Here is a 56,817-nt window from a genome sequence, read left to right as displayed (position 1 = left end):
GATACAGTATGACGAAAATCGGCGGCTGGTCGTCAAAACGCTCAGCGGCATCGACAGTATGTTCGAATTCGGCTTCGTGCCCACGGAGACCGGGACGACTGTCATGCTGCGCGTCGCCTACAGCCTGCCGGGGTCAGTGTTGGGGCAGGTGCTCAACCGTCTGACCATTGAGCAGAAGAACGAGCGGGATCTCATCACGGCGCTGGAAACGCTCAAAGCGCTGGCGGAAGCGGAATACCAGCCGAAAACCTAATTTCTCCCTAAAAACGATCGGGTGCTAGCGGGCTCAAGGTTTTAGCTTGATCAGGCGTGCTAGAATGCCTTAGACATCGACGTTTTATGGAGACATAACAGCTTATGGCCTACAAAATCGACTACCTCGTTCCCCAACGCGTCTTAACGCTGCTGGCATATGGAACAGTCGAGGCTGTGGACTTCGAAACCCTGCATCTCGACAGCTTCCGCCTCATCGACGAGGGGAGCGCCCCGGTGCATACCATCTCCCTGATTGACCCCCAAACCAAGTATGAAAAGAACCTGACCACGCTCATCGAGATGCTGAAAGGGCCAGCCAAACTCCACCCGGATGCGGGTTGGGTCGTGCAGGTCAGCGAACAACCAGTGCACCGCTTCATCGCCAACCTGACGTTTCAGGCCGTGTACAAGAACGCGCGCTTCCACACGGTCAAGAGCCTGCGGGAAGCGCTCGAATTTCTCGTGGATCGGGACACGACGCTGGCTGGACTGGATATCGAGGCTGCTCTCGCGCAGTATGCTGCGTGGCAAGCTGTGACCGTCAGTTAGCGCTGGCGCATATGCTAGTCTTTATTCACATCTTGTAACAATACTGTTACAATGGGCAGTATCGAACGTAAGCAAAGACTTGATTACAGGAATCCCATGGGCTACAAGGTTGACTACATCGTCCCTCAGCGCGTGATGGTGACTTACCTTTATGGGTATATCGAAGCTGACGACTACAATGCGATTCAGGAAAGAAGTTTTGGCCTGATGGATGCCGGAGTCGCGCCCATTCACACCATCTCCGTGGTTGATCCGCACATCAGATATGCGCGCGATCTCAAAACCCTCGTCTCGATGATGAAGGGGCTGGATCGACTGCATGAGAAGGCGGGATGGCTCATCCAAGTCAGCGACAATTCCATGCATCGCTTTATCTCGGCGTGGGCGCTGCAAGTTGTCTATAAGAATATGCGGTTCAACACGCTCGACTCGTTCGAAGCGGCGCTGCGCTTCCTGCACGATCGCGACAGCACTCTCGCGGATATGGATATCCCCGCGCTGCTGGCCGACTACGCCGCGTGGAAACCCGTCGTCGACGAACGTTCCTAAATCCTCGCACGCATCATTTAGCCCGTCAATTAGGGATAAACAGCTGCACCGTGGCTTCCGTGCCCAGCCGACCCCACCCCCGGCCCCTCCCGGAATTCGAGGAGGGGAGACAGATTTCCCCCTCTCCCCGCTTGCGTGGGAGAGGGGGCAGGGGGTGAGGGGAACGACTTTAGAAACAGATTACTTTGATCTCACCTTATCCCTAACTGACGTTATTTAGCCCGTCATGAACGCCCCGAATGGCTAGGTTGACGGGCTTTCTGCTTCCCTCCTATAATGTCCCTAACCGTCGTGATAGGGAAGCCAAATCATGAATAAAAGGATGGTCGAATTCATCCGCGCGCTGCGCGCCGCCGGAGTCCGTATCTCCTTAGCGGAAAGTCTCGACGCGATGCACGGAGTCGACGCCGTCGGTCTGGACACCAAAGATCAGTTCCGCTCCGCCCTCAAAACGACGCTTGTCAAAGAAGCCCGCGATACCGAAAAATTCGACTACTACTTCCCGCTGTTCTTTGGGTCGCAGCAGCCCGACATGCAGGACTCGACTGAGGGCATGTCGCCAGACGACCAACAGAAACTCGACCAAGCGATGGAAGCGCTCATGGGCGACAAAGACGCCCTGCGCGAACTCCTCAAACAGCTCTTGCAGGGGCGCCAGTTCAGTCAGGATCAAATGGATCAGGCGGCGCAGCAGTCCGGGCTGGATCAGGCCTCGGATATGTCGCAGCGCCCGTGGTTTGAACGCCGCATGCAGCGCCAGTTGAACATGCAGCAGATCCAGCAGTTGATCGAAGAACTGCTGCAGGAACTCCAACAGATGGGGATGAGCCGCGAACAACTGCAAGAACTGCGCGAAATGCTCGAACAGAACGCCCAAGGCTTGAGCGACCAAGTCTCGCAGTATGTCGGCGCGAGTCTGGCGGAACGCATGGCGAATCGCGAACCCGAACCCAAACCTGATCTGCTGGATGTGCCGTTCACGCGCCTGAGCGAAGACGATATGCAGCACCTGCGCGACGAGATTCGCCGTTTGGCGGCGCGTCTGCGCTCACGGGCGGCGCTGCGCCAGAAGCACGCGAACGCGGGCACACTCGACCCGCGCCGGGTGATGCGCGCCAACATGAAATACGACAGTGTGCCGCTCGAACTTAAATACAAGACGACGCACGTCAAACCGCAGCTCGTGCTGATCTGTGACGTAAGTACTTCGATGCGCTACTGTGCCGAATTCCTGCTCACGCTGATCTACGAATTGCAGGATCAGGTCGCCAAGACGGACAGCTTCATCTTCATCAGCGATATCGTCGACATTAGTATGGACTTCAAAGAGCATCAGCCGATGGAAGCGGTCGAAAAGGTATTGACCGAAAATCGCCCCGGCTACTACAACACCGATCTCGGCAACAGTCTTAACACCTTCAAGCAGGAGCACATGGGGCGCGTGACCGGACGTACGACCGTGATCATCCTTGGCGATGGGCGCAACAATTACAACGATCCGCGCCTCGACATCATGTCGGATCTGCATCGCCGGTCGCGGCGGCTGTTGTGGTTTAACCCGGAACCGCCGTCGCAGTGGGGAAGCGGTGACAGCGATATGGTACAATACGCGCCATTGTCTAGCGGCGTGTACAAGGTGAGCAACCTGCGCGAACTGGCCGCCGCCGTCGATAAAATCCTTACGGATGGTTGATGAGCACTAAGATCCCCTTCAATAAACCTGCCATGGTCGGCACTGAGATGCAGTACATGGCGGATGCCTTGCAGCGTGGGCACATTTCTGGCGACGGCTACTATACGCGCCGCTGCCATGCCTTGTTTGAGGAACAGCTCGGCGTCAAAAGGCGCTGCTGACGACCTCCTGCACGCACGCGCTGGAAATGTCGGCGCTCATCCTCGGCATTCAGCCGGGCGATGAAGTCATCGTGCCCGATTTCACCTTCGTGTCGACGGTCAATGCCTTTGTGCTGCGTGGCGCGACGCCCGTCTTCAGCGATGTGCGCCCGGACACGCTCAATCTGGACGAAACCAAGCTCGAAGCGTTGATCACGCCGCGCACCAAGGCGATTGTGCCCGTGCATTACGCGGGCGTCGCCTGCGAGATGGATGCGATCATGGAGATCGCGAATCGGCATAACATTCCGGTCGTCGAAGACAACGCGCACGGGCTGTATGGCTGCTACAAAGATCGCTATCTCGGCACGTTTGGCGTGATGGCCACGCAGAGCTTCCACGAGACCAAAAACTTTACGTGCGGCGAAGGCGGCGCGCTGCTCATCAATGACCCGCGCTACGTCGAACGCGCCGAAATCATCCGCGAGAAGGGTACGAATCGCAGTCGCTTCTTCCGCGGTCAGGTCGATAAATACACGTGGGTCGATGTGGGGTCGAGCTTCCTGCCGTCGGATCTGCTGGCGGCCTACCTGTACGCGCAGTTGGAACGGCGCGACGATGTGCAGGGGAAACGCGCCGCGATCTGGCAGCAGTACGGCGATCAATTGCCGGGGTGGGCGGCGCAGAATGACGTGCGCCTGCCGATCATCCCTGAGTACTGTGAGCAGACCTATCACATGTTCTACCTACTGCTGCCTTCGCTTGATGCGCGCACGCGCCTGATCGAGCACCTGAAGGGGCAGGACATCCTGAGCGTGTTCCACTACTTGCCGCTGCATCTGTCGGACATGGGAAAGCAGTACGGCGGTCAGCCCGGCGACTGCCCGGTGACTGAAGACATCAGCGACCGCCTGCTGCGTCTGCCGCTGTACTACAACATGACCTCGGAGGAACAGGAGCGCGTCATCGACGCGATCACAAGCTTCAAGGTCTAGGTCGCTGCTCGCGAAATCAAATACAAACGGACGCCATTAGCGGCGTACGTTTTGTTTCTGCTGGTGTCGATCCTTACTGAATCAAAAGGGACGAGGCACTGCCTCGCCCCTACATGTGCGGTTGATACGGATTTACTTGCTGCCGCCGAAGCCGCCGCGGCTGCGCGTGTTCGGGTTGTTGTAGCGGCGCGCGCCGCCGCCCTTGCTGCCGCCGCTCGAGCCGCCACCGAAGAAACTGCGCTTCCCACCGCCGCTGCTCGACCCGCCGCCGCCGAAGAAGCTGCGTTTGCCGCCGCCGCTCGACCCACCGCTGCGGGAGCCGCCGAAACCGCCGCGCGATTCCACCTCGGGATCATCATACTGCGGCGTTTCGTCCCCGGGTTGATCATAGTAGCCGCCGCCGCGCCGACAGAAAAAGCCGCCGCCCTGGTTGCCACCACTTCCACCACCATAGTTGCTACCGCCGAACCCGCTGCCGCCGAAACCACTGAACAGCCGCGGCAGCACCATCAAACCGACCACTACAATTACGCCGAGAATACACAGCGTTCCGAGATCTAAGTCCATCGTTGTTTGCCCCCTTCTATTGAACCTGGAAACTCACCCGTTCACCGGGGTTGCCATTGACGATAATCTGCGCTTCGTATACGCCCGGTTCCAGACTGCCCGCCTGATCGGTCGCCTCGAACACGAAGTAGATGCACGTATTGTCGTAATCGCGGTCAGCCGTGATCACGTCTGCGTCTTCAATGGGTTGGCCTTCGCGGAACAGGCGGGCGAACACCGTCGTCCCCGCAGGAATATCACTGTCTTCAACCACGACGTACACCTCATCGGTTGCGGCAAACTGATCGCTGGTGTCCACCGGGCAGCCATCCGCGTCAATGTTGGATGAGACGACCACGCGCCCTAACGCGACTCCGCCCGTGGTATTGCCTTCACCGGCAATCGGCGGGTTATCGGAGAAGCCTTCGGCAGTCGGGGCACTGAATGGCATCGTCGTCGCGACCCCATCATTGTTATTCCCCTGACCCCCGAGTAACTGCGAGCCGACCACCACCAACACCAGGATGATGAGGATGCCAATGGCAATCGTGCGCCCACTGAGGCGACCCATACGCAACTCCTTATTCATGTCATTTGTAATTAAGGAGAGTATAAACGAGGAGTTTCAAGTATTACATTAGAGGTTAAGGAAAGAATTGCAGCTTGAGCGCCAACTTGCGGGGATGATCAGCCGCGGGCCTAGCGCACCATTTTGACGATACGATCATGCCCGGCGTAATCGGGAAGGACTTCGGCCAATGCCGGGTTAAGCGTTTGGGCGATTTGCAGCGTCGCCGCGCCTTGCCCCGCGCCGATCTCCAGCAGAATCAGCGCGCCGGGCTGGGTCACCTGCGGGATTTGCGCGATCAAACGGCGGACGAGATCGAGGCCGTCGCCACCGCCATCGAGCGCGAGGGTCGGCTCGTAGCGGCTGACTGCTAGCGTTGGCACTTCGTCGGCGGCGATGTAGGGCAGGTTCGCCATGATCAGATCGAACTGGCGGTCGAGCAGCGGCGTGAGCAGATCGCCCTGCATAAACGTGACGCGGGCGCTGTGACGTTCAGCGTTCTGCCGCGCGATCGCCAGCGCCGCCGCGCTCACATCGACCGCGTAGACATCGGCCTGGGGGACGAGCGCCGCGAAGGTGACTGCCAGCGCGCCGCTGCCCGTGCCGACATCGACCGCGCGCACACTGGATCGCGGTTTGGCCCACGCCAGCGCCTGTTCGAGGAGCAGTTCGGTCTCCGGGCGCGGGATCAACACGGCGGGCGTGACGGTGAAGTCGCGATCATAGAAGGCACGCCGCCCGAGGATGTAGGCGATGGGTTCGCCCGCCGCGGCGCGTTCCAGCCACCCGCGAAAACGCTCCGCTTGCTCGGGTCTCACGACCGCTTCGGGATGCGCCAGCAAGTAGCTGCGCTCCACGCCGAGCACCTCCGCGAGCAGCACATGGGCGTCAAGGCTGGGAATACGCGGACGCGCCTCCGTGAGCAGATCGCGAATAGTGGTGTCGGGCATCGGGGACTCCAGTGGGCAACAGTTGGTGGAAATTTCAACCTCACCCCTGACCCCTCTCCTTTAGGAGAGGGGAAACAAGCACGATTTCTAAGTCCCCGCGCCCTTGGGAGAGGGGATTTAGGGGTGAGGTTAAGCGGTCTTGATTGTACACAACGCCTGACGAATTTCGCCCAGATGATAGGCGCAGTGCGCCAGCACGCCGAGCGTCCCACCGATCGCGTCTTCATTGTTGAAATCGGGCATCGCTAGAATGAGCTGCTTGATCTGATCGTAGGCGGTGCGCAGCCGCTGCTTGCTCGCTTCCCACTGTTCCGGGGTGACTTCGCGCACCGTGCGCCAGATCTCGCCCCAGTCGGTCTTGCTGTGGTCGTTTTCCGCAACCCATTTATACGTGCGTTCCAGATAGAACGCCGTGTGATTCACCTGCGCGGCGAGCGTCGCGCAGTTTGCTCCAACCGGGCGGGAGGCTTCCTCCGCGCTGACGGTCGCCAGCGTTTCGAACAGCGACGTGTTTTTGTCGAGGAAGACGCCGTGGACGCTGTCAAATGTTTCGTCGAGCAGGAAGAGCATCGCCGCGACGAAGTTCTCGTGCATGGTTTTCGGTGCCGTTGGCTGCATCATACTTTAGCCGATCCAGTCCACAAGAGCCGGTGGCAACGGCTTGTTCGCAGCGCGAAGGAAAACGCTCAGCTTGGATAGAAAGATCAAGAGCGCCTGCAAATAAATATTGACCTGCATATCGATGGCCGCTGGATAGTCGCCGGGGCGCATGATGGGTTTGGAATCCACCTCTGCGTCTGTATACGCTTCCACCGTGGCTGCCATGTCCGCATCCAGTGCCTTAAGCCAGGTTTTCAGTCGGTCGCTGCTAGTAGCGATTGTTGGATCAGGGTGGCGGTAATCGAAATCTTGCTTAAAGGTCTTGAAGCCTTCCACGTAGGCATGTTCAATTTCGCCCCATTCGCGGATTAGTTCACCCAGTTTCATGTTGCTGCCGCCCGGACTAAAGGCGAGATCAGCATCACTGAGCAGAGCGAGCACTTCATCACGCATCTCGTGAGTCGGTTGAATCCACTGCCAAGTCCCTTGCATCAAGCGATTTGCCATGTGCAGTTACTCCTGTGTACAGAACACAAGTTCTAGTATAACACGGGAATGCCGAAGCGCCGATGATCCGTGAGGAAATTGGTGCAATGGAGAGAAATGTGCTTCGTCATGAGTTGACCCTGCCCTCAACCTTATGCGTTAGGGCAGGGTGAGCTTACAGGCGTTTACAGCGGGAAGGCGACAAAGCGACCGTAGGCGACGATGGCGGCGAGCACGAGCAGTACGAGATTGGGGACGACCATCGGCATCTCACCGCGCCGGATATGTGTGAGCGCCGCGCCGATCATCGTCAGCACCAGCCCGACGGCAGCCAACGGCGTCAGGATCGGCAGAATGCGTGTAACCGCGGGCAGGATCAGCCCAACCGCACCGAGCAGCTCCACGAGACCGATGAGCTTGAGCTGAGTTTCGGAAAAATCATTGGCCCACGCCATCCGTTCGGCTACTTTTGGCTTTGGGCTGCGTGAGCTTCATCAGGCCCGCGCCGACGAAAGCGACGGCGAGCAGTACTTGGAGAATCCAGAGTGCGGTGTCCATGCGATTTATCCTTTGGCAGTCATGTGTTGTTTAGGCGACAAGTGTTGTATATTAAGATAAGGAAGCTGTGATTGAAATTCAATCGACAACAACGCGGTTCTGTTGCTTAGGCAACAAAGGAGCAAAAATGTCGCTTAATCCACTGCCCACCAAAGTCGATCCCCGCATCAAACGGACGCGCAAATTGCTTCAGCAGGCGTTTCAGGAGTTGATGACGGACCGGGGATTTCAAGACATCAGCGTGCAGGATATTGCGGATCGCGCCGGAATCAACCGCGCGACCTTCTACGCGCACTTTGAGGACAAGTACGATCTGCTCCGCGCCAGTGTCAGCGATGCCTTGGAACAGCAGCTGCGCGGCGTTTTACCCGAGCATCCATTGTTCACCTTTGAAAATATCTGTCTGCTCGGGACGACCGTTTCCGCCTTTATGGGCCGTTTTTTCGGTCACTGTGGGATGAACAGTCAGAATAGTGAACAGATGCTGGTCGGCATGCAGGTGCAGCAGGATGTGCACGATCGGCTGGCGGAATGGATCGCGCGCACGCCGACCGCGCTACCCGTGCCCGATGAAGCGGCGCACGCGGTCGCGTGGGTGATCTTTGGCACGGCCATTCAGCAGAGCCGCACCAAAGACAAGGCCGCGCCGGATGCCGCGCTGGCCTTGCTGGTGACGGGAATTGCGCCGTATCTGGCGGAAGAAGCTACGAGCCAGCTCGCAAAATCTCCACGGTGAGCTGACTGCTCGACTGGTTGCCGACCGCGTCAAACGCGAACGCGGTGAACGTCTGCGTGCCAGGCGCGTCGATGCCCCACTCGAAGCCATACGGAGCCGTTTCGTCCGCGCCGAGGAACACGCCGTTCTGGTAGAACTCGACGCGGCTGATCACGAGGTTGTCGCGCGCGTCGGCTTGCAGCGCCACGACCGCGTCACCGGGGAAGCGATAGACTTTGCCAACTTCGACCGACTGTAAGTTGACCGTCGGCGCGACATTGTCGACCGTGACTTGCAGCGAGTCGCTGCTGCGGCTGTTGTCGTTCAGCACCAGAATGAGGCGCAGGCTGTACAACCCATCGAGGCTGCTGGTATCCCACTGCGCAATCGGCACTGCCGAGTCGAACGTCGTCTGCTGGCCGCCAATATCGATCCACGCGTTCGGGCTTAACCCTTGTCCGTACTGCACCTGATAGTAGGCCATATCGCGCGTGTTCATTTCCGCGTAGATGTCGACCACGCCGCCCACATAGTCGAAGAACTGTGGACGCGTGATATGCACCAGTTCAAAGACCTGCGGCACACTCACGTTGTCGTAGTCGGTCGGCGGCAGCGGCTGATTGTTCGCTTCCCACCATTCGCGCGCTTCGGCAGGCGGTACGAAGTACAGCACCTCACTGCGCGACTCGGCGGGCGTGTTGACCGTCGCCAACTGCCCGGTCTGGTTGTTGACTTCGACCGTTTGCCAGTAAGTATCGACTGTGCGCGGCTGCGTGCCGTCAATGAACAGTTCGCGCCGCACGGGACACATGCCATTCGGCAGCAAGCCAGATTTTTCGCAGACTTGCAGTTCGATGATGCTCTCCGGGCGTTCCCACGGCGTCGGCGTGACGCCGCTGTGCGCCATTTCCATCACCGCGCGCCAGACCGCCGCCGCGCCGCTCATCCCATAGGGATCGAGCGTCATGGCCGCGTTGTCGCTGCGCCCTAAATGCACCGCGGTCACCAACTGTGGTGTGTAGCCGACCGTCCAGTTGTCGAGCCGATCGTTGGTCAAGCCGTTGACGACCGCGCTCGGTCGCGAGAGCGCCAGCGGATTGTCTTCGCCGAGCGTCGCCCAGCGTGTTTCTTCATCCGCCAGCACATCATTGATCAGGTAGGCGAGCTTATTTTCGAGCCGCGGTGTGCACACGTCGAGCGTGCCGCAGCGCGTCGCTTCATCGCGGTCGTACTCCCACACAACCGCGCCGCTTGCATCTTCGATGCGCAGCACGGCGACCGGGTCACGGGCGCGGAAGTCGCGCGCCACCGGTTCGACCGGGACGCCGCGCAGGCTGCCGAGCGAGGCGAACACCGAATAGCTGTAGGCCATATCCAGCACGGACACCGCGCCGCCGCGTTCCAACAGCAGAATGTCGCTGCGATTCTCATCGAGTGTGTTCAAGCCGAGCTGATGCGCCAGCCGCAGAATGTTGGTCATACCGCGCTGATGCGCGATGCTGGCGGCGGGGGGGACGAGCCAGGCACCCATCGCCTCCCGCAGATTCAGCACGCCGCGGAACTGATCGTCCGGGTTGCTGAAGGTATAGATCAAGCCCTGTTCTGCTCCGGGATAGCTGTTCGGCACGTCGTAGACCATCGTCGCGGGCGTGTAGCCGCCCAAAAAGCCCTGCAAATACACGAACGGCTGGAGCGTCACCCCCGGCTCATGTTCCGCGAGGTTGACCGCGCCGACCATGCTCCGGACTTCCCCCGTCTGTGCATCGATGACGATCAGCGCGCCTTCGTCGGGCGGCGCGTCGGAGGTTGTTTCGAGGCGCGGCAGCAGCACCGCGGCGGCGCAGTCTCCGGCAGGCGCTTCGGCATTATTCAGCCGCGCGATCTGCACGTCGAGCACACAGGCCGACTGGTTGTACAGGTCAAGGTCGAGCGTCGTCACCACGCGCAGATCGCCGCGCGCGATCAACTGGCGACCGTCCATGCCCTGCGCGTTGAGGATCGCCTCGGCTTGGCGGCGCGCATACACAATGAAGTCGGGGGCGAGCGGCGGAAGGGTGTTGCCCCGGTCAAGGCGGGTAGTCAGGCCCTGCACACTCTCATACGATTCCTGACTGATCGCGCCGATCTCCACCATGCGCCGCAGCAGGTCGGCTTGCCGCCCGCGGGCGGCAGTTTCGTCGTCGAAGGGATTGTATTCGGTCGCGGTCGGGATGGCCGCCAGCAGCGCCGCCTCATCTAAGCTGAGGTCGACGGCGCGCTTGCCGAAATAGGTCTGCGCGGCGGCTTCGATGCCATAGGCTTCATTGGCATAATCGTTGGTATTCAGATGCCATTCGAGGATTTGCTCGGGCGTATAGCGGCGGTTGACCTCCGCCACGAGCGCGATCTCACGGGTGCGCTGTTCCACAATCGATCCGGCGTGCGACAGCAGCACGTTGCGCACCAGGCGCCCGGTGATGGTCGGGTCAGCGGGCAGGGTATCGATCAGCGTGTTCTGCCACAGCCTGACGAACGTTGTTTCAAGGCCGGGGTGCGGCGCGACGAGAAAATCGGTGTCCTCGCTGACGAGCGTCGCCGCAATCACGTACGGTGGAAGCGTGGTGAGCGGGACCCACTCACGCTCCACGCTGGTCGGGGTGTAGATCACCGTTTCACCTGTACGTTCGTAGAATTCGGTCGTCCCGGACGCCGCGAACGGATTGGCGCCAAACTCCGGCATGCCCTGAAGCGCGTTGGAGTACAACACGACCGCGCCGCCAATGGCGACCGCGCCGGGAATGCCGATCAGGATGATGGCGGCGATCGAGGCGAGCACTGTCCACACGCGCCGCTGCTGGTCACGCCGCGCCTTGCGTTCCTGTCGCTTGTTACGCCGCCGGATAATCTGGATGGCTGAACTCAAAAGGACTCCTGAAGACAGTGGTTAGCTGTTTGCAATTCGCCGTTAGCCAAAGGCGTTGGCAGTTAAGCATGGATGTGAAAGCTATTCATAGCGTGACAGATCTACCCAGTCCGATTCGTCACCCTAGTGCATAAATGTTACAGCAAATCGACTGCTGATCGCCAATCGCTCTCCGCGAATCGGGTTTGCCACACATGCGTTATTCGGGATTAAACCTCAATTATCAGAGCATGAACACTACTGGATTTATTGTTACATTCGTTGTATATTCATTACAACAGGAACATTTCCTTTCGTTAGATTGAGAGAGGCTCACACATGGGTAAAACCAAAATCCTGCTTGTTGAAGATGATCCAGCCATCAACAAGCTCGTCACCGACTATATGACCTCACGTGGTTTCGAAGTCACGTCATTCCTTGACGCGCCGGAAGCTCTCGATCATGTTCAGATGCGTGGTTTGCCACACATTGCGCTGATTGACCTCCAACTTCCTTCCATGCATGGGTTTGAACTCAGCAATCGCCTGAAGTCGATGGCCGATGTGCCGATCATCTTCGTGACCGCCTACAACGATACGGAAACGGTCGTGCAGGGTCTGAAGAAATACGCGGAAGATTTCATCGTTAAGCCGTTTGAACTCCGCGAACTCGAAGCCCGTACGCAGGTCGTTTTGGCGCGTATGCCCAGCCTCGACTATGCCAGCGAACCGATCATTCGCATCGATGATGGTCTGAATATCGACTTCGCCCACAACCGCATTGTCGTGAACGGCAAGCCCTACGGCCTCACGCCGACTGAATCGATTCTGCTGCACGTGCTGCTGCGCAATGCGGGGCGCGTGGTCGAAAATCGCATGCTGATCGCCCGTGTGTGGCCGTCGGAAGAAGTCTACGAAGACACGCTGCGCGTGCACATGCACCGCCTGCGCCGCAAGCTCGAAGCGGATTCGCACCACCCGCACTACATCCGCACCGAACGTGGTGTCGGCTACATGTTCACCGTGCGTCCGCCCGAAGGCATCGCCTTTGAAGGCGAAGAAGCGCTCGTCGAAGAATAGCAGCCCCTCTCTGGTCGCGGTCAGCCGGGCGTCGGAAACTCAACTTTCCGGTCGCTGACCGCGAGGTCTTTCCCCCTGATATTCCGCTCGACATGACAATCTCGCTGAATTGCCCGATAATAGAGGCAGATTGAGTGAGGACTGGCTGATGGTCACGACCCCGAACCTACGCAAAATGACAGTCGAGGAGTTCGACGAGTTCGTGCTGCTCCCCGAAAACACAGACAAACACTTTGAATACATTGCCGGGGAGATTGTCGAAGTGGTTTCGAACATGTATTGTTCTATTGTTGCCGCGATGATCATCCGATGGTTAGGAAAATACCTGATCGAAAATGGCGATTTTGGCTGGTTGAGCGCACCCGATGGCGGATTCAAAGTGCTTGGCGATCGCTACATGCCCGACGTGGGTTTTATCCTCAAATCGAAATATCCTAAAGCACCGCACGAAACGTGGATTAGCCTGCCGCTCGATCTGGCAGTCGAAGTGATTTCGCCTTCCGACGACGAACACGACGTTCGTGCCAAAGCCTTCAATTACCTACGGGCGGGCGCGGTCGTGTGGATCGTCGACCCGGACAAGAAAGTCGTTCAGGTGCTGACACCCGAGGCCGCCCCGCGTCTGCTCACGCTCAACGATACCCTCGACGGCGGCACGCTGCTGCCCGGTTTCACACTCCCGGTCAAAGACATCTTCCCCGAATAGAGTCGGCTGTTTCTAAATCGTATGAATCAAAAAGCGCCAGTCGGTTTGACTGGCGCTTGTCTTATCCGCTACCTTTACTGGGCATTGACCACTGTGCGAGCGTGTTCGGAGGTTGTCACCCGGCGCATCATTTGCGTCTTGGTGACAATCCGCCCGCCGCGCACGGTCGCACCGATGACCAGCGCCGCGCTGATCAGGATGAAGTCCTTGACCACGTATTGGCCTTCCAGCGTCCACACGAACGGGAACACTTCCCACATGCGACCGGGCACAAACAACAGCGGCGACATTGCGCCCGCCATCTGGAACAGATTCAGGATGATGATGCCGCGCAAAAAGCGCCCGGTGATGTAGCCGAAGCCAATAGCGACTTCCATCGCGCCGATGACAGGCACGATGAACCCATCCATGAAGTCGGGCATGAGCGCGCGGATCAGCGGCTCAGCCGGGCTCGCGCCGGGGATAAGTTTCAGCGCGCCAAACCACACAAAGATCACGCCGACCGAAATGCGCAAAAAGGTGATGCCGTGCCGTGCCAACCAGTGCACGATGGTGCGATCCACTGTATCGAGACAAATCCCCAAAAGATCTGCATACCGCTGCAGGAAGCTGTTGCTGTTCATGTGTTGCTCTCCACTTGATGCTGTTTACGGGCATCATTACACCATAATCAGGCAGCGCGATCACCGCACCAACGACCGGAATTCGACTGGTCGTAAAGAGCGAGGCCGTCTTCCGACGCATGACGGATCAGAGGTAGCCACATGGATAATCTGGTCGGAAATTATGCACCGCAAACAAAAAGGACAAGGTTTTCGCCTTGTCCTAATCAATGCGTTTGATGAGGATGCGAAGAGCCATCTAGAAAGGGACTCTCCTCACGGAGGGCAATTACAGACCAGACCTGCTTGCGTGTGTGGTAGAACCGATAAGGATCGTGGTTTTTCAGCAACAGAAATCTCTTTTGATTAATTTTGAACCGCAAAGAATCGATCTCTATCCAGTAACCGGGCAAATTCGCTCTTTGTCCTTTTATTTGTTGACTGATTCGTCCCTCAACGGTTTCGACCGAGCCGCGACGGATCGTGTTTAGCGGTCGTACAATGTTCTCGATGTACAGCCATAAAAGGATTGCTCCAGACGCCATACCTCCGACAAGTGCATAAAGTGGACTGTTGGGATACGAGATAAAGATAATTAGCGTCACAAACAACATAAACGGAACTGTTGCCAGCAAAAGCACTTTCCAAGCGTAAATATCTTCTCTAATTATCAGCTTCTGCCGATTACTCATTAGGCCCTTGGAATTGGACTCCAAATCAACCTCGTCAAAATCGAAGGTTTCCATCAACTGCTCAGCGTATTTCTTCGTCTTTTCAGCCATGTTTCCCAACCCCTTCTGTTCTCCATTTATACCGGTGTTGGCATCTATAGGCGAACAAGGTTTTCAGGTCATCAAAGTGTGGGAATAGCTCACGCAGCAAAATAAAAAAGAGGGCGAAGACGCCCTCTCTAAATCCAGACTACAGAAAGACAGTTAGTTCCGGTTCAGCCGGGGGTCGAGCGCGTCGCGCATGCCGTCGCCGAGCAGGTTGAAGCCTAACACCGTGAACATGATCGCCAAGCCGGGGTAGAACACCAGATGTGGCGACGTGAACACACGGTTGCGCGCTTCGCTGAGCATCGCGCCCCATTCCGGCTGCGGCGGCTGTGCGCCGAGACCGATGAACGATAGCGCGGCAGCTTCCAGCACCGCGCCGCCGATGCCGAGCGTGCCCTGCACGATCAGCGGCGTGAGCGAGTTCGGCAGAATGTGGCGAAAGAGAATGCGCTCATTCGTCGCGCCGAGGGCGCGCACGGCTGTGATGTATTCAAATTCGCGCGTCGCGAGTACGCTGGCGCGGGCGAGACGGGCATACTGAGGAATCGAGACGAGCGCGATGGCCAACAGCGCATTTTGCAGGCCGGGACCGAGCACCGTGACGATGGCGATTGCCAGCAGCAGCGATGGGAAGGCCAGCAGCACATCCATGATGCGCATGATCACGTTGTCGATCCAGCCGCCGTAAAAGCCCGCAACCATACCGAGCAGCGAGCCGACGAAGATCGCGACGGTCACGCTGGTGAAACCCACGACGAGTGACACGCGCGACCCGTAGAGCAGGCGGCTGAACTGGTCACGAGCGTTGAGATCGAGCCCCATGTAATGCTGCGGTTCGGTCTCCGCGCAGCCGAGCAAATGAATGCAGGGCGCGCGCGCCGGGAGCTGACCTGTATGTCCCGGCTGACCAATCATCGATTGCAGCGGGTCATGCGTGGCAAGGTTGGGCGCAAAAATGGCGATCAGGATGAGAATGACGATCAGGATCATGCCGAGCACGGCACTGCGATTGCGGAACAGGTACTTGAGCGTATCCCGCAGCAGGCTGGAACGAGGTGCTTTCTTGACCTGCGAGTCTTTTTTGAGTTGAGTGACGCTGGGGTTCGCCTGAGCCATTGCTTAACCTAACCGAATGCGCGGATCGAGATAGCTGTAGATGATATCGGTGAAGAGGTTGATCACCACAAAGGCGACCGCAATCACCACCGTGAAGCCCTGCACGAGCGTATAGTCGCGCGCGGTGATGCCATCGACCAGCGTGCGTCCGACGCCCGCCAGACTGAAGATCGTCTCCGTCAGCACCGCGCCGCTGATCAGCAGACCGAAGTTCAAGCCGATGATGGTCACCACGGGCAGCAGCGCATTGCGCACCGCGTGACCGATGACGACGTGCAGTTCACGCAAGCCCTTCGAACGGGCGGTACGCACATAATCCTGATTCAGCGTTTCGAGCACGCTGGAACGCGTCATGCGGGCGATGATCGCCATGGGGATCGTGCCGACCGCGACGGCGGGCAGAATCAAATGCTGCAGAGCATCGGCGAACAACGCGCCGTTGAGTGTCAAAATGGAGTTGAGGATATTCAAGCGCGAGAAGAAGATCAGAAGTTGACTCGCATCTTGCCCCTGCGTCACCAGCCCCCACGCTTCATAGAAGGGGATCGCCTGAAAGCCGGGCGACAAGCGACCGGAGGGCGGCAGCGCGAACGGCGTATCTTTGAGGATCACACCGAAGATGTATGCCAGCATCAAACCAAGCCAGAACACGGGCATCGAAACGCCGACGTTCGCGCCGATCATCGTGCCCACGTCAATCGCGGAATTGCGATAGTAAGCGGAAATGATGCCTAAGGGGATGCCGAGCACTACCGCGAACACGAGCGCGGCCATGGCGAGTTCAATCGTGACGGGCAGCCGTTCCGCCATCAGCGATGTGACCGACACGCTGTAGCGAATGGAATCGCCGAGATTGCCCGTGAGGACATTCCCAATATACACAGCAAACTGTTCCGGAACCGAGCGGTCGAGGCCGTTGCGCGCCGCAAAGGCGGCGCATAACTGCGGGGTAGCGCGTTCACCGTAAATCGCCGTACACGGATCGCCGGGAATGGCGCGAGCGAGGAAGAAGGTTACCGCGAGGATGCCCAGCAGCACCGGAATTGAACTGATCAGACGGCGGAGGATAAATGCGCCCATAGAAGTACCTCAAAAGAGAAGGGCTAAGGTAAAAGGACTGAGGACTGAGCATACACTCAGTCCTCAGCACTTAGTCCTGAAATGGAAGTGTATCTACCGTATTACCCGTTATTCGGCGGGCGCGTTCAAGAACGCCTTGAACAGGTACGTCCAGTAGGTAAAGCTGCCATCGCGCCCAACATGGAGCGGATTCGCGGCGTCCCACTGAACGGCGTAGCTGGTGACCACGTCGTTCGCATCGAGCATCGAACCGTCATGGAACATGACGTTCGGACGCAGGTGGAACGTCCAGGTCAGGCCGTCTTCGCTGAATTCATACGATTCCGCGAGCACCGGGACAACCGCCGTACCAGCGGTTTCGTAGCCGAGCAGCGGTTCGGTGATTTGTTCGCAGATGCGCAGCGCTTCGCCGTCGGTTTCGTCGGCGCAGTACAGACCAGCGGGTTCGCCGTTCTGCATGAAGATGAAGGCATCGTCATCCGGGTCGCTCATGGTGGCGAACGATTCGTTGCCGAGCGGGCTGACGTGCGCGCCTTCAATCGCCGCGCGATACGCCACACCGGAACCGCCGTTGGCGATGGGGAGCATCGGCGCGCGGTCACGCAGGAGCGCGTTCACCTGACCATACAGGTCGAGGCGGACGGCAGGATCGCTTTCGCGGCCAGCCTGATTCAGCAGGTCAATGACTTCCTGATCACGTTCGCCGAACTGGATGGTGCTGCCCTGACCAAAGTGGACGTCAAGGAAGTTGGTCGCATCCGGGTAGTCCGCGCCCCAACCAAGCAGATAGAAGGCGAGGTGACCGAGGTCAGACTCGTCGAGGAACGTGCCGGATTCCATCACTTCGATGGTCACGTTAATGCCGACTTCCGCGAGCTGCGCCTGAATGTCCTGCGCCACAATGCCGGGCTGCGGCAGATAGCCACGCACGACGTCACGGTAGTTCAGGGTCACTTCGAGCGGCAGGGTCAGGCCGGAGTCCGCGAGGAGCTGACGCGCCATTTCGGGATCATACGGCAGGGGTTCGAAGCCTTCGGTGTAACCGAAAATCGCCGACGGCATGAACTGGTCGGCCACGGTCGAGCCCGGCGGATAGAAGTTGTCGACAATGCGCTGCTTGTCAATGGCATAGGCCACCGCCAGACGCACATTATGGTTGTCGAACGGCGCGATCATGTTGTTCATGCCGAGGTAGAAAATATTCAGGCCTTCACGTTCGAACAGTTGGAGGTTCGGGTCCGCTTCGATGACCGCGAAGTCGCCGGGGCCGGGGTTGTCGATACCATCAACCGTACCCGCCTGCAGTTCGACCAAACGGGCGGCCGCTTCCGACGCCCAACGGAAAATCATCGTGCCTTCGAAAGCCTTTTCGCCCCAGTAATTTTCGTTACGGGTGAGGACGATTTCGTTGCCGAGTTCCCAATTGCTGAGCGCGTACGGGCCGGTGCCGACCGGGTTACGGAACAGCGCTTCGCCACCACCACCGGTCGAGGCCAGATATTCATCCGGCTGAATGCCGACCGACGAGAAGGCGACCTTCTGCGGGAACGCGCCATCCGGTTCGCACAGCACGAACTGGACAGTCTGGGCGTCAATAGCCGCGATCGACTGAATGGTGCCACCGTAGCTGCAATCGGTCGCCGCATAAGTGATCCAGCCATCCGCAGAGGTGGTCACCGTCGCCTGACCGTCTTGCGCAAAGGCGGGGACGCCAAACGCCAAAACGACAACGAGCATGAGGAGGGATACACGTACTAAAGAACGCATAAAAGTTGTCTCCTGTTAAAAGTTGGTGCGTGACAGCATTGTAATGTGTTTTCGAAAGAACGCAAGACTTCTCCCCAAGCCTAGAGAAAGATGAGTCTTGCAATGAATTTCATACAAATAGGTAAAAAGTCCATCTTTTCTACGGGGATTCGATGTTACAATCGGTTCAAATGTGCCTTAGTGAGTGGAGACGCGCAAGTTATGTCGTCTGCAGCTGTTGATGATGTTCATCTCCCTCCGCGTTACGTTGTAGAAAACTACCGTAAGGCGTACTTGGTGCTGAATGGGTGCGAACCGAGCGTGCGTTACATGGGGAATCAGTGGTACTCCGTAAATGGCGAAACGGTCCATCGCTCCACCATCATGGAAGAAATTCAGCGTCTCCGGTCGCTGGCGCAGACGCGCTCGCTGCAAACCGCCAACAAAAGCGTCATCCAAAAGCTGATCGCGCGCCTCAAGGCGCTGTAATCGGCAAACAGTGTTAAGCATCAAGAGCGCCCACGCGGCGCTCTTTTTCATTGACCAGCGGCGTCCTCGGGCGCGTTGATCGGCAGGCGTACAGTGAACGTGGTGCCGCGACCGGGGGTGCTCTGCACGTCGACGCTCCCACGATGCAGTTCGACCGCGCGCCGCACAATCGATAGGCCGATGCCCGTGCCGCCAATGTCCCCGCTGTTCGCCGCGCGATAAAACGTCTCGAAAATCTTAGGCAAATCTCCGGCGGGGATGCCGATCCCCTCATCGCTCACTTTGATCGTGGCGATGCCGTGCGCGCACCCGACTTCGCAGCGCACATTGCCGCCTTCCGGCGAATACTTGATCGCGTTATTCAGCAGATTCGTCAGAATTTCCCCGACCAGCCGTGGATCGACAAAGGTGGTCTTGCAGCGGATATCCGGCTTAAAGATGATCCGCTGCGATTCGTCCGTCCTGAGGCGCAGACCAGCGATCACGGATCGGCAGACTTCCGTCAGATCGAGTAGCTGTGGTTGGAAGGGAGCGCTGCCGGCATCCAGACGTCCAAACGTGAGAATATCTTCCAGCATGACGGTCATGTGGTCGATTTCAGTCTGGATAGTTCGGAGGCGCAGATCGCGTTCCGGCTCGGACAGGCGGTCACTGTAGCCTGTGAGCAGTTCGCTGGCTGTGCGCACCGTCGCCAGCGGCGTGCGGAATTCGTGGCTCAGGCGCATGATCACGTTCATGCGGAAGGCGCTCAGTTCGCGCTCCCGTTTGAGGGCGGCGCGCAGTTCCTCCTCGACCTGTTCCCGACGGCTGATCTCGTGCTGGAGCGCGGTATTTGCCACAAAGATCGCCTTTTTGCGTTCCTCCGAAATGCGCACGGCGCGCACGAAGCCCAACACACGGGGGACGAGCGGCGGCATGATGATCGCCGTCGAGACGGAAGCGACCGCCGTCACCGCTTTGACGCTGGCGGCTAACCAGTAGGTCGGCGTCCACAGCGTGATCACATCCATGAAGTGGGTGAAGCCGCAGGTGAAAATGAACGCGCCGAACGCCAGAAATACCCACTGGAACGGGATGTCCTTGCTCGCGCGGTAGACGAGATACGTCAGCGTGATGGAGATGACGGTATACGAGACACCGATCAGCAGGTCAGAGACGCTGTACAGGCGCACGAGCGTCGGAATCCACAGGAAGCAGTGCCCGTGCGGTTCGAATCCATCCGTAGAAAAGACTTGACGACCGGCTGACGATTGCGTAAACAGAACTCCGCCGAGGATGGCGACGAGGACGGCAAAGGCGGTGAGGGACAGGCGCAGGTTTCTAGCCACAGTCCAACCTCGAATTAGTCCGGAATTATAGTTTGAGCGTGTTTGAATGCGCGCTTTATACCACGACTTATAAGTAAAGGCACATGAACCTTTGCTGAATCTGGTGGGCAATTCTTAAAAGACCCTGTGAGATATAACTGACTTAATTGTTCATCACGGAATCCACTTGTAGGATGGTAGTGACGTTGTTCATTGGAGATATTCAGCACTTTGGCGTTTGGCGGTGAAGTAGACTACGAAGACCTGCTCGCACGTTCGCACAAGCAAATGTCGCAGATGCAGGCGCTCTCGGCGCGTTTGGCCAGCATCAGCGACTTGGCAGCGGCCCTCAACAGTGTGGTCGAACTCGATGCAATGCTGCAGATTTTGCGCGACCACACGCCGACGCTTTTGACCTACGAACACTGCACGGTGGTGCTGCTGCACGCTGGGCAGTGGTGGCTCTGGGACTTGAGTGGCGCAGAGCTGATGCAGCAGGCCGTGGATGCCGACCGCGATCCCGCGATCGGCTACACGCTGCAGAGCGGCAGCCCGCGCCTCGTGCTCAATAATCGCGACGATGGCCTGCTGGCCGCTTATCCCTCGTACCTCGTCGTCCCCATCCACAGCGCCAATGAGGTGATCGGTACGATCAACTTTGGCGCGCCGGACCTGCAAGCCTTCACCATCGAAGATCTGCGCATTGCGCGGCTGCTGGCCTTCCAGTTTGGGGGGGCGCTGCAAAACGCCGAACGCTTCCACGAACTGCGCCGCATTCAGGAAGCATTGGGGCGCAACAATGCCGAACTGCAGGCGCGCAACGAAGAGCTGGACGCCTACAATCAAATCATCGCGCACGACCTCAAAGCGCCGCTCAATGCCGTTTACGGTTATGCCAGTTTGCTCGCTCTGCTGTCCGCTGAGGAATTCGGCGCGAACGGCGCGATCTACGTCAAGCAGATTATGGACTCCGCTCACCACATGAACGGCATGATCGATCAACTGCTGTGGCTGGCGAAGGCGCAGCATACGGCGCTGACGCTCGTCGACCTGAACGCCGTGCTAATCCGCGTCGCGGTGCGGCTGGAACATCTGTTTGTGGCGCGCGGCGTGCATCTCGATGTGCAGCCGGATCTGCCGCCCGCGCTCGGTCACGAGGCCTGGCTGGAAGAAATTTTCGCCAATCTGCTCAACAACGCCATCAAGTACATGGGCGATGACCCCGACCCCTACGTGCGCGTGCGCGGTTTCGTCGATGGCCCAGTGTGCCGCTACGAAGTTGAAGACAACGGCATCGGCATCGAAGAGGCGAATCTCAAGACCGTATTTCAGATGTTCGCGCGCTTCAGCCCCGGCGAGGTGGAAGGGCATGGCCTCGGTTTGAGCATCGTCGCGCGGCTTGTGCATCGCCTCGGTGGGCAGGTGGGCGTATCCAGCACCGCGGGCGTGGGCAGTACATTCTGGTTCATACTGCCCGCCAGCGACGAACTGTCAACAAATTAGCACATTCGCCAACGCGTATCCAACTGCAGATTCCTCATTCGTAAGTAAAATAACATCAGTGGTGGATAAGGTTGCTCCGAGCCGATACGACTAACGTTCGCTTCTGCCCCGACCCTCCCTGAATTCGGTTGACGGAGGGACAGTTTTAACAATTGAGGAAATTGTAGGGACGCCCAACGGGGCGTCCGCCGGATAAGGGGCGAAACGGACGCGCCATTGCGCGTCCCTACCAAACATAGTTTCCCTCAAGCGAGCGCCTTAATGGAGCCTCAAGTTAAAAGTGTCCTTTCCACAACCGAATGCGGAGAGGAAGCTAGGGGTTGAGGGGGGCAGGATCAGATGCGGCTGGATCGACAAGCAGCTTATCCCTAAGTCACGCTAAAATATAAATCCTGTGCATCTACACTAGACTTGGGAAAGTCGATGGACGCGCAAACCCTCTTTAGAGAAGGCGTTACGGCAGTGCGTGAGGGCAAAGACCTCAATCAGGCGCGCCAACTCCTCTTGCAATCGCTCAAACTGGAACCACAAAATGAAATGGCGTGGCTGTGGCTGGCGCAGACGACCAGTGACCCGCAGAAGAAACTGGAATGCGTCAACCGGGCGTTGAAGATCAACCCGGAGAACGCGAAGGCGCTCGAACTGCGCCTCAAGCTGACGAAGGCGATCACGCATGCGCAGGACGCCGCGGCGCAGTCCGCGGCGTTGAGCTTTGACCCGGACGAAAAGCCGAAGCCACCGCCGCGCCTCGCCGAGAAACCCGTTCCGCGGCCTGCGCCGCCGCCCGAACCCGCACCGGATCTCATCGACGAAGGGGGCTTGCGCGCCGCGCCGACCATTCGCACGCCGCTGACGGCGGCGGAAGAGGAAGAGGTCAAAGCGCTGCTGGCGCAGGCCGAGGAGTACCTCAAAACCAACCAGTCGGAAGATATCGAGAATGCCATCGAACAGTGGGTGCGTATCCTCGAAATTCGCGTCGATCACGAGGTCGCCATCCAGAACAGCGTGCGCTATCTGGCCCGGTTGGGCTACATGGACGACGCCAAAGAGCTGATCTGGCGCGCGATTGACGCCGGGACGCTCCTGCCGTCGATCTTCGTGACTGCGGTTGATATCGCGCAGCGCATGCACGATCACAGCGCCGCGGCGGATATGGCGAAGCGTCTGCTGCCCATGCCGGAAATCGACGACGCGCTCCTGCTCAAAATTACCGACCAGATGGTCAAATATGGCCAAGCGGAGCAGGTGGTCGACGTGTTGGAGGCGGCGGTCACGCAGCGCCCGAAAAGTCAAAAACTTCTGATCCGTCTCGGCGAACTGCTCGACGAGATGGGACAAAAAGATCGCGCGATGCGCTACTTCGACCGTGCCGCGCGCATCAAGGGGGGCACGAAAGAAGCCAAACGCGCCGACAAAGCCCTGATGCAGTACACGCCGATCATCACCGACCGTGAACGCGGCAATCCGTGGTTGGCGGTACGTGAAGCGTCCGGCTTTGTGCTGTTCTATCTGCTGCTCGGCTGGCAGGACGCCGGCTTGAACCTCTTCAACATGGGGATTCGCTGGCTTGGGGTGCTGCTGGCGTTCGTCGGCGGCTACTTCGTGATTACGGCCGTGTCATCACCGCAGCAGCAGCCGCTCGCGCGCTGGCTCGGCGGCAGTGTGCCGCCGTCTAAACCGCAACGAGCGACCGTCGACGCCTACGGCAACCCGATTGACACGCTCGCTGGCGGCCCGCTCGAAGACCCGACCGATCTGCCGATTCTGCCCTCGGGCGTGCGCGGCGTGTTCTTCATCCTCGGCGCGGCGCTGCTGCTCGTCTCGTTCTATCTCGTGTTCAGCACGGCGCTGCGTCTGCTCGTGCAGCCCGTCCCGCCGACCTATATCCCGAGTATCGAAGAGCTGCTGCAGGAGGCGATACGCTGATGGGGGCCTTCATCTTCTTCATGCTGGATCTGTTCCTGACGCTGCTGCTGATGTCGGTGGTGTTTCCGCTGCCCGTGTCGGATACGGGCACGGTGCGCTACCGGACGCTGCCCATCATGACGTATGTGCTGATCCTGATCAACAGCCTGATCTTCCTCGGTCTGCAAGCGCCCAACCTGATCGCGGCGACGCAAGCCGAGCAGTTCGGGCAGTTCGAACCCTTTATTCAGGCGCTGCAAGCCTATGTGGATCAGATCTGGACGTATGGCTACCGGGATGTCTTCCTGCGCAGTGGGGAGAGCATTGGCGCGTTCGCGACCTTCACGAGCATGTTCATGCACTCCGACTTGAATCACCTGCTGGGCAACATGGTGTATCTGTGGGCGTTTGGGCGGCGCATCGAAGATGCCTGCGGCCCGTGGCGCTACCTGCTGTTCTATCTGCTGGCAGGGATGATCGCCAATATGGGGTCGGAAATCCTCAACCCGGCGAACTCGGATATTCCGAGCATTGGCGCGTCCGGCGCGATTGCCGGCATCATGGGCGCGTATCTGATTTTGTTCCCCGGTGCGCGCGTCAACTGCCTGTGGATTCTCGGCTCCGTGATCCGCCTGCCCATCGCGGCGATTCGCGGCAAAGACCTGTGGTCGTGGACGATCCCCATTCCCTCGTTCATCCTGCTGATTTACTTCGCCGTCGAAAACGCGATTCCGTCGTTTGAGGTCATGCAGCAAGGCGATGATCTCGGCGGCGTTAACACGCTGGCGCATCTCGCGGGCTTCCTCGCGTGTTTGCTCGTGCTGCTGTTCGTGCGCAAAGACCTGTTCAACCGTTTCATCGCCGGGCGGTCGTTGTAGGGTTCAACTTCAGAAACATCACTCGCCGGGGCAAGGTGCGTCTTTAAGCTTTGGAAGTCGCGATCCCATCAGCCTCACCCCTAAATCCCCTCTCCCTTGGGAGAGGGGACTGCACGTGCGCGACTAAGCACGGTTTTCCCCCTCTCCGTTCGGAGAGGGGCAGGGGTGAGGCCAGAAACGGCGGATGCGATAAAGAGGGTGTCTAAAAAGGCTTTCACGCTACCCCTCACCCTGCTTGCTCCGCAAGCCGTCCCTCTCCCACGTAAACGGGGAGAGGGACAAAAACGGTTTTTCTCCCCTTCTCCCCGCTTGCGTGGGAGAAGGGGTCGGGGGTTGAGGGGCTTATTGGACACCCTCTAAATCGTATTCCTACGAGAAAACGGTCTTTGTGTAGGGACGCCCAACAGCGCGCCTTGCCCCTACGGGATAACCAATTTTTACCCCTGCGCGAACGCCCCCATGATGTGATAGCGCACACTGTCGCCAAACATCTGATCCAGCCACGCGACCTGATCGCGCATCTCGGTCGGCGCGTACTCGCGTTCCACGCCTTCAAAGCCGAGACGCTTGTAGTAATCGACCAGATCGGTTTCGGCGAGCAGATACAGCGGACGCGGCGCGTTTTCCATTAACGTACGTACAATCGCCCCGGCGTAGCCTTTGCCGCGATATTCACGGCGCGTGGTCACGCTGTCGATCTCCCAGATCTCGCCTTCTTTTTGCAGCATGCCAATGCTGACGATCTTCGGTTGTCCCTGCTCGACCACTTCCAGCACGTGAAAATGCTGCCAGTTAATCGCATTCGGGTTGAGCGGCGCGGAACGTACCATCTGCTTGATCGTCTCGGCGTCAGCGGCTGTGGCCGCGCGAATCGTGTAGGCTGAGGTTGTCATCAATCATCCTCCCATGTGTCTGCATCTAGGGTACACCACTTTGCCCCCTAGATGCAGCCCGCGGTGAGGCCAAATCGGCGCCCTTAAGCGGGCGGCGCGGTTTCTTCTTCCGCCGTCTTGCCGATCCAACCGGGCGGGTCGCTGGCGGGGAAGGACTCCTCTGAGGCCTGCTGCACGACGCCCTTGCGGCTCTCATCCAGTGAGGCCAGATAGGCGGCATCGGTGCGCGCGGCCATGATGTAGTCGTTGCGGTGCAGGTCGTGCAGGGTGTGGGTCGACCACACGACGACCACCGCATCCGGACGCAGCGTGATCTCAGGATGGTGATTTTGGTCGATGGCGGCGGTCGCCACCTGCTGCACAAACGTCAGCGCGTCGGCGTACTGCTCAAACTCGAAGGTGCGCTGCAGCCTGCGCCCTGAGTCGCCGGTGTCGACTTCCCACATGGGCACGTCGAGGTGCAGGGTTTTCATCTCATCGTCCGTCACTCGTTCGCAGTCCGCGCCGCACGTTACACATTGTTCTTGAGCTAAAGTGGTCATCTTGGGCTCCGTCATTACAATCGACATAACTACTGTTGGCACTTTACTGTAAGTATGTTAAGTTCAGATGAGTATCGACACGACGACGGAGACCACGATGATCGGACTGATGATTGAAGGGCAGCACGGGCTGACCTGGGAACGCTGGGATAGCATTTTGCGTACGGCCGAGCGCGCTGGTTATCAATCGGTCTTTCGATCCGATCACTACACTGACGCGACCCCCGAAGATCATGAGTCGCTGGAAGCGTGGATTTCGCTGACCTATGCCGCGGCGCAGACGACCGCGCTGGAGTTTGGCGTGCTCGTCTCGCCGATCACCTTTCGGCATCCGGCGCTGCTGGCGCGCATGGCGGCGCAGGTCGACGACCTGAGCGACGGGCGGCTGACGCTCGGCATGGGCACGGGCTGGATGGAGCGTGAACACCACAATTTCGGCATACCGTTTCCGCCGCTGGCCACGCGCTACGCCATGCTCAAAGAGGGGTTGGAAGTGGTGACGCGCCTGTTCATGAGTGACAAGCCCGTGTCGTATGCGGGCGAACACTTCCAACTGCACGACGCGATTCTGCTGCCGCGCCCAGTGCGCGATGGTGGCCCGCCCATCCTGATCGGCGGGAACGGGCGCAACAAGACGCTGCCCCTCGCCGCCGAATATGCCGATGAATGGAACGGCGTGTTCATCGATGCGGCGACGTATCGCGATCTCAACGCGCATTTGAGCAATCTGCTGGCGGAGCAAGCCCGCGCGGGCGGCGAGGTGCTGCGCTCCCTGATGACGCGCGTCACCTTCGCCCGGGATGAAGCGACGTTAGAGAAGCTCAAGAATGGCAAGACGCTCGACGAACTGCGCGGTGGCGGGCGGTCGCTGGCGGGGACGCCGGCTATGCTCGTGGAGCAGATCGGCGCCTATCTCGACGCGGGCTGCGAACGTTTCATGCTCCAGTGGATGGATCTCGACGACCTTGACGGCATCGAACAGCTGGCGTCCGACGTGCTGGCGCAGTTCAAGTAGCGGACATAAAAAAGCCCCTCTCCTGTAGGAGAGGGGTTGGGGTGATCTGATCTGATAGCCTGGCACCATTCTTCGTAAGGACGCAATCTTTTGCGTCCGCCGTTTTCCACACAGGTGCATCAGTCGCTGCGTGCGGATGAACTCAATCCTTCAGCGCGGCGACCAACCCGGCGGCTTCGTCGACCACACGGTCGAACAGGATATGCATCAGGTCATCCGCGACCTGATATTCCCCGCCAAACGAGCCGTCGCCGAGCAGTTCGCGCATCGACACCGAATCGTTCAGCATATCGAGATTCACCGGGGTTTTGGCATCCGTCGGCGAGTCGGTGATGCGGTTGAAGTGGAAGTTCTCGCCCCAGTTCGCGTGGCCCATTTCCAGCCCGAATTCCGCTTCAAAGCCGCGTACGGCGTCGCTGCGCCACCAGTCATACCACGTGATGCGCGCCAACCCTTCCATGTCGAGCTCGTTCAAGCGAGCGGGCAGCTTGTTGCCGCCATGCCCGTTGAGGACAAAAAAGCGCGTGAAGCCGTGCAGCATCAGGCTGTCGACCACATCGCTGAGCACCGCGTCGAAGGTGGCGGTATTCAAGCTGATCGTGCCGGGGAATTCAGCAAATTCCTCGCTCACGCCAAAATTGAGCGGCGGCGCGATGATCACGTCTTCGCGTTCGGCGACGGCAATGGCGAGGCGCTGCGGAATGAGAATGTCGGTGAGCAGGCTCAAGTAGGCGTGCTGTTCGGTCGCCCCGGTGATCAAGATGATGCGATTATCTTGTTCGAGGTAGGCCTCGACATCCATCCAGTTTAAGTCTTGCAAAAGCATGGTTCGTTCTATCCTTCAATTTCCGACCGCGGATAGCGATCACTTCGTGGGTTTTAAGCCCTGCGCCAGCAGGTTGGCGATGTGCATGACACGTTTGGTACTTCCCTGACGGGTCAAGCCGCCGTTCATCTGCATGAGGCAGCTCGCATCCCCGGTGATAATCACGTCGGCGTCGGCTGCGTTGATATTCCTGACTTTGTCGTTGAGCATCGCACCGCTGATCTCCGGCATTTTGACGGAAAACGTCCCGCCGAAGCCGCAGCACTGATCCCAACCCTTGAGCTCGGTCATGCTCACGCCGTCGATGTTTCCGGCCAGCGTTTCCGCCTGCGGCCCGAGACCCATCATGCGGTAGCCGTGGCAGGCATGATGAAACGCGACCTTGGTCGGCGGCAGTTTCGCCCCGAGATCGGTGATGCCCAGCCCATCCACCAGATATTCGGTCAACTCCCAGGTGATCGAGGCCGCCCAGTTCGCGCGGTCACGCCATTCCGGATCGTCCGCGAAGAGTTCCGGGTAGTAATGCCGTACCATCGACCCGCAGGAACCGGACGGGGTGACAATCACCTCGGCTCCGGCAAACGCGGTCAGGAACTGCTTAGCGACCGTTTTCGCGTCATCCTGGAAGCCGGAATTGAATGCCGGCTGCCCGCAGCAGGTTTGACTCAGCGGGAAGCGCACTTCGACGCCCAGATGTTCCAGAATCTCGACGACGGATACCCCGGTGCCGGGATAGATCATGTCGACGATGCAGGTGACGAAGAGCGAAACGGGCTTGTACTTCGGTGAGGGGCGTAACAACTCGTCGGTCATCATTCAGGCGTCCTGTTGCTGGTAACTGGCGCGATTATAACATGCTGTGGCCTGTTGGCATGCTTGATATACAGTCCAATTCACCATACCATGATGCGCGTAGGGGAGGATTGTCTATGACCATACCAGCAATTCACGTGCGACGGGTTACTGAAGCAGATAACGCAACCATCGTTTACCACCGCCAGTCGATGTTCCGTGACATGGGGATGCCCACGCCCGCCCACCGGGCCGATCAAATCAACGCAGCCTACCAACGCTGGCTGACGCGCATGCTGGCCGCTGGCGACTATGTCGGCTTCTTCGCCGTAACGACGGACGAGCACGGTGCGGAGCAGGTTGCCGCGGGCGCGGGGCTGCTGATCTACGACTGGATACCCAATCTGCTGGACGGGAACGAGACCCGCGGGTACATCATGAACGTGTATACCGAGGCGGCGTTCCGCAAGCGCGGATTAGCCCGGCAGTTAGTCGCATTGTGCGTGGAACACTGCCGGGGCCTGGGTATCCAGTTGATTATGCTGCATGCCAGTGAGGCCGGGCGACCGATTTACGAACAGCTCGGCTTCAAACCGACCAACGAAATGCGCCTGATGCTGGACAAGTAGCCGATTCAGCGCTGCGCGCTGATCAGGTAGCGCTCGTCGGTCACCGGGCCGCCCCACAGCAGCGCTTGATCACTCAAGGGGAGCACGGATACATTGGTCAGCGACGGCGGAAGTAGGCTGAGGAGCTCGTCCGCGTGCAACCCTGCGCTCGTGTGCCAGAACCCTTCGATGAGCACAAGCCGCCCCGCGGGTTTGAGCAGCGCCGTCCAACGCTGCAGAATATCCGCCGGGTCAGGCAGCGCCCACAGCACGTGGCGGCACAGAACCGCGTCGAAGCTGCCCGGCGCGAACTGGGGATAGGCGGCATCCATCACGCGGAAGTCGACGATGTATTCGGCGCGCGCTGTCTTTTCGCGGGCGGCCGTCAGCATCGCCGGGGAGATATCGATCCCTGTGACGTGATGTCCGAGTTCGGCGACGAGCAAGCTCAGTGACCCGGTGCCGCAGCCCACGTCGAGCACTTTGGAAGGTGCGGCGGGCAGCGCCTGACGGAGTAGAGTGGTCCAGGCGGCGGCGGTTTGCGCATTGCGCAGACCATGATCCGGCGCTTCGTCGAATGTACTGGCCGCAGCATCCCACAGTCGGCGTGTTTCGGCCAGCCGCGCCTGCGTTTCGGGGTGGTGGTTCACGGTCACTCTCCATCGACTAATGTAGCTGTTAATTCTATATGGTCATGAATATTGCTTATGAGTCAAGTATCTGTGATCGTGAATAAGCCAGTGTCCGAAATACGACAAAACAGGCCAAGGCAGGTCAATCGCTGCGTAGAATAGAATCTTTTTAGGGACAGCGGACGCAATGAATTGCGTCCCTACGAGAAAAGTGTGGTTGTGTAGGGAACGGATTTATCGCGTCCGCAAACGCCCAAGACCGACAGGTAACCCGGTTTCATGGCATTCGACGCCCTTACCCGCCTGCCCCCGCCTTTGGCTGACAAACGGTCATTGGCTTATATTCGGACACGTCGATACAGAGGCAAAACAAAAAGGACGAGGTTGCCCTCGTCCCGGTGGATTGATGATGTGAGCGTCCCGCACTGCGGGGCGCTCCGGTCATTCGTTGCCGGTACCACCGCCCGCGGGTGTATTTGTTGGGATGAAGCCCGTGCACAGGTAGTCTTCGCACGGGATACCGTCAAAGTCACCGTCAATGGTGGTGCTGCCCGCCGCGAGGCACGCGCGCGCTTGCTCGCAGGTCGACAACTGCGCGCAGGTGTAGCTGATGTTCGGACAGACGCCGGTATTCACGCCGGGCGTGAAAGCGGCGATGGTCGGCGTGGTGATGACGAGATTGCCGCTGGCATCGAAGCCGAGACCGCTGAGACTGCCACCCGCGCCGCTCACATCGCTGAGCAGGATGGCGAACTCACCATCGGGCGGCAGCGTGCGCGAATTCCATTCGAGATCGCTGACGATGACGATGTACTGCCCCGTCTCGGTGATGGTGATCGACGCGATGGAGGCCTGCGGCGGTTCAGTCTGGCCGCTGATGCGCGCCGTGCCGAGGAAGCCGGTCGGGTTACTGAACGGGCTGACCGTCACCTGGGGTTCGATGTTGCCGCTGGTGCGCAGAATTTCGAGGCGCAGGGTTTGACCGACGCCGCCGTCAAAGCAGAAGCCGCGCACGTAGCGCCGCGTGCTGAGGGACGCCGTGCGCGGCTGCCCGATGCGCAGCCGGGGCACGATTTCGCTCTGGTTGTTGTAGGTGAAGCGGCACTCATCCTCGGTCGGGACGCGGTTAAGGTCGTTGACCAGCGGCGTGAGGATCGCGCGGATGTTAGCCAGCAGACCATCGGCGGCGTTGACCAGATCAAGCGCCTGCACGACGACCGCCTGACCGACATAGCCTTCGGCGGGCTGTGGACGGCTGCAAATGTCGATCAGCCCGTCAATCGCCGCACGGATGTTGGCCATCGCCTGATTGAAGTCGCGTTCCAGCGGCGTGAGTGTCGCGCTGAAGGCCGACAGTACGGGCAGCGGGATGTTGTAGTCGCTTGGGCGGGCAGGGTAGTTACCGCATTCGACGCGGTTGCCGAGCGCGATCTGCGTCCAGATGGCGCGGATGGCATCGAGCGATTCCTGCGCGATGTTCGTGCGCGCCAAGAGCAGACTCAGCGTGTCATTGTAGGCGTCGCCCGTCGGTTCGGAGACCGGGAGCGCGTCGGCGACGATGCCGCCAATCGGCAGCAGGTCGAGTACGCCGAGACCTTGCTGGAATTCGACGAATTCGGAGGCGACCCAGCCGAGCGTGCCTTCAAAGTTGACCTGCACCCAGTTGTTGGCCGCTGTGCGCCCGAGGAGCGAGAACACAGTGTAACGCGGGGCGTTCGCCAGCACGGGGTAGCCCTGACTCGGGCCGCCGCGCACGCGGATGCCGCTGTTGGCGAGGCGTCCGGTGTACTGGCTGGTGACGCTGGTGAGCCCGGCGCGCGGGTTTTCCCAACCGCCAAACGGGATGGTGCGCGGGTCGGCGACGGGCGCGTTGTTGAGGTCACCTTCGATCACGGTGATGACCGGGAAGCCCACCCACCCCTGCTGGCCGGAGAGATCGACGCGCACCCACTCGTTGTCGGCACTGCGCGCTTCGACAGCCATGTCATAGCCTGCCGGGAGATACGCAACCACTTCCGCGCCGATGGCGGGGACGAGGCGCACGTTCACGTCATCACGGTTGGTGACCACGCGCACGCCTGTGTTCGGCAGCGGCACCGCCAGACCCGCATTGGCCGGACGGGGCAGCGGTGTGCGCGTCGGCGGCTGCGGGATGATGGTTGCCGTCGCGGTGACCGGGATCGCGCTCGGCGTCACCAAGAAGGGATTGGTGGTCGGCGTGAAGGTCGGCACTGGGAAGGTCGGGAAGGGGCTGGACGACGGCGATGCGGTCGGGGTCGGCGTCCGGGTCGGCGTAGCCGTCGGCGCGACGATATCCAAAGCTGAACTCGTGCGTGTATTGTTGGCATTGTTCGCGTCGGTCCACGGCGCAACGAGCGCCGCCGCGACGGTGACGCCCGTCGCTACCGTCGTCGCGGTAATCTGGAAGATGATCGTTTCCGTATTCCCCGCCAGGATTGAACCCGCCGCAATCGTACAGGTCACCACATTCGCCGCCGTCACACAAGTGAAATTGTCAGAACGCGTGATGGCACCCACAGTAAAAGCACTTGGAACGGTGATTTGCAGCGGGATGGGGACATCAACGGTGTCCAGAGCGCTGATGTTAGCCACCAACACGGTGACGGTGCCGCTGGTGTTTTGGACAAAGGTCGTCGACGCCTGACTGCTGATAGCACTCACTGAGAACACAGATAAATCCGCGGCATCCGCGCTAACAGCGGAAATGCCGACTATCAACAAACAGAGCGCGGTAATAATCCAAAGGCGGCGCATACGTTACCCTTCGCGTGGAATTCTTCGCCGATTGTTTCAGCGTATTTTAATGTGAAGCGAGCTAGCGCGCTACACGGTAATCTGTCCTAGTATTGAGGGGCAAGCTGAGGCGGTTTCGCCTGCCCCCTTAGCGAGGCACTCAGCGCGACAGCATTAAGGTTTCAGCACATTTCCCCTAGCCGACACACCGTAGGGACGCGCCGCGGCGCGTCCCTACGACTCTCAAGCGCTTTTGCAGGGGCGATTTTCGGGCGATGCCGCCGGGTGCATCAAGCGTCTTGCAGCTTGGCGATGCGCTCCTGCAGCAGGTTGGCGAACTGCGCCACCTGTTTCTGGTCGCTGGTGAGGATGCCGCGGAAGGTGCGCTTGGGGTGCGGCGTGCCCGGCTTGCTCATCTCATGGGCGACGAGCGCGCGCGCATAAGCGGGCGTGTTGACGACGAGGAACCACTCTTTGATCAACTGGTCGCCGGGCTGCAAATGCACACCATGCAGACCATCCAGCGCTGGATCGCTCGCGCCGGGCTGCCCGAAGACCCACACGTGGCTGGCGAAGGTGCTCATCTTCTGGTAGCGCGGGAGAATCGGCGCCAGGTAGCGGATCTGCTGGAACCCGGCGTAGACCTCGGTGTTTAACTGCCGCTCGATGACCGCCAATTCGATGGTGCGACACCAGCTCGCCAGCAGCGCGCGCCGCTCCGAGAAGATGTTGTACATGTTGCGCCAGTCGATCAATTCGTAGAGGGAAAAGCGATTATCAGCTAGGGTGAGCATAGTCGTCTTTCATTCGACTCGTTGATGGGATTGTTTAATTGTACGAATCTACGTTGTGATACGGCTTACCCATTCGGCTAGTTCTTCATAAGGATCGTGTGAAATTTGTGTGAAGACTCAAAAAGAGCGCTGTTCAGCGCTCTTCGGGTGACTACACATAGTCGTCTCGTTTGGGTTTGTCGACTTCATTGCTGGGGATGATTTCACCGTCATCGCCGAGCACATAGTCAGTGTCCGACGCGGGATCTTGGCTGTACTCGTCACGTTTGGCTTTTTCCGCCCGGTAACCCGCCGCGTTAACCGTGCGCATGATCAGCGGCAGCACGGCGACCAGCCCGATCACGACCAGCAGAATGCCGATCCAGCTCAAACCGCCACGCACGTTGAGCAGCCAATTCACACCGCAGCAGAGCAGCAGTGGCAAAAAGAAAAACCCGCCGCCCCAGCGCGTCCCGCGCCCCGGCTGCCATGATCCCCATCCCCAGAACATCGCCGATCTCCTTCACTCACTTCCGATCAGTGTACTGTCAAAGCATGAGTGGAGAGTAAGCAGGCTTGACCGCATGCTACCACTTGTTGTTTTTGGCGCGGCGCTTATCAATGACGCGGAAAATGTAGGCGACGAGGAACGTGCCACCTAAACCGATCAAGGCGCCGTAGCGCAAGCTCTCGTTGGAGAGACTGCCGTTGTAAAACAGCGGTGCCAGCACGAGAACCCAAGTGAAGAACAGCGCCCCGGTAAAGGCGCGCCCCCCGCAATTGGGATCATCGATCACCTCGATTTCACCAGATGCTTGTCGAATACGGAGTGCAAACCCACGGCTATAGGGTCGTGAAACTGGGAACGACGCCAGAGCGACAGCACGACTAAGGCTGTTGATCACGTTGACGGTCAATGAGGTAGATTACGCCGTAAAAGATGAGCATGCACAGTGCGGCGAGCCAGAAGCCGCGCGACAGGTTCTCCATCGAGACGCTGCCTTGATAATTGATCGCCATGATCGCGCCGTAAAACACGGGAAAGAGGAAAAACCACCCGCAGCCCATCAAGCGGCGTCTGCGCCGTGGCACAGGATTGCTGTGCTGACTACCCATGCATCACCTCCGGTCTCTCAGTTTTCAGAATGATAACGCTGATACGCAGCCGGTGGAGAGGGACAAACAACGAATAAGCCTAGCCTCGCTGGCTTACAGATACTCGGAGTGCTTGGGCTTTTCCTCAAGTTCATCCACCGGGATCAATTCGCCATCGTCGCCGAGGACATAGGTTGGCTCGCGCTTGACCTTGTCGTCGTCTTCGGCGAAATCCTCGTGTTTGCGTTTTTCAGCATGGCGCGCTCGGCGACTCACGGTGCCTCTAATCACACGGGAGACGGCGAGGCTCACTAGCAGCGCGATGATCCAGGTCGATCCGTTGATGCTACCGCGCATGAACAACATCAAACCGCCAGCTACCAGCAGCCCCACCAGTAGCCCCACCAGTACGGAAACCGTGATGCGCCAACGGCGCTCAGAGGGTTCGGACAGCCAATCCATGATTGTGCCTCCTCATTCATTGATCTATACGTTTTTTTCGGGGCGAAAGTTGTAGTAGTGAAGTAGCGTCGACACCGGAGAAATAAAAAGGACGAGGCTGGCCTCGTCCCTTCATAAAATGCAGATGGCGGTTAGTAGCGGTTGTTGCGACCGCTCGATGTGCCGGGGTCACTGCTGCCGGGCAGCATGTTGAGGAATTCCTCGTTCGATTCAGTCGTGCGAATCTGGTTGAGGAGCTGTTCGGTCGCGCCTGCTGGCCCGAGATCCTGGTCTTCCGCGAGGTGACCCCACATGCGGCGCAGGGTGTAGACGCGCTGGAGCACATCCGGCCCGAGCAGCAGTTCTTCGCGACGGGTGGAGGACTGTTCGATGTCGAAGGCGGGGAACACACGGCGTTCCTGCAGCTTACGGCTGAGGTGCAGTTCCATGTTACCCGTGCCCTTGAATTCTTCGTAAATGGCGTCGTCCATCTTGCTGCCGGTGTTGACCAGGCACGTCGCGATGATCGTCAGGCTGCCGCCTTCTTCGACGTTACGCGCCGCACCGAACAGACGCTTGGGCGGGTGAATGGCGGAGGGATCAAGACCACCGGTGAGCGTACGACCGCTCGGCGGGACGACGAGGTTGTACGCGCGCGTCAGACGGGTGATGCTGTCGAGCAGCAGCACGACGTGGCGTTCAATTTCGACCAGACGCTTGGCGCGGTTGAGCGCCATTTCGGCGACGCGCACATGGTGCTGCACAGGATCGTCGAAGGTCGAGGCGATCACTTCCGCATCCACCGAGCGATCCATATCCGTCACTTCTTCCGGACGCTCGCCGATCAGGGCGATCATCAGGTGGACATCGGGATAATTGCGGCTAATCGAGTTCGCGACTTCCTTGAGGACGGTCGTTTTACCAGCTTTGGCGGGTGACACAATCAACCCACGCTGACCGCGGCCAATCGGGGCGATTAAGTTGAGCAGTCGGGTGGAAAGGATACGTCCGGAAGTTTCAAGGTCAAAGCGTTCAAGCGGGAAAATGGGGGTCAGGTCTTCAAAATTCGCGCGGCTCTTGGCTTCTTCGGGGTTCTGGCCGTTCACCGATTCAACGCGGAGGAGACCGTAGTACTTTTCCGAGTCCTTGGGCGCTCTGACCTGTCCGACGACCATGTCGCCTGTGCGCAGATTGAAGCGTTTGATCTGCGTCTGGCTGACGTAGATGTCTTCGGGACCCGGCAGGTATTTCTCGGCGCGCAGGAAGCCGATCCCGTCATCCACGATTTCGAGGACACCGCCTCGGAGCTTGTAGCCCTGTTTTTCCGCATGGTCGCGCAAGAGGGCGAGCATGAGATCTTGTTTCTTCATACGGCTATAGCCAGTGATGCTCGCTTCACGGGCAAGCTGCCGCAAATCGTCTAGCGTTTTCGGTTCGAGATGAGCAATATCGACCATCGTGGTTAGATTTTCCCTGTTACAGTCGTGAGGAACTAAAGTTAGGCAAAGGTACGTTAACGCCGCTACGGGTTAAGGTGCGGACGGATGTGGTTCTGGTTAAAGGCTGTGGTTTTGGGATGCAGGCGCGGCAGCTAAACCGCTTGTTTCCGTCAATATAGCATAGATTCTTTAACAGGTCAATTTCTTTTTCTCTAGCCAACGCGAAGACGAATTGTCAACGAAACCGTACGGATGAACGCAATGCAGGTGATCAGAGTAAGCGCATTATAACCTGCGTAAGGAGTGTCAAAATGGTTAAGAAATTTGTGTCACGGGAAGATCGCTGCTTCGGATACTGTTTTCCTTCCTGCTCGCTGCGCCGACCGCCGCGCAAGATGCCGAGACGCTCGCCGCGCAGATGGAGGCGACGCTGCCCGTCGTGCGCGACGAATTCCCCTTCATTCCTGCTTTCTCTGCCGCCGTGATCAAAGACGGCGCGGTGATCTGGTCGGGCGGCTATGGTGTCGCGGACGTCGAGTCCGGCGCGCCTGTCACCGCCGATACGCCGTTCCCCGCCGCGTCGATCTCCAAGGTGGTAACCGCTTACGCGATTCTGGGTCTGGTGAACGAAGGCGTGCTCGACCTCGATACCCCGGTCAACAGCTATCTCACGCGCTGGCAAGTCCCGGCACTGGGGCGCAACAACCCGGACGAGGTGACGATTCGCCGCATTCTCAGCCACACAGCGGGCTTGTCGGCAGAAGGCTATGCGGGCTTCACCGCCGATCATGAGATCCCCACGCTGGAACAGTTCCTTGATGGCATCGCGGGCGATCCTGTGCGCGTGATCATCAGCCCCGGACGGCGCTTTATGTATTCGGGCGGCGGCTACACGGTGCTCCAACTGCTGATCGAAGAAGTGACGGGCATGTCGTTTGCCGACTATATGCAGACGACCGTGTTTGAGCCGCTCGGCATGACGCACAGCTCGTTTGAGTGGTCGTCGGAACTCGGCGCGGTGACCCAGTACACCGTCAATAATGAGGTGTACCCGAATGTCGTGCACGTTGATCAGGCGGCGGGCGGGGTGTATACGACCGCCCATGATCTCGCCGCGTTCTTCGCCGCGCTGCTGCACGACGACCGCGCGGAAGCGATCTTCACGTCGAACCCGGGAACCGAGAGCGATCCCTATGGGTTTGGTGTCTACGCGCATCATACCGAAACCGGTGAGCCGATGATCTGGCATGACGGGTTGGGACGCGGCATGCACGCCATCTTCTACCTGTTCCCCGAACACGACGAAGGCGTCGTGGTGCTGACGAATCACCCGGCGGGGACGGCGGTCGTACAAAACGTGCTGTGTGTGTATGATCGCTGGTCAGAAGTGGAGGTGCCCCGGGCCTGCGAGTAAACCCGGGCTAATTGGCGCACGCTGCGCTGTCCAGCTTCAGGCCAGCGTGCGCAATGTCGGCGGCATCGATGGCAACGGGAGGTGGTGTGAAGCTTGTCAACACCGCAGGATCAACATACGGTACCTGAAATTCGCCGTCCGTAATTGTCATCATAGTTGTAGTTTGCCAACCGGTTATCCGTTCTCTGTTAGCTGGCGCAGTGATCAGCGTTCGTCAGTTCGGGCACAAACAGGCGGATGAAAATCGTCGACATAGCGGACACATTCTGACCGCAATGTTCATCGAAGTTTACCACAACGACGGTAGTAACCTTTGCCCCAACAAATTCTAGACCTTGGTTCCTCAAATCGGCAGTGATTTGGTCGTTCAAGTCACGTCGATACCATGTCGCCAATCCCGGTTGGCATGAGGCAGGTGTAGTCGAAGCTGTTCTCTGCGCCTGCGGAGTACGAGCCGCTTGAGTGGTCAAATGACGCGTAGCTGTGAGCTGGAGGGCTATGAGTGCCCGTGAAGGGTGCATATGGCGGTTTCGGTACGATGAAGTTCCTCATAGAGGCCCGTGACAGTTAGCAAAACGTGGGCGTGGCGTGAGGTTGAACTTGGTGTTGCTCGGAAATCTGTGTCGGATTGAACTTGAGTTGGAACTGCCAGTGCTATCAACAGCACGGGAAGCAGTAGAATGGCAGGCAACAAAAGTCTCTTACGTGTGTTCATCCTTGATTGCTTTTGATGCGCCCATCTCAGAACATGGTCAACAAGTATATGCGAATGGACATCCTAGCGTCGTTACTGCTGCCTTTTGATACTGCCCACAGTGTAAATCACTTGACTTATGTGGGGCATCAGCCGCCTTCATGCAACCTGCACAGGTTGGCCTCGCGTGGGAGTGGTCATTCACGGTCATTGTCTGGAGGCCAACGTCTGCGTTAAAATTCCCTCTGTTCTGTCCTTCACAAGTGTAAGGAACATCATGCGAACTGAGAAGCATAAATACCTCGTCATCCCCGGTCCCGTCGAAGTGCGCCCTGAGATTCTGGATGCGCAAGGCCAGTGGATGATCGGGCATCGGTCGAACGCCTTCGCCGAATTGTATGCCCGCTTGCAGGGCAAACTCCGTCAGGCATTTTTCACGCAGAATCGCGTTTTTGTCATGGGATCGTCGGGCACGGGGCTGTGGGAAGGCGCATCGCGTAACTGCATCCGTGACGATAAAAAGGCGCTGCATCTGGTCGGCGGCGCGTTCAGCCAGAAGTGGGCGGAAGTCAGCCGCGCCAATGGCAAGCAGGTCGATGTGCTGGAAGTCGAGTGGGGCAAGGCGCACACGCCAGAGATGGTCGCCGATGCGCTGAAGAAGGCCACTTACGACGCGGTCTGCGTCGTCCACAACGAGACGAGCACGGGCGTCACCAACCCGATCCGCGACATCGCGCAGGTCGTGCGCCAGTACGACGACACGCTGCTGCTCGTGGACACGGTCAGCGGTTTCCTCGGCGCGGAATTCCGCACCGACGAGTGGGGCATCGACTTCGCGCTGACCTCCTCGCAGAAGGCGTTCGCTCTGCCGCCGGGCATCGCCTTCGCCGCGTGCAGTGATCGCGTGCTGGAACGCGCCAAGCAGATTCAGTACCGCGGCTACTACTTCGACTTCATCGAAATCGAAGCGCTGGCGCAGAAGGACAACACGCCGTCCACGCCGCCCGTCGCGCTGATGTACGCCGCCGACGCGCAGTTGGACGCGATCGCCGTCGAAGGGCTGGAAAATCGCTGGCAGCGGCACATTCAGATGCGCGACACCACGCACAACTGGGCGCACACCCGCGGACTCGGCCTGTACGCGCAGGAAGGCTACCGTTCGCCCACCGTGACGACCGTCGCCAACACCAAGGGCTTTGACATCGACGCGATGGCCAAGTTCATGAGCGGCAAGGGCTTCTCGATGGATAAGGGCTACGGCAAGATCAAGGGCAAGACGTTCCGCATCGCGCACATGGGCGATATGCAGCCCGCGATTCTGGAAGAAATCCTGTCCGGCCTCGACGAATTTTTGGAAACTGTCAAGTAAATCCGACTCTATGTAGGGACGCGATTTATCGCGTCCGTTGACAGGCGGACGCCATGAATGGCGTCCCTACAGTGTCGGCCTAGGAGCAACCAATGACCTATCACATTCTCGTACCGGACAGCGTGCATCCCTCCGCCGTAGACGTGCTCAAGGGCGCGCCGGAACTGAAGTTCACCGCCCCCGGCCAGATGACGCGCGCCGATCTGCTGGCCGCGCTGCCCGACGCGGACGCGCTCATCATCCGCAGCGCCAGCAAAATTGACGCCGAAGCGCTGGCCGTCGCGACCAAGCTCAAGATGATCGCGCGGGCGGGCGTCGGCGTGGATAACGTCGACATCCCCGATGCGACCAAGCGCGGCATCGTCATCATGAACACGCCGGACGGCAACACCGTTTCGACCGCTGAACACACCTTCGGCTTGATGCTGGCGCTGGCCCGGCACATCCCGCAGGCGCACGCCTCGATGCGCGAAGGCAAGTGGGATCGCAAGTCGTATATGGGCGTGGAACTGCGCGGCAAGACGCTTGGCGTCGTGGGCTTCGGGCGCATCGGGCGCGCGGTCGCCAAGCGCGCCATCGCCTTTGAGATGAAAGTGCTCGCCTTTGACCCGTACATCACCGCCGACGTCGCGGCGGATCTCGGCGTGGAACTGGTCAGCCTGAATGATCTGTTCACCCGCGCGGACTTCATCACGCTGCACGCGCTGCTGACCGACGAAACGCGCGAAATGGTCAACGCGGCCAGCCTCGCCACCATGAAGAAGGGCGTACGCATCGTGGACGCGGCGCGCGGCGCGCTGATCAACGAAGCTGACCTCGCCGCCGCCATCAAGAGCGGTCATGTGGCGGGCGCGGCGCTCGACGTGTTCGCGCAGGAACCGCCCCCGCCGGATAACCCGCTGGTGGGTTTGCCCGGGGTGGTGCATACGCCGCACCTCGCCGCCAGCACCGACGACGCGCAGATCGTGGTCGCGGTGGAAGCGGCGCAGCTCGTGGTTGACGCGCTGACGACGGGGCAGTATCGCAATGTGGTGAATCCTGCTGTGTTGAGCAAGTAAAGCAAAGACGTTAACCGCAGAGGGAAAAGAAACGGGAGCTGATTGAGCTCCCGTTTTTGTTGGCTTTACATCTCGAACGGCGACATCAGTTGCAGGAAGTTGCCGTCAGGATCAGCGAGGGTGGCGATCCAGCCGCCTTCCATGTCATACGGCTCCTTGACCACTTTGACGCCCAGCTGTTTCAAGCGCGCAAACTCCTCTCGAACGGCATTCGTCTCAAAGTTGAGCATGACGCGCGCCGGTTCCTTGGCTTGTCCCTGTATTTCCGAATGCTCACCGACGGTCAGGTAGGTGTTGCCCACCTTCCAACCCCAATAGCCGCCGTCATTCATATCGGCGGGGCGACCAAAGACTTTGGCGTAAAAGTCGGCTAGCACCTGCGCTTGGGCGCTGCCAATCATGATGGAATTCAGGTTCAATGTGGACTGCGGTTGGGTTGAGGGACGATTCTGGGTCTGGTCTTGCGTTGCCATACTCACTTCTCCTCTACAAACCTGCTTGATATCCAAGACAGACGTCTCGAACAGTGGCATTGTACCACAGATTTTAGCTCGTCTGTTCTATGAATAGTGAAATCAGTGCTGCGCGGCTGTTCAGCAAGACGGGTTAGCATCGAGATCGTGGAGCGTGCAGAGGGAAAAGCGACGGGAGCTGCATCAGCTCCCGTTTTTGTTTATCGATGAGAAATTAGGCGAGCTTCGCCTTCTTCCTTTCCAATCTGGTGATCCACTTGTTAAGCAGGCGCATAATCCACGGGCCGAGATTCCACGGCCCCCATTTGAGCGCCTTGTCCAAGTTGATGCCCTTCACTTGGAGGGGTTCACCCGCCATTTTGCTCACCAGCCGCGTTTCACCATTGAGCACGTTGTCAAAAGCAAATTTTGCGCTCTTGAGCCGATTCTTCTTGCCGTCGGTTGGTGGACGGAAGATGCTGTTCTCCGACTTGAAGCGCCAGAAGTTGGACAGGAGATCGATGATGGTGAAGGGCAGCATGACGACCCCGTGTCCCACGCGCAGGACGAGCTTCGCCGCCTCCAGGATGCCAATGTGCGCGTTGATGGCCGCGATTTTGGTTTCTCTGGAGACTAAGTCGCGCTGAATGGTCTGCCCAGAATATTGGCGGATCGGGTTGGGATCGACCATGCGCGCGACGGCGCTGTTGCCGATGACGCCCTGCAAGTGCAGTACATCGCGCGACGACAACGTCTGCGGCCGCTGCAGCGTGGTGCGCGGCGGCGCAAATGCGACGTTTTGCGTCACTACCTGCTCGTGATCACGTTGGGGCTGACGACGGTGGTCGAGATCTTTTTCGTCTTGCGCTGTGGCGCGGCGGGCATAGCTGCGTTGAAGGCGGCGGCTCTGTTGAGTCATCGGGCGGTTTTCCTTACGTCGGCGCGTAGCGGATGAATTGGTTATGACTACAGCGTACAACCAAAAATGTCAAAATACGCAAAGTTAAAGAGCTGTAACTTGGCAGCGATCTGCTCTAACTCACACTAGAGTGAGACGGAGTCTGATTGAGGCGAAACATGGCTGCTTGCGGAGCAGCTTACTCCGATTTTTCAGCCCAGGCAATCCGGGTTGCGCCAATATTTTGTGAATGTTCTGGGGGAATGGTGTGTTAGCGCTGAGCAAATAGTAAAAGACGTGAACCGCAGAGATCGCGGAGGAAATGCAACGGGAGCTAACTCAGCTCCCGTTTGTGCTTCTTCTATCTATCGAAAAAGCCGGACTCCGCGATGATCTCGGCGCTCGGCGTGTAGGTTGCCTCGACCACCGACTGGCCCGTGCGCTGAAGGTAGGCTTGCACCAACTGGTAGCCGAGCGCGTAGCCCGCGTACCGCGGAACGCCGATCCCGGCGCTGCCACTGTGCGCCGCCATCACATCATCACCGAAGATATAGCGGCGCACCTCGTTGAACCCGGTCAGGGTGAGCGCGTCCTTGAACATCTGCCGCGTGTCTTCCAGGCGCGACCCGTCGAAGGCGGTCACCCACGGGCCGATGCTGTCCGCGCCGTACAATTCCGCCGCGAACGACTCTGCCAGCCCCTCCATCACCATGTATTCGCCGACCGTAATGCTCATCATGTTGAAGTTCACGCCGCTGTCCGACCCTGCCGCGAGGTTGTGATGCAGTTCGTGGACGGTGCAGGCTTCGACGCGCTTCAGGTTGTCCGGCGTGGGCGTGTCGTACAGCGTCATGATCCAGCCGGGGATCGCGCCAAAGCCGGAATAGCCCGCCGCCATTGGCAGGGCGCTCAGGTCGCACAGCAGCAGCGCAAAGGTGATCGCATCATGGCGGATGCGATCGTGGTAGGGCGCGAAGGCCGCCCAGCCCCGCTCCAAAGCAGTGGCCGCGCGCGCGAAGGCGTCGGCGCTGGCGAGCGCGTCCAGACGAGCGCGCATCGCCTCCCACTGATCGGGCGCGAAGGCCTCCGGGCGCATGTTCCACTGCGCAAACATGGCCAGCGGATCCATGCCGCCGAACACGCGCGTCAGGCCGACGAACGGCTCGACCAGCTCCGCGCGGAAGATCTGTTCGCGCGCCGCGGCGTCATCTTCCGCCAGCAGCCGCCGGTAGGTTGACTGAGTCTCCAGAATGCTGAACTGCATGAGGTTTTCCTCCCCTAATATCGATCAAGCACGCAGTCTAGGGGATGACGTAACGTCAGGTGCAAGGGGCAGTTTTGGGGACGATAATCAGCGTACTCAAACGATTCGTAGTCCAGTGTGAAGCGCACCGGGAAGCAGCGGACGCAATGAATTGCGTCCCTACGAAAACCAATTTGGCTTGGCGAGTGCTGCTGGCGCCCCTCCCCGAATTCGGGGAGGGGCCGGGGGTGGGGTCGGAATCTGACCCTGTTTAACACCCTCTGAATGGCGTCCGCTTACTATCAGCCTCAACCGAATGCGCTACGTGTTGATCGCGCTGATCATCTCTTCCACGCTGTAACGCTGCTTGAAGTTGAACGCCAGTGGGGTCGCGCCGTGCGCGTTGAGGTAGGCGAGCTTGTCTTTGGCTTCCTGCGGCGTGGGAGTATGACCCGCCGGAACCCACCACAGCGCGAGCATGTGATTCTGCAGGCGGCGGAACCATTCGCCACGCTGGCGGTAGACCTGCGCGTGATCGCTGTAGTAGGTGTACTGGTAGAGCGCGTCGATGCTGTCCCACACGCTCATGTTGATGATGATGCTGTGGTTATCAAAGATGCGCAGGGCCGTGGCGTTATTCGCATCGCCTTTGAGCCGCCACACGAACCCCGGCGTGCGCTCCGCCAGCGTGTTGATCTCATCGAGGCGGGCGACGAATCCGGTCATCGTCTCGCTGTCCAGCGGTGCGCGCATCTCGGCAATATTGACTTGGGCAATATGATAGATCGACATAAACCCCTTCAGTTTACTCATCGTGCTGCCGGGAGCAGCACTGCAACCCATAGACTATTCCAGCGTACGCCGAATATTGATGCGAAACGCCTGTTTGACCGGTTGATCGGATACGAGGATGAGGTAGCCGCCGCCGCCCGCCCCACTCAATTTCCAACCGAGCGCGTCCCCGCGATGTTCGTCGATGAAGCGGCTGATTTCTGCGTCGACGCTGTTGGGAAACAACGCCACCTGCGCCTGAAACGACGCGCGGACGGCAGCGCCAAACGCGCGGATATCCCGAGCGAGAATCGCTTCCCAACAGGCGTCCGCCGCATCTGCCAGCGCCTGCGCATTGGCCGGCGTCAGATGCTGCACGCCGAGCGGGTCATAGCCATCGGGGCGCATCTTCAGCGGGATGAGCCAGAGCGCGTTTTCGATGAATTGGAGGGTCGCATTGTCGGTGAGGTGGTCGATGCAATCCGGCCAATATGAGCCGGTGTAGTGCGCGCGTGCCAGACCGGGGTAGACAATACCGATGGCGTCCTGGGAGCCGGAAACGGCCCGCGTGCCGGGTGGATTGTCATAGCTGAACAGGACTTTGGCGATCTGTTCGGGGTCGCCGGGCGGTAAGCGCAGCCCCCACAATTCGATGGCGCGGTTGCGCGTGCTGGTCGCCATGCCGCTGCGCTCGTTGAAGGCAATCGTCGGTTCGAGCGAGATGGTCAGCACGGAGCCGGGGTGCAGGCTGGACACAAACGGCTGATCCAGCCAGCCGCCCGCCAGATCGATGCGGTAAGGCATTTGATCGACGCGGCGCAGGCTGGTGGTCGAGCGAGCGGGCAGGCCGGGAAAGGGCGTGCGTTCCAGCACCATATACTCAACCCCCACCTCCCGGCACAGAGCATCTTTCTCCGGCGTATTGCCGTCGGCGTTGACCAAGAAAATGTCGGGCTTCAGCTCACGGAATTCGGCTTCAAAGTCGAGCAGGCCGGAGCCGCGCGAAATGAAGGCATCCGTCACGTAGCGGATCGCTTTGATGCTGTAGAGCCGTTCATCTTCGCTGACGACGGGCAGCCGCCCTTTCAACTGGTAGACAGTGGCATCGCTCCCTAACGCGACGTACAGATCACCGTACTGCGCGGCCTGCTGAAAGAAGGCAATGTGCCCGCTGTGCAGCAGATCAAAACACCCGCTCACAAAGACTTTTTTGCCCATGCGTTCCGTGTCTCCGCGCCTATTCGCCCGTGGGAATCCAGATGTTCTTGACCTGCGTCGCATTGAACAGGAAATCTTCGCCCGCACCCTGCTCTTCGGACTGCCAGTCGCGCGAGAGGCCATAGCTGACCCATGTGCGCTTCATGTTCTCGGCGGACGCCTTCTCGACGAACGCGCTGCCGGCTGCGTCGGCGAAGTACCACACCGCGTCCACCGCGTCATGTTCGGCGAGCGTCTTGATCATCGTCGCCCGTTCGCCCGTGACAATGTTGACCACGCCCGCGGGCACATCCGACGTTTCCAGCACCTGATAGAAATCGGTGGCGCTCAACGGGGATTTTTCCGAGGGGAGGATTACGACGCTGTTGCCGCGCGCAATCGCCGGGGCGAACAGCGAAACGAAGGCCAGCAGCGGCGCTTCGTCGGGGCAGGCGATGCCGATCACGCCGATGGGTTCGTGCAGCGCCATCGTCACGCCGCGCAGAGGTGTTTCCTGAATTTCGCCGCCGTATTTGTCGCAGTACGCGGCATAGGTGAACAGGCGGCTGATCGCTGCGCTGACTTCAGCGTGGGCGGCGGCGTCATCGGCGCCGGTCTGCGCGCTGATCCGCTGCGCGAATTCGTCGGCGCGGGCACTCAGATTTTCGGCGATGTAGTAGAGGATTTGCGCGCGGCTGTGTCCGGTCTTGTACCCCCAGCCATCCGCCGCTTTGACCGCCGCTTCCACGGCGTCGCGAATGTCCTTGCGGTTGCCATCGGCCACCTGACCGATCACATGGCCGTCCGGTGCGCTCACCGGGCGCGTGTAGTTGCCGTCGGAACGCGCCTGCTTGCCGCCGATGAACAGCTTGGCCGTGCGGTCAATGGCGTGCCCGTTGGCTTTACCGCCATTCAACGCCGCCGGAATCGGCTGCACTTTCGCTTTCTTCTCCGTGTTCTCTGTGGTTAATGGCGTTGGTCTTGCCTGCCATTTCGGGCGCAGATATTCATGCAGACCTTCGCGTCCGCCTTCGCGTCCAAAACCGCTCTCACGGTAGCCGCCGAAACCCGACGCCGCGTCGAACAGGTTGGTCGAATTGACCCACACGCTCCCCGCTTTGACTTTGCGCGCCACATCGAGCGACAGGTTGAGGTTCTCGCTCCAGATGCTGGCGGCGAGGCCGTAACGCGTGTTATTGGCCAGCGCGACCGCCTCTTTGGGCGTGCGGAAGGTCAGCGCGACGACCACCGGGCCGAAGATCTCTTCCTGCACGACGACCGACGCCGAGCTGACGTTGGTGATCAGCGTGGGCAGATACCAGCAGCCTTTGTCCGGCAGCGGGCAGTCCGGTTGATAGATCTCCGCGCCTTCGGCGATGCCCTTCTGCACCCAGCCGTCGATGGTGCGGCGCTGCACGGGGTCGACAATCGCGCCGATGTCGATGCTCTTGTCGAGCGGGTCGCCGACGCGCAGTTTGCTCATGCGCAGCTTGACCTTGTCCAAGAAGCGCGGCGCGATGCTCTCCTGCACCAGCAAGCGCGACCCGGCGCAGCACACCTGCCCCTGATTGAACCAGATCGCATCGACCAGACCTTCAATCGCCGCATCCTGATCCGCGTCTTCGAAGACGATGAACGGCGACTTGCCGCCGAGTTCGAGCGAGAGCTTCTTGCCTGTGCCCGCCGTCGCGCGGCGGATGATCTTGCCGACATTGGTCGACCCCGTGAAGGCGATCTTGTCGAAGTCCGGGTGCTCGGTGACCGCCGCCCCCGTTTGATCGCCGCCCGTGACGACGTTGACCACGCCCGGCGGCAGTCCCGCTTCCGCGACGATTTCGCCGAAGAGCAGGGCGGTCAGGCTGGTGTAGGGCGCGGGCTTGATCACAATGGTGTTGCCCATGGCAATCGCCGGGGCGATCTTCCACGCCAGCATCAGCAGCGGGAAGTTCCACGGGATCACCTGCCCGATCACGCCGACGGGCTGATAGTCGGCCAGTTCGCGTTCCTGAAGCTGCGCCCAGCCCGCGTGATGATAGAAGTGGCGGGCGACGAGCGGAATGTCGAGGTCGCGCGATTCGCGGATCGGCTTGCCATTGTCCAGCGATTCGAGCACGGCGAGCAGACGGGCGTGCTTCTGAATGTTGCGGGCAATCGCATACAGGTGCTTGGCGCGTTCGTGACCGGAGAGGGCGCTCCACGCGGGGAAGGCGGCGCGGGCGGCCTGCGCGGCGAGATCGACACCTTTTTTGCCGCCGTCGCCAATCGACGCGATTTTCTCGCCCGTCGCCGGGTTGGTGCTGTCGAAGTGCGCCTCGGCTTTCACCCACTGGTTGTTGATGAACAGGTCAAATTTGCGCTTGTGGGCGTCAAGCCACGCGCGCGCGGCATCTGCCGCTTCCGGCGCGGTTCCGTAGGTCATGGTTTGGAATAATTCTCGAACGGACATAGGTATACTCCGCTGATCAACTAGTAAATCGCAACACCTAGAATCGCCTCAAGATCAGCGATCTGTTGTAGGGTCATGGGCGAAAGTTCAAAACCGCTGAACTCCATATCAAAGACACCGCAGAAAAAATCAAACTGGGCATGGTCACTTAGGGAGTGAAGATAAGTGTGATGAGGTTCAAGCTGCCGCAATAAATCGCGTAAATGATTCTCTAGACTTTCCCCTTCGGGGAGTTTGGAACTAATTAACCACATGCCTGATCGATGGACACCGTTCTGACTCTTCTTCCGAATATCGCCTTTGCGATGGGAATGATCTGGGGTAAGCCCAAGTTTTTCAGTGATACCTGCTGGTTCCACTGCATCCCCCATAATTCGAAAGCTCGCTGTTGAGTGCCGATCCCGCTGCCACAAGGGGATCGGTGATGTCGACTGACTGGAAGCTTCATCAGTTTCCAGTTCAAGCAGTTCGTAATTACCCGTTTCCACAGGGATAGGCATATCGTCGGCTACTAAAGACGCGATATAGGCATCAATCCCTTCTATCACCCGCTCAATCGCTTCCTCGCGGGTCTTGCCGTCACTATGGCAACCGGGCAGCGACGGCACATCAGCAATCCAGTTTCCATCCTCGTCGGTATAAAGTAAAACTTGGCGCATACCAGCGTCTCTTAACTCAAGTCAGGCATGGCAAAAATCTCAGTCAGCGTGAGCGTCAAGCCGGGGAAGAGATCTTCGATTTCCATTGTGTCTCCTCCCGTATATACACGGATCACATCCGCGCCGCGCCGGTATTGATGCACTTCTTTGCCGTCGGGAAAAACTACCCACACCTGATGTGTGCCATATTCCAGATACTTGCGAACACGCTTCAACAGCAGATTCGGATCATCACCCGGCGATACGACTTCGACAGCGAGGGTTGGCGCACCGGGGAACGGACGCCGGATTTCCCAATCCGCCGGAATGTCTTGTTTTCGAATATATGACACATCCGGGATTTGCGAACCACGCAGCTGTTCCGCATCTCTGGAAAGCAAATAGATAAATGAATCCATGAAGACTAGCCCCAGCTTGTGCACCTTGACGTGAAGCTTAATCAGATCATGGATATTGCCTGCGATCATGTGATGCAATCCGCCAACAGGTGCCATTTCGACCAGTTCTCCATCGATGACTTCGTAGGTCTTGTCCGGATCAAGGCGCAGCAACGCATCTTCATCGACGTACTTCTCTTGAATCGCTTGGATGGCCATACAAGATGCTCCTTCGCTAACGGCTAATTGCTAACCGCTGCTTTCACCCCATCGGCATGTAATATTCGGCGGCGTAGCGTCCGGTCAGGTAGTGCGAAAGCTGGCGTTCGATGTCGGTGAGCAGCGCGCTCGCGCCGAAGCGGAACAGGTTCGGGAACAGCCAATCGTCGCCGAGCTCCTCTTTCATGAGAATTTGCCAGTTCATGGCGTGCTTGGCCGTGCGGATGCCGCCCGCGGGCTTAAAGCCGACCTTCACGCCCGTGCGGTCGAGATACTCGCGGATCATGCGCGTCATGATCAGGCTGACTTCGAGCGTCGCGTTGACGGGTTCTTTGCCCGTCGAGGTCTTGATGAAGTCCGATCCTGCCATCATGCAGACGAGACTGGCCTGCGCGACATGCCGCAGCGTGCCGAGTTCGCCCGTCGCCAGGATCGATTTCATGTGCGCGTCGCCGCACGCCGCGCGGAACTGCTGCACCTCGTCGTAGAGCGCTTCCCAGTTACCCGTCAGCACATGCTCGCGGCTGATCACGATGTCGATCTCTTGAGCGCCCGCCGCGACCGAGTCCTGAATTTCGGTGAGGCGCGTGCGGAACGAGCTTTGCCCCGCCGGGAACCCAGTCGAGACAGCGGCGACCGGGATGCTCGTGCCCTCCAGCGCCTTGACCGCATCGGCGACGCGGCTGTGATACACGCACACCGCGCCCGTTGTGATGCCAAGATCGGCGACGCCAAGCGCTTCGAGCATGTCCTGCCGCACGGGCTGGCGAGCTTTCGCGCACAGGCGCAGCACATTGCCGGGGGTGTCGTCGCCGGAAAGGGTGGTCAGGTCAATGCAGGTGATCGCGCGCAGCAGCCACGCCGCCTGCGTGTCCTTCTTGACCGAACGGCGCGTCCCCAGCGTCGCGGCGCGGCGCTCGGCGGCGCTGGTGTTGACGCGCACGCTCCGCACCCACCCAAGATCGAGCGGCAGTCCGGGGTTACGCTCTTCACTGTGGTGATTCACATGTTCCGCGTGAATTTCGGGGATCGCCATCGGGATTCATCCTCTGATCAACTGAATTACAGCGATTATACCCTGATCCCGCGGCGTTTTGGGCGGGTGGAGATGAATGATAGACGGGTGGTGTGAAGCGGGGTGCAATCAGTGATTTTCGTGGGGATTACCGTAGGGGCGCACGGCCGTGCGCCCCTACAAGCATGTGTGCAAACGTTAAGCGGTTTACGCCGCCGCGACGGCGCGCAGTTGATCGACGAGTTCGGCGCGGTAGGGCTGAAGTTCGGCTTTGAGGCGGTCGAGGATGGCGTGCGCGTTGGCGACCTCCAGAATGAGCGCGGGATGACCCGCTTCGAGGCGACCGGAGAGTGAACTCACATGATCGTGATCCGGCTTGAAGCCTGAATCCACGAGGTTGGCGGCTAAGCGCCCGGTGACGTTGCCGAGCAGACCGCCCACCAGCGCCGCCGCGCCGACCGCGATCAGCGCCCCGACGCCGGGGATGGCCAGCGCGCCCAACTGCGCGACGCCGAGCGCCGCAATCGCCGCGCCGAGTGTGCCGCCCGTGATTCCGCCTTCATCCGGCCCGATGTCATCGTCGAGAAAAATGACCTCCCCACTGTTCGCCTTGGCGACAATCGCCGCGTGCTCAATGTGGAGATCCTTGATGCCCATGAGGTGATCGAGGGCTTTAGTGAGGGTGGTGCGCGACGGAAAGATCGCCACTACCAGTTCAGACGACATCGTTTATTCCCTTGCCAACCAGATCGTACCTGTTGAGAATACATCAACTCTGGATACTACAACAATGAATTCTTCCAATCTCATGGTGACAGGTGTCACAAATGCCGCATGGGATTGCGGGGATCAGGGATGGGCAGAGCCTCCCATCCCCGGAGGTTAGGGCGTGGTGATTTCAGCTTCGAAGGGCTGCAGGTCTTGCTGCAAACGTCCGAGCACATCGACTTCAGCTTCGGCGTCGAGCACCATAGCGACGCGGCCCGCGCTCAAATGCCCCGCTAATTCGTCCAACTGGTCATCTTTGATGCCGAGATCAATCAGGCTGGCGGTGAGGCCGCCCGTCGCCCCGCCGATCAAGCCGCCGAGCAGCGCGCCCGCGCCGATGGCGATGATCGGGCCAACGCCCGGCAGCAGGAATGCGCCTAAGCCGGCGATGCCGAGCGCCCCCATGAGCGACCCGAGCGTACCGCCCGCGATGCTGCCTTCGCTCACGCTGATGTCGTCTTCGAGGACGACCGTTTCGCCGTCGTCGGCTTTCACGATGACCGCAGAGTGTTTAATCTTCAGATAGTCCAGCGCTTTCACGCGCTCGACGGCGTCAATCAACGAACCACGCGATGGAAAAACGGCGATGATTGTATGACGTTTCATGACCGACTCCTCTCCGTTCATTACTTCCAGTATAGCGCATTGTGCGGCGCTTGACGCTGATCTCAGGATAGATTACAATGCATTTTCGAAGTTCAATTGAACATCTCATCAAGAGGCGAGGGAGAGACACGGCTCACTGATCTCGCGGCAACCCCTGAAGCGTCGGGAAGGTGCTAAGTCCGTCAGACATGGGTCTGGAAGATGAGCAATTTCTGTCTATCCCGCGCCTCTGTGTCTTGACTGCCTGAGGCGTTTTTGTTTTTTGGGGGAAGGCGCTATGCAGAACATTGACCTCAATTTACTTCGCGAAGTTCCACTCTTCGAACTGCTGGACGATCAAGAACTAGAAGCGCTGGCGCAGCAGCTTGAGCAAATGACGTTCATGCCCGGTCAGGTGATTTTCACGGCGGGTGAACCCGGCGGCACAATGTTCATTGTGCAGCGGGGCCGTGTGGAAATCTTCATCCGCGACCGCAGCCACGAGCGCGTCACCATCAGCTACATGGAAAAAGGCGAAATCTTCGGGGAACTGTCGCTGCTCGACAACGCGAGCCGCAGCACGAGCGCGCGCGCCATCGATCAGACGATGGTGCTGGTCATTGACCGGAACGACTTGCTCATGCTGGTGCGCGCCCACCCCGCTGCCGCGCTCGACATGATCGCCATGCTCGGCAAGCGCATCCGCGAGACCGATGTCTTGGTGCGCAACCGCGTCGTCGCCCGCAACGTCAACGAAGAGATGGAAGAGGTCATCAAGCCGACGATTGGCGAACGCCTCTCTGATTTTCTGACGATGGTCGCTGGTGATATTCGCTTCGTCTACTTCAACTTTGTGTGGTTCGCCGTGTGGATGGTGCTGAATATGCACATCATCCCCGGTCTGGAACCGTTTGATCCGTTCCCATTCGGCCTGCTGACGATGATCGTCTCACTGGAAGCGATCTTCCTCTCGCTGTTCGTGTTGATCAGCCAGAACCGGCAGGCGGCGCGCGACAAGATTCGCGACGACATCGAATACAGCGTGAACATCAAGGCGGAGCTGGAAATTCGCGATATTCAGGATCAACTCGACGAGATTCAGGCGCTGATCGTGCAGCAAATGGCGCAAACGCGGGTGCCGGGCAAGCTGCTGCACGCGCGCCCCAACACTTCCAAACCCGAAAATGAAGCGTGATTTGAGTAGAAAGTGATGGATCGATGCCTCCCGTGAACACCTTTGAGAAGTTCCAGACCGCGCTCCAGCAATTTCGCAAGGTGAGCGGCGACATGTTGGCGGTGACCGACACCTACACGCCGGAATTGGCCGAAAAGTCGGAGGCGTGCGGCTGGTGGTCGCCCAAGCAGATCATCGCGCACGAAGCCGGGTGGCTGGTCGAACTGCACCGCCGCTATGACCTGTTCGCAGCGGGGAATGTCGAACCGATTGAGTACGACTTCGATACATTCAACGCGCAGTCAGTCGAGGCGCGGGCACATTTGGATTGGCCGGGCACGCTCAGTGAGTTTCGCGATTTGATCGCGCGCACCATCAGCCGCGCGGAATCCCTCACAGCGCAGCAGGCGGGCGGCATTAAGGGGTATGGCGGGTGGTTGGATGCGATGAGTGAAGACATGGAAACGCACACCCATCAGTTAAGCGAGTTCAAGAAGCTGCAAGGCTAAAGCGTCAATGACGAACATGTATCCGATTCTCGAATACGACAGCAATCCCAACGCGATGATCGAGCCGCACAAGCTGCTGCGGCGGCACGAGCGCATGCCGGAATACTGTGTCCTGTGCTTCTTTCAGGAAGTGATCGCGGCGGCCTGTGCTGAAGCTGAGCAAGTGCTGGTGCTGCGCAGCGAAATGGGCAGCAATCCGGTGTACGTGATCGAGCAGGATGGTCGGCGGGTGGCGGTGGCGCATCCCGGCGTGGGCGCGCCGCTGGCCGCGGGGTATCTCGAAGAATTGATCGCGCTTGGCGCGAGCAAGATCATCGCGTGCGGCGGTGCGGGTGTGCTCAACAAAGAGCTGGCTGTCGGCCATGTGGTTGTGCCCGTGACGGCGATCCGCGATGAAGGCACGTCGTATCACTACCTGCCGCCGAGCCGCGATGTGTCGGCCAGCCCGCAAGCGATTGAAGCGATTGAGCAGACGCTGCAAGCGCATCATGTCCCATATGTGATCGGCAAGACGTGGACGACCGACGCGCTCTATCGCGAGACGCCGGGCAAGGTGGCGCAGCGCCGCGACGAAGGCTGTCTGACGGTCGAAATGGAAGCGTCGGCGTTCTTTGCGGTGGCGAAGTTCCGCGGCGTGACCTTCGGGCAGATTTTGTACAGCGGCGACGACCTGAGCGGCGACGAATGGGATTCCCGCGATTGGATCAACGGGCGACCGGACACGCGCCAGAAATTGTTCACGTTGGCGGTCGAGGCGTGTCTGCGGTTGTGAGGCATGCCATGAGGCAAACGGTTGAACGAGGTAGAGTCATCTATTCGCCGATGACGATCCGCCATCAATTGATTGGTACGATTACACGCAGAATGGCGCGTATGTCGTGACGATTTGCACGCATGGGCGCGAATCGTTGTTCGGCGACATCGTCGATGGTGAGATGCGGTTGAACGATTTTGGGCGGATTGTGGAAGAGGTGGTGGAGGAGCGCATAAATTCCCCCTGAGATTGAACTGGATGCCCATGTCGTTATGCCGAACCATTTTCACGGCATTATTGATTATTGAGGGGCAGACCTAGGTGTCTGCCCCAGTCCCATGGACCGTAGATCAGGGCGCACACACAGGTGTCGCGCTATCGTCCAACTCCGTCATTGTCGCAAATTGTTGCAGGGTTCAAACCGGCGGTGACCAAACGGATCTATTCCGGCGGGCAATCAAGAATTGCCACCGTTTCGTGGCAGATTATGGCAGCGTAACTTTTACGAACAGGTCATCCGGAACGAATTCACGCTGAACGAATTCCGCGGTTATATCGTCACCAACCCCGGTCGCTGGGCAGAGGACCGGGAGAATCTGGCTAAGGGAAGTAGAAACTAGGTGAGCATGACGCAGAGACACGCAAATCGGACGTATACCAACCGCCGCTATCTGGACGCCATCCACGATCACGTCGTGATCTTTGACGGCGCGATGGGAACGAGCATTCAGCGCTACAACCTGACCGCCGACGACTTCGGCGGCGAACAGTACAACGGCTGCAACGACTATCTGGTGATCACGCGCCCGGATGTGATCGCGGCGATTCACGAGTCGTTCCTGCGGGTGGGCGCGGAAGTGGTGGAAACGTGCACGTTCCGCAGCAACCCGCTGACCCTGCGCGAATACGGCCTGCAGGACAAGGCTTACGAGATCAACTATGCGGCGGCGCAGTTGGCGCGCGGTGTATGCGACAAGATCGAAGCGGAGACCGGCATCCCGCGCATGGTGGCGGGCAGCATCGGGCCGTCGGGCAAGCTGCCGAGCGGCACCGACCCCGACCTGAGCAACATCACCTTTGATGAACTGGCGGACGTGTTCTACGCGCAGGCCAAAGGCTTGGTCGAAGGCGGCTGCGATGTGCTGCTGATCGAGACGAGTCAGGATATCCTCGAAGTGAAGGCGGCGGTCTACGGCATCAACCGTCTGTTCGCGGATCTCGGCGTGCGCATCCCGTTACAGGTGCAGGTGACGCTGGATACGAGCGGGCGTATGCTGTTCGGCACGGACATCAACAGCGCGCTGACCACGCTCGAACCGCTGCAGTTGGACGTGATCGGCCTAAACTGCTCGACGGGGCCGGAATACATGCGCGAACCCGTCAAGTTCCTCGTGGAGAACAGCCCGTACCCGATCAGCATTCTGCCGAACGCCGGCTTGCCGATCAATGTGGACGGCGAAGCGGTTTACCCGATGGAACCCGATCCGTTCAGCCAGATGGTGTCGGAGTTCACGCGCTGGGGCGTGGGCATCGTCGGCGGGTGCTGCGGCACCCAGCCCGATCACATCGCCAAGCTGTACGAGGCGGTGCATGGTCACAGCTACGCCGAGGAAGTGGCTGGTCGCGCTAAACGCCGCGAACCGCTCCAGCGGGAACTCGAAAATGTGGCGAAGGCGTCGAGCAACATGCGCGCCGTGCCGATGATCCAGAACCCCGGCCCGACGATGATCGGTGAGCGCATCAACACGCAGGGCAGCCGCAAGGTCAAGCAGTTGATCCTCGCGGAAGACTACGACAGCGTGATTCCGATTGCGGTGCAGCAGGTGGACAGCGGCGCGCACATGCTCGACGTGCAGGTGGCGCTGACCGAACGCACCGACGAAGCCGAACAGATGAAGATCCTCGTCAAGAAGCTGGCGATGGCGGTCGAAACGCCGCTCATCATCGACGTGACCGAACCCGCCGTCGCGGAAGCGGCGCTCTCAGTGTATCCGGGGCGCGCGATCATCAACGGCAACAACCTCGAAAACGGACGCGAACGCATCGACAAGGTGCTGCCGATTGCGCGCAAGTACGGCGCGGGCGTGCTCTCGATGACGATTGACGAAGAGGGCATGGCACACACGCGCGAGAAGAAGCTGGCGATTGCGCAGCGCATCACCGACATCGCCGTCAACGACTACGGCTTGCTGCCGCAGGATTTGATCTTCGACACGCTGACGTTCCCGCTCACCACTGGGCAGGCTGATCTGCGCAACGATGCGGTTGAGACGATTGAAGGCATCCGCCAGATCAAGGAACAGATTCCCGGCGTCATGACCGCGCTCGGCGTGAGCAACGTCTCCTTCGGGATCGGCGTGGCGGCGCGCGGTGTGCTCAACAGTGTGTTCCTGTATCACGCGGTGCAGGCGGGGCTGGATATGGCGATTGTCAACCCGGCGCACATCACGCCCTACGCCGAAATTCCCGAAGATCAGCGCAAGCTCGCCAACGATTTGATCTTCAACACCGATGAGAACGCCCTGCCGCGCTTCATCCAGTACTTTGAGCAGAACGAGGTCAAGGTCGGCGGGCAGCAGGCCGAAGACCCTATCGCCGACATGACCGCCGAACAGGCGATTCACTGGCAGATTCTCCACCGCAAGAAAGACGGTGTGGAGAAGCTGATCGACGAGTGCCTGACGCGGCAGGATGCAGTTGGTGTGTTGAACAACGTGCTGCTCCCCGCC

At 59.4% G+C, this 56,817-nt stretch carries 58 protein-coding genes, 1 pseudogene and 1 riboswitch (1 of these 60 only partly in view); of the genes and pseudogenes, 22 read left to right on the top strand and 37 right to left on the bottom strand.

From position 1 onward, the window contains the following. The 5 genes and pseudogenes from IPK17_RS14625 to rffA form a co-directional block, all read left to right on the top strand. Window positions 1-253: the 3' portion of an SRPBCC family protein gene (locus IPK17_RS14625; RefSeq protein ID WP_343418432.1), read on the top strand. It extends 206 nt beyond the left edge of the window; only the last 253 of its 459 coding nucleotides appear in the window; its start codon lies off the left edge, out of view; its stop codon occupies window positions 251-253. 104 nt (window positions 254-357) lie between these two features. After that, window positions 358-804 (top strand): hypothetical protein, encoded by a 447-nt coding sequence (locus IPK17_RS14620; RefSeq protein ID WP_343418431.1) that lies wholly within the window; start codon window positions 358-360, stop codon window positions 802-804. 96 nt (window positions 805-900) lie between these two features. After that, a complete protein-coding gene (locus IPK17_RS14615) occupies window positions 901-1,353 on the top strand; it encodes a hypothetical protein (protein ID WP_343418430.1) in 453 nt (150 codons plus the stop codon). A 310-nt stretch (window positions 1,354-1,663) separates the two neighbouring features. Continuing rightward, window positions 1,664-3,046 carry a vWA domain-containing protein gene (locus tag IPK17_RS14610; RefSeq protein WP_343418429.1) on the top strand — a complete coding sequence of 461 codons (1,383 nt, stop codon included), beginning with the start codon at window positions 1,664-1,666 and terminating at the stop codon, window positions 3,044-3,046. After that, window positions 3,046-4,181 (top strand): annotated as a pseudogene (gene rffA, locus IPK17_RS14605) (dTDP-4-amino-4,6-dideoxygalactose transaminase). Before IPK17_RS14610 ends, rffA begins: the two are co-directional and overlap by 1 nt. A gap of 132 nt (window positions 4,182-4,313) precedes the next feature. Here rffA and IPK17_RS14600 read toward each other — a convergent pair. From IPK17_RS14600 to IPK17_RS14575, 6 genes are all read right to left on the bottom strand, one after another. Then, the gene (locus IPK17_RS14600) at window positions 4,314-4,748 is read right to left on the bottom strand and encodes a hypothetical protein (RefSeq protein ID WP_343418428.1); all 435 of its coding nucleotides are present in this window, start codon (window positions 4,746-4,748) and stop codon (window positions 4,314-4,316) included. Window positions 4,749-4,764: 16 nt separating this feature from the next. Then, window positions 4,765-5,298, bottom strand: a complete 534-nt coding sequence (locus tag IPK17_RS14595; protein WP_343418427.1) for a hypothetical protein — start codon at window positions 5,296-5,298, stop codon at window positions 4,765-4,767. A 128-nt stretch (window positions 5,299-5,426) separates the two neighbouring features. Next, a complete protein-coding gene (gene prmC, locus IPK17_RS14590) occupies window positions 5,427-6,245 on the bottom strand; it encodes a peptide chain release factor N(5)-glutamine methyltransferase (RefSeq protein WP_343418426.1) in 819 nt (272 codons plus the stop codon). A gap of 129 nt (window positions 6,246-6,374) precedes the next feature. Further along, a complete protein-coding gene (locus IPK17_RS14585) occupies window positions 6,375-6,866 on the bottom strand; it encodes a hypothetical protein (protein WP_343418425.1) in 492 nt (163 codons plus the stop codon). A 3-nt stretch (window positions 6,867-6,869) separates the two neighbouring features. Further along, window positions 6,870-7,352, bottom strand: coding sequence for a hypothetical protein (locus IPK17_RS14580; RefSeq protein WP_343418424.1), 483 nt, complete (start codon window positions 7,350-7,352; stop codon window positions 6,870-6,872). A 164-nt stretch (window positions 7,353-7,516) separates the two neighbouring features. After that, a complete protein-coding gene (locus IPK17_RS14575; protein ID WP_502748780.1) occupies window positions 7,517-7,786 on the bottom strand; it encodes a DoxX family protein in 270 nt (89 codons plus the stop codon). A gap of 230 nt (window positions 7,787-8,016) precedes the next feature. Between IPK17_RS14575 and IPK17_RS14570 the strand changes: the two genes are divergently transcribed. Then, entirely contained in the window at window positions 8,017-8,625 is a 609-nt protein-coding gene (locus tag IPK17_RS14570; RefSeq protein ID WP_343418423.1) for a TetR/AcrR family transcriptional regulator, read from the top strand. Here the strand turns inward: IPK17_RS14570 and IPK17_RS14565 are convergent. Next, window positions 8,594-11,506 (bottom strand): penicillin-binding protein, encoded by a 2,913-nt coding sequence (locus IPK17_RS14565; RefSeq protein WP_343418422.1) that lies wholly within the window; start codon window positions 11,504-11,506, stop codon window positions 8,594-8,596. The two genes, IPK17_RS14570 and IPK17_RS14565, sit on opposite strands and share 32 nt — an antisense overlap. Window positions 11,507-11,824: 318 nt before the next feature. On the opposite strand from IPK17_RS14565, the gene IPK17_RS14560 reads away from it, so the two are divergent. Together IPK17_RS14560 and IPK17_RS14555 are read left to right on the top strand one after the other, a co-directional pair. Further along, the gene (locus tag IPK17_RS14560; protein WP_343418421.1) at window positions 11,825-12,565 is read left to right on the top strand and encodes a response regulator transcription factor; all 741 of its coding nucleotides are present in this window, start codon (window positions 11,825-11,827) and stop codon (window positions 12,563-12,565) included. Between the two features lie 148 nt (window positions 12,566-12,713). Next, window positions 12,714-13,271, top strand: coding sequence for a Uma2 family endonuclease (locus tag IPK17_RS14555; protein WP_343418420.1), 558 nt, complete (start codon window positions 12,714-12,716; stop codon window positions 13,269-13,271). Between the two features lie 74 nt (window positions 13,272-13,345). On the opposite strand, the gene IPK17_RS14550 is transcribed toward IPK17_RS14555, so the two are convergent. From IPK17_RS14550 to IPK17_RS14530, 5 genes are all read right to left on the bottom strand, one after another. After that, window positions 13,346-13,894: a hypothetical protein gene (locus IPK17_RS14550; protein ID WP_343418419.1), complete on the bottom strand. Its 549-nt coding sequence runs from the start codon at window positions 13,892-13,894 to the stop codon at window positions 13,346-13,348. Window positions 13,895-14,100: 206 nt separating this feature from the next. Beyond that, entirely contained in the window at window positions 14,101-14,655 is a 555-nt protein-coding gene (locus tag IPK17_RS14545; protein ID WP_343418418.1) for a hypothetical protein, read from the bottom strand. Window positions 14,656-14,808: 153 nt separating this feature from the next. Continuing rightward, a complete protein-coding gene (locus IPK17_RS14540) occupies window positions 14,809-15,768 on the bottom strand; it encodes an ABC transporter permease (RefSeq protein ID WP_343418417.1) in 960 nt (319 codons plus the stop codon). 3 nt (window positions 15,769-15,771) lie between these two features. Then, a complete protein-coding gene (locus tag IPK17_RS14535; RefSeq protein ID WP_343418416.1) occupies window positions 15,772-16,848 on the bottom strand; it encodes an ABC transporter permease in 1,077 nt (358 codons plus the stop codon). Window positions 16,849-16,956: 108 nt separating this feature from the next. Beyond that, window positions 16,957-18,615, bottom strand: a complete 1,659-nt coding sequence (locus tag IPK17_RS14530) for an ABC transporter substrate-binding protein (RefSeq protein WP_343418415.1) — start codon at window positions 18,613-18,615, stop codon at window positions 16,957-16,959. Between the two features lie 276 nt (window positions 18,616-18,891). Here IPK17_RS14530 and IPK17_RS14525 point away from each other — a divergent pair, with 276 nt between their 5' ends. Then, on the top strand, window positions 18,892-19,083 hold the full coding sequence (locus IPK17_RS14525) for a hypothetical protein (RefSeq protein ID WP_343418414.1): 192 nt from the start codon (window positions 18,892-18,894) through the stop codon (window positions 19,081-19,083). 47 nt (window positions 19,084-19,130) lie between these two features. On the opposite strand, the gene IPK17_RS14520 is transcribed toward IPK17_RS14525, so the two are convergent. Then, window positions 19,131-20,411 carry a sensor histidine kinase gene (locus IPK17_RS14520; protein WP_343418413.1) on the bottom strand — a complete coding sequence of 427 codons (1,281 nt, stop codon included), beginning with the start codon at window positions 20,409-20,411 and terminating at the stop codon, window positions 19,131-19,133. Between the two features lie 210 nt (window positions 20,412-20,621). Here IPK17_RS14520 and IPK17_RS14515 point away from each other — a divergent pair, with 210 nt between their 5' ends. The 3 genes from IPK17_RS14515 (at window position 20,622) to IPK17_RS14505 (ending at window position 24,676) form a co-directional block, all read left to right on the top strand. Further along, a complete protein-coding gene (locus IPK17_RS14515; protein ID WP_343418412.1) occupies window positions 20,622-21,893 on the top strand; it encodes a sensor histidine kinase in 1,272 nt (423 codons plus the stop codon). Between the two features lie 423 nt (window positions 21,894-22,316). After that, on the top strand, window positions 22,317-23,819 hold the full coding sequence (locus IPK17_RS14510) for a tetratricopeptide repeat protein (protein WP_343418411.1): 1,503 nt from the start codon (window positions 22,317-22,319) through the stop codon (window positions 23,817-23,819). Beyond that, window positions 23,819-24,676 carry a rhomboid family intramembrane serine protease gene (locus IPK17_RS14505; RefSeq protein WP_343418410.1) on the top strand — a complete coding sequence of 286 codons (858 nt, stop codon included), beginning with the start codon at window positions 23,819-23,821 and terminating at the stop codon, window positions 24,674-24,676. The genes IPK17_RS14510 and IPK17_RS14505 overlap by 1 nt, the downstream gene beginning before the upstream one ends. A gap of 437 nt (window positions 24,677-25,113) precedes the next feature. Here IPK17_RS14505 and IPK17_RS14500 read toward each other — a convergent pair whose 3' ends face one another. Further along, window positions 25,114-25,569, bottom strand: coding sequence for a GNAT family N-acetyltransferase (locus IPK17_RS14500; protein ID WP_343418409.1), 456 nt, complete (start codon window positions 25,567-25,569; stop codon window positions 25,114-25,116). 83 nt (window positions 25,570-25,652) lie between these two features. Then, a complete protein-coding gene (locus IPK17_RS14495; RefSeq protein ID WP_343418408.1) occupies window positions 25,653-26,111 on the bottom strand; it encodes a 4a-hydroxytetrahydrobiopterin dehydratase in 459 nt (152 codons plus the stop codon). A gap of 97 nt (window positions 26,112-26,208) precedes the next feature. Between IPK17_RS14495 and IPK17_RS14490 the strand changes: the two genes are divergently transcribed. Further along, the gene (locus IPK17_RS14490) at window positions 26,209-27,126 is read left to right on the top strand and encodes a TIGR03560 family F420-dependent LLM class oxidoreductase (RefSeq protein ID WP_343418407.1); all 918 of its coding nucleotides are present in this window, start codon (window positions 26,209-26,211) and stop codon (window positions 27,124-27,126) included. A gap of 142 nt (window positions 27,127-27,268) precedes the next feature. On the opposite strand, the gene IPK17_RS14485 is transcribed toward IPK17_RS14490, so the two are convergent. Further along, window positions 27,269-27,952, bottom strand: coding sequence for a creatininase family protein (locus tag IPK17_RS14485; RefSeq protein WP_343418406.1), 684 nt, complete (start codon window positions 27,950-27,952; stop codon window positions 27,269-27,271). A gap of 39 nt (window positions 27,953-27,991) precedes the next feature. Further along, window positions 27,992-28,768 carry a (Fe-S)-binding protein gene (locus tag IPK17_RS14480; RefSeq protein WP_343418405.1) on the bottom strand — a complete coding sequence of 259 codons (777 nt, stop codon included), beginning with the start codon at window positions 28,766-28,768 and terminating at the stop codon, window positions 27,992-27,994. Window positions 28,769-28,881: 113 nt separating this feature from the next. On the opposite strand from IPK17_RS14480, the gene IPK17_RS14475 reads away from it, so the two are divergent. Next, window positions 28,882-29,373: a GNAT family N-acetyltransferase gene (locus IPK17_RS14475; RefSeq protein ID WP_343418404.1), complete on the top strand. Its 492-nt coding sequence runs from the start codon at window positions 28,882-28,884 to the stop codon at window positions 29,371-29,373. 5 nt (window positions 29,374-29,378) lie between these two features. Here the strand turns inward: IPK17_RS14475 and IPK17_RS14470 are convergent, their stop codons facing one another. The 8 genes from IPK17_RS14470 to rho all read right to left on the bottom strand — a co-directional run bounded on the left by IPK17_RS14470 (window position 29,379) and on the right by rho (window position 36,504). Continuing rightward, a complete protein-coding gene (locus tag IPK17_RS14470) occupies window positions 29,379-30,002 on the bottom strand; it encodes a class I SAM-dependent methyltransferase (RefSeq protein WP_343418403.1) in 624 nt (207 codons plus the stop codon). Between the two features lie 423 nt (window positions 30,003-30,425). Further along, entirely contained in the window at window positions 30,426-32,675 is a 2,250-nt protein-coding gene (locus IPK17_RS14465) for an SH3 domain-containing protein (protein WP_343418402.1), read from the bottom strand. A 353-nt stretch (window positions 32,676-33,028) separates the two neighbouring features. After that, window positions 33,029-33,532, bottom strand: coding sequence for a DICT sensory domain-containing protein (locus IPK17_RS14460; RefSeq protein WP_343418401.1), 504 nt, complete (start codon window positions 33,530-33,532; stop codon window positions 33,029-33,031). A gap of 151 nt (window positions 33,533-33,683) precedes the next feature. Continuing rightward, the gene (locus tag IPK17_RS14455; RefSeq protein ID WP_343418400.1) at window positions 33,684-34,022 is read right to left on the bottom strand and encodes a hypothetical protein; all 339 of its coding nucleotides are present in this window, start codon (window positions 34,020-34,022) and stop codon (window positions 33,684-33,686) included. 76 nt (window positions 34,023-34,098) lie between these two features. Beyond that, window positions 34,099-34,308: a hypothetical protein gene (locus tag IPK17_RS14450; protein ID WP_343418399.1), complete on the bottom strand. Its 210-nt coding sequence runs from the start codon at window positions 34,306-34,308 to the stop codon at window positions 34,099-34,101. A gap of 91 nt (window positions 34,309-34,399) precedes the next feature. Continuing rightward, window positions 34,400-34,627, bottom strand: coding sequence for a hypothetical protein (locus tag IPK17_RS14445; protein ID WP_343418398.1), 228 nt, complete (start codon window positions 34,625-34,627; stop codon window positions 34,400-34,402). A gap of 93 nt (window positions 34,628-34,720) precedes the next feature. After that, window positions 34,721-35,068 carry a hypothetical protein gene (locus IPK17_RS14440; RefSeq protein WP_343418397.1) on the bottom strand — a complete coding sequence of 116 codons (348 nt, stop codon included), beginning with the start codon at window positions 35,066-35,068 and terminating at the stop codon, window positions 34,721-34,723. A 131-nt stretch (window positions 35,069-35,199) separates the two neighbouring features. Continuing rightward, a complete protein-coding gene (gene rho / locus IPK17_RS14435; RefSeq protein ID WP_343418396.1) occupies window positions 35,200-36,504 on the bottom strand; it encodes a transcription termination factor Rho in 1,305 nt (434 codons plus the stop codon). 400 nt (window positions 36,505-36,904) lie between these two features. On the opposite strand from rho, the gene IPK17_RS14430 reads away from it, so the two are divergent. Next, window positions 36,905-37,900, top strand: coding sequence for a serine hydrolase domain-containing protein (locus IPK17_RS14430; RefSeq protein WP_343418395.1), 996 nt, complete (start codon window positions 36,905-36,907; stop codon window positions 37,898-37,900). Window positions 37,901-37,907: 7 nt separating this feature from the next. Here the strand turns inward: IPK17_RS14430 and IPK17_RS14425 are convergent, their stop codons facing one another. Continuing rightward, on the bottom strand, window positions 37,908-38,054 hold the full coding sequence (locus tag IPK17_RS14425; protein WP_343418394.1) for a hypothetical protein: 147 nt from the start codon (window positions 38,052-38,054) through the stop codon (window positions 37,908-37,910). A gap of 817 nt (window positions 38,055-38,871) precedes the next feature. On the opposite strand from IPK17_RS14425, the gene IPK17_RS14420 reads away from it, so the two are divergent. Then, window positions 38,872-39,963, top strand: a complete 1,092-nt coding sequence (locus IPK17_RS14420; protein WP_343418393.1) for a pyridoxal-phosphate-dependent aminotransferase family protein — start codon at window positions 38,872-38,874, stop codon at window positions 39,961-39,963. Between the two features lie 92 nt (window positions 39,964-40,055). Continuing rightward, the gene (locus IPK17_RS14415; RefSeq protein WP_343418392.1) at window positions 40,056-41,021 is read left to right on the top strand and encodes a hydroxyacid dehydrogenase; all 966 of its coding nucleotides are present in this window, start codon (window positions 40,056-40,058) and stop codon (window positions 41,019-41,021) included. A gap of 65 nt (window positions 41,022-41,086) precedes the next feature. Here the strand turns inward: IPK17_RS14415 and IPK17_RS14410 are convergent, their stop codons facing one another. From IPK17_RS14410 to IPK17_RS14360, 11 genes are all read right to left on the bottom strand, one after another. Beyond that, window positions 41,087-41,494, bottom strand: coding sequence for a VOC family protein (locus IPK17_RS14410; protein ID WP_343418391.1), 408 nt, complete (start codon window positions 41,492-41,494; stop codon window positions 41,087-41,089). A 214-nt stretch (window positions 41,495-41,708) separates the two neighbouring features. Further along, window positions 41,709-42,392, bottom strand: coding sequence for a hypothetical protein (locus tag IPK17_RS14405; protein WP_343418390.1), 684 nt, complete (start codon window positions 42,390-42,392; stop codon window positions 41,709-41,711). A gap of 340 nt (window positions 42,393-42,732) precedes the next feature. Continuing rightward, window positions 42,733-43,635: a DUF2268 domain-containing putative Zn-dependent protease gene (locus IPK17_RS14400; RefSeq protein ID WP_343418389.1), complete on the bottom strand. Its 903-nt coding sequence runs from the start codon at window positions 43,633-43,635 to the stop codon at window positions 42,733-42,735. A gap of 300 nt (window positions 43,636-43,935) precedes the next feature. Beyond that, the gene (locus IPK17_RS14395; RefSeq protein ID WP_343418388.1) at window positions 43,936-44,427 is read right to left on the bottom strand and encodes a DUF3291 domain-containing protein; all 492 of its coding nucleotides are present in this window, start codon (window positions 44,425-44,427) and stop codon (window positions 43,936-43,938) included. Between the two features lie 33 nt (window positions 44,428-44,460). Next, window positions 44,461-45,603: an adenylyltransferase/cytidyltransferase family protein gene (locus IPK17_RS14390; RefSeq protein WP_343418387.1), complete on the bottom strand. Its 1,143-nt coding sequence runs from the start codon at window positions 45,601-45,603 to the stop codon at window positions 44,461-44,463. A gap of 19 nt (window positions 45,604-45,622) precedes the next feature. Beyond that, window positions 45,623-48,028: an aldehyde dehydrogenase family protein gene (locus IPK17_RS14385; RefSeq protein WP_343418386.1), complete on the bottom strand. Its 2,406-nt coding sequence runs from the start codon at window positions 48,026-48,028 to the stop codon at window positions 45,623-45,625. 20 nt (window positions 48,029-48,048) lie between these two features. After that, the gene (locus tag IPK17_RS14380; protein ID WP_343418385.1) at window positions 48,049-48,687 is read right to left on the bottom strand and encodes a DUF4279 domain-containing protein; all 639 of its coding nucleotides are present in this window, start codon (window positions 48,685-48,687) and stop codon (window positions 48,049-48,051) included. 11 nt (window positions 48,688-48,698) lie between these two features. Next, the gene (locus IPK17_RS14375) at window positions 48,699-49,283 is read right to left on the bottom strand and encodes a Uma2 family endonuclease (protein WP_343418384.1); all 585 of its coding nucleotides are present in this window, start codon (window positions 49,281-49,283) and stop codon (window positions 48,699-48,701) included. 43 nt (window positions 49,284-49,326) lie between these two features. Continuing rightward, window positions 49,327-50,319: a deoxyribose-phosphate aldolase gene (gene deoC / locus IPK17_RS14370; RefSeq protein ID WP_343418383.1), complete on the bottom strand. Its 993-nt coding sequence runs from the start codon at window positions 50,317-50,319 to the stop codon at window positions 49,327-49,329. A gap of 186 nt (window positions 50,320-50,505) precedes the next feature. Then, a complete protein-coding gene (locus tag IPK17_RS14365; protein ID WP_343418382.1) occupies window positions 50,506-51,024 on the bottom strand; it encodes a hypothetical protein in 519 nt (172 codons plus the stop codon). A 156-nt stretch (window positions 51,025-51,180) separates the two neighbouring features. Then, the gene (locus tag IPK17_RS14360; RefSeq protein ID WP_343418381.1) at window positions 51,181-51,672 is read right to left on the bottom strand and encodes a hypothetical protein; all 492 of its coding nucleotides are present in this window, start codon (window positions 51,670-51,672) and stop codon (window positions 51,181-51,183) included. 102 nt (window positions 51,673-51,774) lie between these two features. Beyond that, window positions 51,775-51,880: riboswitch (SAM riboswitch) on the top strand. A gap of 69 nt (window positions 51,881-51,949) precedes the next feature. Between IPK17_RS14360 and IPK17_RS14355 the strand changes: the two genes are divergently transcribed. The 5 genes from IPK17_RS14355 to IPK17_RS14335 form a co-directional block, all read left to right on the top strand. Beyond that, entirely contained in the window at window positions 51,950-52,846 is an 897-nt protein-coding gene (locus IPK17_RS14355) for a DUF1003 domain-containing protein (protein WP_343418380.1), read from the top strand. 23 nt (window positions 52,847-52,869) lie between these two features. Beyond that, a complete protein-coding gene (locus IPK17_RS14350; protein ID WP_343418379.1) occupies window positions 52,870-53,334 on the top strand; it encodes a hypothetical protein in 465 nt (154 codons plus the stop codon). A 7-nt stretch (window positions 53,335-53,341) separates the two neighbouring features. Continuing rightward, the gene (locus IPK17_RS14345) at window positions 53,342-54,106 is read left to right on the top strand and encodes a nucleoside phosphorylase (RefSeq protein WP_343418378.1); all 765 of its coding nucleotides are present in this window, start codon (window positions 53,342-53,344) and stop codon (window positions 54,104-54,106) included. A gap of 106 nt (window positions 54,107-54,212) precedes the next feature. Continuing rightward, window positions 54,213-54,335 carry a hypothetical protein gene (locus tag IPK17_RS14340; protein WP_343418377.1) on the top strand — a complete coding sequence of 41 codons (123 nt, stop codon included), beginning with the start codon at window positions 54,213-54,215 and terminating at the stop codon, window positions 54,333-54,335. A gap of 379 nt (window positions 54,336-54,714) precedes the next feature. Further along, the coding region (locus IPK17_RS14335) for a homocysteine S-methyltransferase family protein (RefSeq protein ID WP_343418376.1) at window positions 54,715-56,817 on the top strand (2,103 nt) is incomplete at its 3' end.

The organism is Candidatus Flexifilum breve (assembly GCF_016713355.1).
The sequence above is the reverse complement of the archived record's forward strand: the minus strand, read 5'-3'. Positions and strand labels throughout refer to the sequence as shown.

Bases quoted from the DNA above. Each gene is read 5' to 3' on its own strand.
- IPK17_RS14380 (WP_343418385.1), bottom strand. From the start codon at position 48,687: ATGCGCCAAGTTTTACTTTATACCGACGAGGATGGAAACTGGATTGCT.
- IPK17_RS14460 (WP_343418401.1), bottom strand. From the start codon at position 33,532: ATGCTCACCCTAGCTGATAATCGCTTTTCCCTCTACGAATTGATCGAC.
- IPK17_RS14530 (WP_343418415.1), bottom strand. From the start codon at position 18,615: ATGCGTTCTTTAGTACGTGTATCCCTCCTCATGCTCGTTGTCGTTTTG.
- IPK17_RS14540 (WP_343418417.1), bottom strand. From the start codon at position 15,768: ATGGCTCAGGCGAACCCCAGCGTCACTCAACTCAAAAAAGACTCGCAG.
- IPK17_RS14350 (WP_343418379.1), top strand. From the start codon at position 52,870: ATGCCTCCCGTGAACACCTTTGAGAAGTTCCAGACCGCGCTCCAGCAA.
- IPK17_RS14410 (WP_343418391.1), bottom strand. From the start codon at position 41,494: ATGGCAACGCAAGACCAGACCCAGAATCGTCCCTCAACCCAACCGCAG.
- IPK17_RS14405 (WP_343418390.1), bottom strand. From the start codon at position 42,392: ATGACTCAACAGAGCCGCCGCCTTCAACGCAGCTATGCCCGCCGCGCC.
- IPK17_RS14360 (WP_343418381.1), bottom strand. From the start codon at position 51,672: ATGAAACGTCATACAATCATCGCCGTTTTTCCATCGCGTGGTTCGTTG.
- IPK17_RS14425 (WP_343418394.1), bottom strand. From the start codon at position 38,054: ATGATGACAATTACGGACGGCGAATTTCAGGTACCGTATGTTGATCCT.
- IPK17_RS14495 (WP_343418408.1), bottom strand. From the start codon at position 26,111: ATGACCACTTTAGCTCAAGAACAATGTGTAACGTGCGGCGCGGACTGC.
- IPK17_RS14535 (WP_343418416.1), bottom strand. From the start codon at position 16,848: ATGGGCGCATTTATCCTCCGCCGTCTGATCAGTTCAATTCCGGTGCTG.
- IPK17_RS14580 (WP_343418424.1), bottom strand. From the start codon at position 7,352: ATGGCAAATCGCTTGATGCAAGGGACTTGGCAGTGGATTCAACCGACT.
- IPK17_RS14430 (WP_343418395.1), top strand. From the start codon at position 36,905: ATGGAGGCGACGCTGCCCGTCGTGCGCGACGAATTCCCCTTCATTCCT.
- IPK17_RS14485 (WP_343418406.1), bottom strand. From the start codon at position 27,952: ATGCTTTTGCAAGACTTAAACTGGATGGATGTCGAGGCCTACCTCGAA.
- deoC (WP_343418383.1), bottom strand. From the start codon at position 50,319: ATGGCGATCCCCGAAATTCACGCGGAACATGTGAATCACCACAGTGAA.
- IPK17_RS14600 (WP_343418428.1), bottom strand. From the start codon at position 4,748: ATGGACTTAGATCTCGGAACGCTGTGTATTCTCGGCGTAATTGTAGTG.
- IPK17_RS14550 (WP_343418419.1), bottom strand. From the start codon at position 13,894: ATGAACAGCAACAGCTTCCTGCAGCGGTATGCAGATCTTTTGGGGATT.
- IPK17_RS14395 (WP_343418388.1), bottom strand. From the start codon at position 44,427: ATGAGTAAACTGAAGGGGTTTATGTCGATCTATCATATTGCCCAAGTC.
- prmC (WP_343418426.1), bottom strand. From the start codon at position 6,245: ATGCCCGACACCACTATTCGCGATCTGCTCACGGAGGCGCGTCCGCGT.
- IPK17_RS14445 (WP_343418398.1), bottom strand. From the start codon at position 34,627: ATGGGTAGTCAGCACAGCAATCCTGTGCCACGGCGCAGACGCCGCTTG.
- IPK17_RS14620 (WP_343418431.1), top strand. From the start codon at position 358: ATGGCCTACAAAATCGACTACCTCGTTCCCCAACGCGTCTTAACGCTG.
- IPK17_RS14365 (WP_343418382.1), bottom strand. From the start codon at position 51,024: ATGTCGTCTGAACTGGTAGTGGCGATCTTTCCGTCGCGCACCACCCTC.
- IPK17_RS14510 (WP_343418411.1), top strand. From the start codon at position 22,317: ATGGACGCGCAAACCCTCTTTAGAGAAGGCGTTACGGCAGTGCGTGAG.
- IPK17_RS14355 (WP_343418380.1), top strand. From the start codon at position 51,950: ATGCAGAACATTGACCTCAATTTACTTCGCGAAGTTCCACTCTTCGAA.
- IPK17_RS14375 (WP_343418384.1), bottom strand. From the start codon at position 49,283: ATGGCCATCCAAGCGATTCAAGAGAAGTACGTCGATGAAGATGCGTTG.
- IPK17_RS14595 (WP_343418427.1), bottom strand. From the start codon at position 5,298: ATGGGTCGCCTCAGTGGGCGCACGATTGCCATTGGCATCCTCATCATC.
- IPK17_RS14455 (WP_343418400.1), bottom strand. From the start codon at position 34,022: ATGTTCTGGGGATGGGGATCATGGCAGCCGGGGCGCGGGACGCGCTGG.
- IPK17_RS14400 (WP_343418389.1), bottom strand. From the start codon at position 43,635: ATGCAGTTCAGCATTCTGGAGACTCAGTCAACCTACCGGCGGCTGCTG.
- IPK17_RS14585 (WP_343418425.1), bottom strand. From the start codon at position 6,866: ATGATGCAGCCAACGGCACCGAAAACCATGCACGAGAACTTCGTCGCG.
- IPK17_RS14345 (WP_343418378.1), top strand. From the start codon at position 53,342: ATGACGAACATGTATCCGATTCTCGAATACGACAGCAATCCCAACGCG.
- IPK17_RS14480 (WP_343418405.1), bottom strand. From the start codon at position 28,768: ATGATGACCGACGAGTTGTTACGCCCCTCACCGAAGTACAAGCCCGTT.
- rho (WP_343418396.1), bottom strand. From the start codon at position 36,504: ATGGTCGATATTGCTCATCTCGAACCGAAAACGCTAGACGATTTGCGG.
- IPK17_RS14575 (WP_502748780.1), bottom strand. From the start codon at position 7,786: ATGGCGTGGGCCAATGATTTTTCCGAAACTCAGCTCAAGCTCATCGGT.
- IPK17_RS14615 (WP_343418430.1), top strand. From the start codon at position 901: ATGGGCTACAAGGTTGACTACATCGTCCCTCAGCGCGTGATGGTGACT.
- IPK17_RS14475 (WP_343418404.1), top strand. From the start codon at position 28,882: ATGACCATACCAGCAATTCACGTGCGACGGGTTACTGAAGCAGATAAC.
- IPK17_RS14505 (WP_343418410.1), top strand. From the start codon at position 23,819: ATGGGGGCCTTCATCTTCTTCATGCTGGATCTGTTCCTGACGCTGCTG.
- IPK17_RS14500 (WP_343418409.1), bottom strand. From the start codon at position 25,569: ATGACAACCTCAGCCTACACGATTCGCGCGGCCACAGCCGCTGACGCC.
- IPK17_RS14420 (WP_343418393.1), top strand. From the start codon at position 38,872: ATGCGAACTGAGAAGCATAAATACCTCGTCATCCCCGGTCCCGTCGAA.
- IPK17_RS14555 (WP_343418420.1), top strand. From the start codon at position 12,714: ATGGTCACGACCCCGAACCTACGCAAAATGACAGTCGAGGAGTTCGAC.
- IPK17_RS14490 (WP_343418407.1), top strand. From the start codon at position 26,209: ATGATCGGACTGATGATTGAAGGGCAGCACGGGCTGACCTGGGAACGC.
- IPK17_RS14440 (WP_343418397.1), bottom strand. From the start codon at position 35,068: ATGGATTGGCTGTCCGAACCCTCTGAGCGCCGTTGGCGCATCACGGTT.
- IPK17_RS14390 (WP_343418387.1), bottom strand. From the start codon at position 45,603: ATGGGCAAAAAAGTCTTTGTGAGCGGGTGTTTTGATCTGCTGCACAGC.
- IPK17_RS14570 (WP_343418423.1), top strand. From the start codon at position 8,017: ATGTCGCTTAATCCACTGCCCACCAAAGTCGATCCCCGCATCAAACGG.
- IPK17_RS14560 (WP_343418421.1), top strand. From the start codon at position 11,825: ATGGGTAAAACCAAAATCCTGCTTGTTGAAGATGATCCAGCCATCAAC.
- IPK17_RS14385 (WP_343418386.1), bottom strand. From the start codon at position 48,028: ATGTCCGTTCGAGAATTATTCCAAACCATGACCTACGGAACCGCGCCG.
- IPK17_RS14415 (WP_343418392.1), top strand. From the start codon at position 40,056: ATGACCTATCACATTCTCGTACCGGACAGCGTGCATCCCTCCGCCGTA.
- IPK17_RS14545 (WP_343418418.1), bottom strand. From the start codon at position 14,655: ATGGCTGAAAAGACGAAGAAATACGCTGAGCAGTTGATGGAAACCTTC.
- IPK17_RS14610 (WP_343418429.1), top strand. From the start codon at position 1,664: ATGAATAAAAGGATGGTCGAATTCATCCGCGCGCTGCGCGCCGCCGGA.